This is a genomic window from Halorubrum sp. AS12 (genome assembly GCF_051122765.1).
Classification (GTDB): domain Archaea; phylum Halobacteriota; class Halobacteria; order Halobacteriales; family Haloferacaceae; genus Halorubrum; species Halorubrum trapanicum.
In genome coordinates this window covers 2261207-2316603 of sequence record NZ_CP185385.1, presented here as the reverse complement: position 1 = coordinate 2316603, position 55397 = coordinate 2261207, and the positions used below count along the sequence as shown (strand labels likewise).

Annotated in this window: 50 protein-coding genes and 10 pseudogenes (2 of these 60 running past the window's edge); 22 read left to right on the top strand and 38 right to left on the bottom strand. The window is 70.0% G+C overall.

Annotated elements, in window-relative coordinates; genetic code table 11:
• Positions 1-238, top strand: the 3' portion of a protein-coding gene (locus tag ACODNG_RS11765) for a non-canonical purine NTP pyrophosphatase (protein WP_434521459.1). 419 nt of this gene lie to the left of the window's left edge; 238 of the gene's 657 nt are visible here — the last part of the coding sequence; its start codon lies beyond the left edge, outside the window; its stop codon occupies positions 236-238.
• A gap of 58 nt (positions 239-296) precedes the next feature.
• Here the strand turns inward: ACODNG_RS11765 and ACODNG_RS11760 are convergent.
• A pseudogene (locus ACODNG_RS11760) lies at positions 297-1636 on the bottom strand (aminotransferase class III-fold pyridoxal phosphate-dependent enzyme).
• Positions 1637-1829: 193 nt separating this feature from the next.
• Here ACODNG_RS11760 and deoC point away from each other — a divergent pair.
• The 3 genes from deoC (at position 1830) to ACODNG_RS11745 (ending at position 3010) form a co-directional block, all read left to right on the top strand.
• Positions 1830-2468: a deoxyribose-phosphate aldolase gene (gene deoC, locus ACODNG_RS11755; protein ID WP_434521458.1), complete on the top strand. Its 639-nt coding sequence runs from the start codon at positions 1830-1832 to the stop codon at positions 2466-2468.
• A 74-nt stretch (positions 2469-2542) separates the two neighbouring features.
• On the top strand, positions 2543-2767 hold the full coding sequence (locus tag ACODNG_RS11750) for a hypothetical protein (RefSeq protein WP_434521457.1): 225 nt from the start codon (positions 2543-2545) through the stop codon (positions 2765-2767).
• Between the two features lie 72 nt (positions 2768-2839).
• Positions 2840-3010 (top strand): hypothetical protein, encoded by a 171-nt coding sequence (locus tag ACODNG_RS11745; protein ID WP_434521456.1) that lies wholly within the window; start codon positions 2840-2842, stop codon positions 3008-3010.
• Between the two features lie 52 nt (positions 3011-3062).
• On the opposite strand, the gene ACODNG_RS11740 is transcribed toward ACODNG_RS11745, so the two are convergent.
• Both ACODNG_RS11740 and ACODNG_RS11735 read right to left on the bottom strand, forming a co-directional pair.
• Positions 3063-3284, bottom strand: coding sequence for a hypothetical protein (locus ACODNG_RS11740; RefSeq protein ID WP_434521455.1), 222 nt, complete (start codon positions 3282-3284; stop codon positions 3063-3065).
• 79 nt (positions 3285-3363) lie between these two features.
• Complete coding sequence (locus tag ACODNG_RS11735; RefSeq protein ID WP_434521454.1) at positions 3364-3969, bottom strand: PadR family transcriptional regulator; 606 nt, start codon at positions 3967-3969, stop codon at positions 3364-3366.
• 150 nt (positions 3970-4119) lie between these two features.
• Here ACODNG_RS11735 and ACODNG_RS11730 point away from each other — a divergent pair, with 150 nt between their 5' ends.
• The 4 genes and pseudogenes from ACODNG_RS11730 to ACODNG_RS11715 all read left to right on the top strand — a co-directional run bounded on the left by ACODNG_RS11730 (position 4120) and on the right by ACODNG_RS11715 (position 9172).
• A complete protein-coding gene (locus tag ACODNG_RS11730) occupies positions 4120-5745 on the top strand; it encodes a heme-binding protein (RefSeq protein WP_434521453.1) in 1626 nt (541 codons plus the stop codon).
• Between the two features lie 517 nt (positions 5746-6262).
• Positions 6263-6727 (top strand): universal stress protein, encoded by a 465-nt coding sequence (locus ACODNG_RS11725; protein WP_434521452.1) that lies wholly within the window; start codon positions 6263-6265, stop codon positions 6725-6727.
• Between the two features lie 75 nt (positions 6728-6802).
• Positions 6803-8066: pseudogene (locus ACODNG_RS11720) on the top strand (DHH family phosphoesterase).
• 86 nt (positions 8067-8152) lie between these two features.
• Entirely contained in the window at positions 8153-9172 is a 1020-nt protein-coding gene (locus ACODNG_RS11715; RefSeq protein WP_434521451.1) for a carbohydrate kinase family protein, read from the top strand.
• 35 nt (positions 9173-9207) lie between these two features.
• On the opposite strand, the gene ACODNG_RS11710 is transcribed toward ACODNG_RS11715, so the two are convergent.
• From ACODNG_RS11710 to ACODNG_RS11695, 4 genes are all read right to left on the bottom strand, one after another.
• Positions 9208-10104 carry a DUF106 domain-containing protein gene (locus ACODNG_RS11710; protein ID WP_434521450.1) on the bottom strand — a complete coding sequence of 299 codons (897 nt, stop codon included), beginning with the start codon at positions 10102-10104 and terminating at the stop codon, positions 9208-9210.
• A 120-nt stretch (positions 10105-10224) separates the two neighbouring features.
• Positions 10225-10848, bottom strand: a complete 624-nt coding sequence (locus ACODNG_RS11705; RefSeq protein ID WP_434521449.1) for an adenylate kinase — start codon at positions 10846-10848, stop codon at positions 10225-10227.
• Positions 10849-10898: 50 nt separating this feature from the next.
• A complete protein-coding gene (locus ACODNG_RS11700) occupies positions 10899-11564 on the bottom strand; it encodes a GNAT family N-acetyltransferase (RefSeq protein ID WP_434521448.1) in 666 nt (221 codons plus the stop codon).
• Positions 11561-11929 (bottom strand): universal stress protein, encoded by a 369-nt coding sequence (locus ACODNG_RS11695; protein ID WP_434521447.1) that lies wholly within the window; start codon positions 11927-11929, stop codon positions 11561-11563. Before ACODNG_RS11695 ends, ACODNG_RS11700 begins: the two co-directional genes overlap by 4 nt.
• 90 nt (positions 11930-12019) lie before the next feature.
• On the opposite strand from ACODNG_RS11695, the gene ACODNG_RS11690 reads away from it, so the two are divergent.
• The gene (locus ACODNG_RS11690) at positions 12020-12766 is read left to right on the top strand and encodes a DUF5806 family protein (protein WP_434521446.1); all 747 of its coding nucleotides are present in this window, start codon (positions 12020-12022) and stop codon (positions 12764-12766) included.
• A complete protein-coding gene (locus ACODNG_RS11685) occupies positions 12763-14472 on the top strand; it encodes an ATP-binding protein (protein WP_434521445.1) in 1710 nt (569 codons plus the stop codon). Before ACODNG_RS11690 ends, ACODNG_RS11685 begins: the two co-directional genes overlap by 4 nt.
• Positions 14473-14485: 13 nt before the next feature.
• Here ACODNG_RS11685 and ACODNG_RS11680 read toward each other — a convergent pair whose 3' ends face one another.
• From ACODNG_RS11680 to glyA, 9 genes and pseudogenes are all read right to left on the bottom strand, one after another.
• Positions 14486-15322 carry a hypothetical protein gene (locus ACODNG_RS11680; RefSeq protein WP_434521444.1) on the bottom strand — a complete coding sequence of 279 codons (837 nt, stop codon included), beginning with the start codon at positions 15320-15322 and terminating at the stop codon, positions 14486-14488.
• Positions 15323-15422: 100 nt separating this feature from the next.
• Positions 15423-17150: an aldehyde ferredoxin oxidoreductase family protein gene (locus ACODNG_RS11675; RefSeq protein ID WP_434521443.1), complete on the bottom strand. Its 1728-nt coding sequence runs from the start codon at positions 17148-17150 to the stop codon at positions 15423-15425.
• Between the two features lie 455 nt (positions 17151-17605).
• A pseudogene (locus tag ACODNG_RS11670) lies at positions 17606-18032 on the bottom strand (type II toxin-antitoxin system VapC family toxin).
• Complete coding sequence (locus ACODNG_RS11665; RefSeq protein ID WP_434521442.1) at positions 18032-18277, bottom strand: AbrB/MazE/SpoVT family DNA-binding domain-containing protein; 246 nt, start codon at positions 18275-18277, stop codon at positions 18032-18034. Before ACODNG_RS11665 ends, ACODNG_RS11670 begins: the two are co-directional and overlap by 1 nt.
• Positions 18278-18368: 91 nt before the next feature.
• Complete coding sequence (locus tag ACODNG_RS11660; RefSeq protein ID WP_434521441.1) at positions 18369-18878, bottom strand: metallophosphoesterase; 510 nt, start codon at positions 18876-18878, stop codon at positions 18369-18371.
• Positions 18879-18950: 72 nt separating this feature from the next.
• Complete coding sequence (locus tag ACODNG_RS11655; RefSeq protein WP_434521440.1) at positions 18951-19952, bottom strand: ornithine cyclodeaminase family protein; 1002 nt, start codon at positions 19950-19952, stop codon at positions 18951-18953.
• 88 nt (positions 19953-20040) lie between these two features.
• On the bottom strand, positions 20041-20310 hold the full coding sequence (locus ACODNG_RS11650) for a hypothetical protein (RefSeq protein ID WP_434521439.1): 270 nt from the start codon (positions 20308-20310) through the stop codon (positions 20041-20043).
• A gap of 181 nt (positions 20311-20491) precedes the next feature.
• Positions 20492-20902, bottom strand: a complete 411-nt coding sequence (locus ACODNG_RS11645; RefSeq protein ID WP_434521438.1) for a DUF3054 domain-containing protein — start codon at positions 20900-20902, stop codon at positions 20492-20494.
• 78 nt (positions 20903-20980) lie between these two features.
• A pseudogene (gene glyA / locus ACODNG_RS11640) lies at positions 20981-22229 on the bottom strand (serine hydroxymethyltransferase).
• Between the two features lie 318 nt (positions 22230-22547).
• Between glyA and tbsP the strand changes: the two are divergent.
• The 5 genes and pseudogenes from tbsP to ACODNG_RS11615 all read left to right on the top strand — a co-directional run bounded on the left by tbsP (position 22548) and on the right by ACODNG_RS11615 (position 27923).
• Positions 22548-23369, top strand: a complete 822-nt coding sequence (gene tbsP / locus ACODNG_RS11635; RefSeq protein ID WP_434521437.1) for a transcriptional regulator TbsP — start codon at positions 22548-22550, stop codon at positions 23367-23369.
• Between the two features lie 171 nt (positions 23370-23540).
• Entirely contained in the window at positions 23541-25232 is a 1692-nt protein-coding gene (locus ACODNG_RS11630; protein ID WP_434521436.1) for a YcaO-like family protein, read from the top strand.
• A gap of 99 nt (positions 25233-25331) precedes the next feature.
• On the top strand, positions 25332-25670 hold the full coding sequence (locus ACODNG_RS11625) for a cupin domain-containing protein (RefSeq protein WP_434521435.1): 339 nt from the start codon (positions 25332-25334) through the stop codon (positions 25668-25670).
• A gap of 138 nt (positions 25671-25808) precedes the next feature.
• Positions 25809-27088: pseudogene (locus ACODNG_RS11620) on the top strand (aminotransferase class V-fold PLP-dependent enzyme).
• A gap of 241 nt (positions 27089-27329) precedes the next feature.
• Positions 27330-27923, top strand: coding sequence for a response regulator (locus tag ACODNG_RS11615; RefSeq protein WP_434521434.1), 594 nt, complete (start codon positions 27330-27332; stop codon positions 27921-27923).
• A 94-nt stretch (positions 27924-28017) separates the two neighbouring features.
• Here ACODNG_RS11615 and ACODNG_RS11610 read toward each other — a convergent pair whose 3' ends face one another.
• Positions 28018-28185 (bottom strand): DUF7331 family protein, encoded by a 168-nt coding sequence (locus tag ACODNG_RS11610; RefSeq protein ID WP_434521433.1) that lies wholly within the window; start codon positions 28183-28185, stop codon positions 28018-28020.
• Between the two features lie 113 nt (positions 28186-28298).
• On the opposite strand from ACODNG_RS11610, the pseudogene ACODNG_RS11605 reads away from it, so the two are divergent.
• From ACODNG_RS11605 to ACODNG_RS11595, 3 genes and pseudogenes are all read left to right on the top strand, one after another.
• Positions 28299-29398: pseudogene (locus ACODNG_RS11605) on the top strand (NADH:flavin oxidoreductase/NADH oxidase).
• Positions 29399-29484: 86 nt separating this feature from the next.
• Positions 29485-30744: a GNAT family N-acetyltransferase gene (locus ACODNG_RS11600; RefSeq protein WP_434521432.1), complete on the top strand. Its 1260-nt coding sequence runs from the start codon at positions 29485-29487 to the stop codon at positions 30742-30744.
• 49 nt (positions 30745-30793) lie between these two features.
• Complete coding sequence (locus tag ACODNG_RS11595) at positions 30794-31729, top strand: DUF7547 family protein (protein ID WP_434521431.1); 936 nt, start codon at positions 30794-30796, stop codon at positions 31727-31729.
• Positions 31730-31738: 9 nt separating this feature from the next.
• Here the strand turns inward: ACODNG_RS11595 and ACODNG_RS11590 are convergent, their stop codons facing one another.
• From ACODNG_RS11590 to ACODNG_RS11575, 4 genes and pseudogenes are all read right to left on the bottom strand, one after another.
• The gene (locus ACODNG_RS11590) at positions 31739-32305 is read right to left on the bottom strand and encodes a sugar phosphate isomerase/epimerase family protein (protein WP_434521430.1); all 567 of its coding nucleotides are present in this window, start codon (positions 32303-32305) and stop codon (positions 31739-31741) included.
• 177 nt (positions 32306-32482) lie between these two features.
• Entirely contained in the window at positions 32483-33877 is a 1395-nt protein-coding gene (locus ACODNG_RS11585; RefSeq protein WP_434521429.1) for a permease, read from the bottom strand.
• Between the two features lie 225 nt (positions 33878-34102).
• Positions 34103-35177, bottom strand: a pseudogene (locus ACODNG_RS11580) (methionine synthase).
• Positions 35177-36194: pseudogene (locus ACODNG_RS11575) on the bottom strand (5-methyltetrahydropteroyltriglutamate--homocysteine methyltransferase). The pseudogenes ACODNG_RS11580 and ACODNG_RS11575 overlap by 1 nt, the downstream one beginning before the upstream one ends.
• 111 nt (positions 36195-36305) lie before the next feature.
• On the opposite strand from ACODNG_RS11575, the gene ACODNG_RS11570 reads away from it, so the two are divergent.
• Complete coding sequence (locus ACODNG_RS11570) at positions 36306-37220, top strand: ABC transporter substrate-binding protein (protein WP_434521428.1); 915 nt, start codon at positions 36306-36308, stop codon at positions 37218-37220.
• A gap of 7 nt (positions 37221-37227) precedes the next feature.
• Here the strand turns inward: ACODNG_RS11570 and ACODNG_RS11565 are convergent, their stop codons facing one another.
• From ACODNG_RS11565 to ACODNG_RS11540, 6 genes are all read right to left on the bottom strand, one after another.
• Positions 37228-37863 carry a HemK2/MTQ2 family protein methyltransferase gene (locus tag ACODNG_RS11565; RefSeq protein WP_434521427.1) on the bottom strand — a complete coding sequence of 212 codons (636 nt, stop codon included), beginning with the start codon at positions 37861-37863 and terminating at the stop codon, positions 37228-37230.
• Entirely contained in the window at positions 37860-39050 is a 1191-nt protein-coding gene (locus ACODNG_RS11560) for a mechanosensitive ion channel family protein (protein ID WP_434521426.1), read from the bottom strand. Before ACODNG_RS11560 ends, ACODNG_RS11565 begins: the two co-directional genes overlap by 4 nt.
• Positions 39051-39052: 2 nt before the next feature.
• Positions 39053-39940 (bottom strand): 16S ribosomal RNA methyltransferase A, encoded by an 888-nt coding sequence (locus ACODNG_RS11555; protein WP_434521425.1) that lies wholly within the window; start codon positions 39938-39940, stop codon positions 39053-39055.
• A gap of 49 nt (positions 39941-39989) precedes the next feature.
• The gene (locus tag ACODNG_RS11550; RefSeq protein WP_434521424.1) at positions 39990-40568 is read right to left on the bottom strand and encodes a DUF655 domain-containing protein; all 579 of its coding nucleotides are present in this window, start codon (positions 40566-40568) and stop codon (positions 39990-39992) included.
• A gap of 134 nt (positions 40569-40702) precedes the next feature.
• Positions 40703-41059, bottom strand: coding sequence for an RNA polymerase Rpb4 family protein (locus ACODNG_RS11545; protein WP_434521423.1), 357 nt, complete (start codon positions 41057-41059; stop codon positions 40703-40705).
• 1 nt (position 41060) lies between these two features.
• On the bottom strand, positions 41061-41354 hold the full coding sequence (locus ACODNG_RS11540) for a 50S ribosomal protein L21e (RefSeq protein WP_006112901.1): 294 nt from the start codon (positions 41352-41354) through the stop codon (positions 41061-41063).
• A gap of 198 nt (positions 41355-41552) precedes the next feature.
• On the opposite strand from ACODNG_RS11540, the gene mptA reads away from it, so the two are divergent.
• Positions 41553-42479 (top strand): GTP cyclohydrolase MptA, encoded by a 927-nt coding sequence (gene mptA, locus ACODNG_RS11535; RefSeq protein ID WP_434521422.1) that lies wholly within the window; start codon positions 41553-41555, stop codon positions 42477-42479.
• A 531-nt stretch (positions 42480-43010) separates the two neighbouring features.
• Here mptA and ACODNG_RS11530 read toward each other — a convergent pair.
• The 3 genes from ACODNG_RS11530 to ACODNG_RS11520 form a co-directional block, all read right to left on the bottom strand.
• Entirely contained in the window at positions 43011-43817 is an 807-nt protein-coding gene (locus tag ACODNG_RS11530) for a TrmB family transcriptional regulator (protein ID WP_434521421.1), read from the bottom strand.
• A gap of 135 nt (positions 43818-43952) precedes the next feature.
• Positions 43953-45611 (bottom strand): DUF255 domain-containing protein, encoded by a 1659-nt coding sequence (locus tag ACODNG_RS11525; RefSeq protein WP_434521420.1) that lies wholly within the window; start codon positions 45609-45611, stop codon positions 43953-43955.
• Between the two features lie 148 nt (positions 45612-45759).
• Positions 45760-45981, bottom strand: a complete 222-nt coding sequence (locus ACODNG_RS11520) for a hypothetical protein (RefSeq protein ID WP_434521419.1) — start codon at positions 45979-45981, stop codon at positions 45760-45762.
• A gap of 293 nt (positions 45982-46274) precedes the next feature.
• Here ACODNG_RS11520 and ACODNG_RS11515 point away from each other — a divergent pair, with 293 nt between their 5' ends.
• Both ACODNG_RS11515 and ACODNG_RS11510 read left to right on the top strand, forming a co-directional pair.
• Positions 46275-47372, top strand: a complete 1098-nt coding sequence (locus ACODNG_RS11515) for an asparaginase (RefSeq protein WP_434521418.1) — start codon at positions 46275-46277, stop codon at positions 47370-47372.
• Between the two features lie 104 nt (positions 47373-47476).
• Positions 47477-48181 (top strand): annotated as a pseudogene (locus tag ACODNG_RS11510) (hypothetical protein); the annotation flags it as partial.
• Between the two features lie 66 nt (positions 48182-48247).
• Here ACODNG_RS11510 and ACODNG_RS11505 read toward each other — a convergent pair.
• From ACODNG_RS11505 to ACODNG_RS11470, 8 genes and pseudogenes are all read right to left on the bottom strand, one after another.
• Positions 48248-49459 carry a carbohydrate kinase family protein gene (locus tag ACODNG_RS11505; protein WP_434521417.1) on the bottom strand — a complete coding sequence of 404 codons (1212 nt, stop codon included), beginning with the start codon at positions 49457-49459 and terminating at the stop codon, positions 48248-48250.
• Complete coding sequence (locus ACODNG_RS11500) at positions 49456-50427, bottom strand: ribose 1,5-bisphosphate isomerase (RefSeq protein ID WP_434521416.1); 972 nt, start codon at positions 50425-50427, stop codon at positions 49456-49458. Before ACODNG_RS11500 ends, ACODNG_RS11505 begins: the two co-directional genes overlap by 4 nt.
• An 84-nt stretch (positions 50428-50511) precedes the next feature.
• Positions 50512-51208 (bottom strand): annotated as a pseudogene (locus ACODNG_RS11495) (class II aldolase/adducin family protein).
• Positions 51205-51918, bottom strand: a complete 714-nt coding sequence (locus ACODNG_RS11490) for an HAD family hydrolase (RefSeq protein WP_434521415.1) — start codon at positions 51916-51918, stop codon at positions 51205-51207. Before ACODNG_RS11490 ends, ACODNG_RS11495 begins: the two are co-directional and overlap by 4 nt.
• Before the next feature lie 82 nt (positions 51919-52000).
• A complete protein-coding gene (locus ACODNG_RS11485) occupies positions 52001-52873 on the bottom strand; it encodes a CheF family chemotaxis protein (protein ID WP_434521414.1) in 873 nt (290 codons plus the stop codon).
• Entirely contained in the window at positions 52874-54088 is a 1215-nt protein-coding gene (locus tag ACODNG_RS11480) for a HEAT repeat domain-containing protein (protein WP_434521413.1), read from the bottom strand.
• Positions 54088-54906: a CheR family methyltransferase gene (locus ACODNG_RS11475; RefSeq protein ID WP_434521412.1), complete on the bottom strand. Its 819-nt coding sequence runs from the start codon at positions 54904-54906 to the stop codon at positions 54088-54090. The genes ACODNG_RS11480 and ACODNG_RS11475 overlap by 1 nt, the downstream gene beginning before the upstream one ends.
• A protein-coding gene (locus ACODNG_RS11470) for an ATP-binding protein (RefSeq protein WP_434521411.1) crosses the window boundary here: on the bottom strand, positions 54903-55397 show its 3' portion. The gene runs 1896 nt beyond the window's last position; only the last 495 of its 2391 coding nucleotides appear in the window; the start codon falls outside the window, past its right edge; its stop codon occupies positions 54903-54905. The genes ACODNG_RS11475 and ACODNG_RS11470 overlap by 4 nt, the downstream gene beginning before the upstream one ends.

The window sequence follows — 55397 nt, the reverse complement described above, 5'->3', positions numbered from 1 at the left end:
GGGAGGCGGGAGCGACGGCGACGGGAGCACCGACGCGGACCCGCTCCCGGTCAAGCTGTTCGAGGGGTACGTTCCGGGTCGGATCGTCGCGCCGCGGGGCGACGGCGGGTTCGGCTACGATCCGATCTTCGAACACGACGGCGAGACGTTCGCGGAGATGGACACCGAGCGGAAGAACGCGGTGTCACACCGCGGGCGGGCCTTAGAGAAGTTCGCGGAGTGGTTCGCGGACCGCTGAGGATCGCCGAGTCGAGTCGCGGGCGGGACAGCCGAGTCGAGACTGCGTCGAGAGCGATTCAGGCCGCGTCCGCGATCGCGTCGGTGAGGAGGTCGCAGCCGAGGTCGATCTCGCGTTCGGTGACGTCGAGCGGCGGGAGGATCCGGAGGACCTCGTGGCCGCACGCGAGCGTGAGGAGGCCGCGCTCGAACGCGTTCTCCACGACCGCGTCCCGGCGTTCCTTGGTGTCGAACTCGACCGCGAGCAGCAGCCCCTTCCCGCGGACGTCGTCGACGGGGTCGAGGTCGGCGTCGCGCATCGTCTCTTTGAACTGCCGGCCGCGCTCGACGGCGTTGTCCATGAGGTCCGCCTCCTCGATGGCGTCGAGCGTGAGCGCGCCCTGCGCGGAGGCGATCAGGTCGCCGGCGCCCCACGTCGAGGAGAGGCGGCCGGTCTCCTCGGGGAACACGTCGCCGCGCGAGACGGTCGCGCCCACGCGAAGCCCCTTCGCGCTCGCGATCACGTCGGGTTCGTACGCGTAGTGGTCCGAGCCCCACATCTCGCCGGTGCGGCCGACGCCCGACTGGATCTCGTCGGCGATCAGCGTGATGTCGTGTTCCTCGGTGAGCGCCGCGATCTCGTCGGTGAACGCCTCCGAGGGGAAGCGGTAGCCCCCTCCCCCTGGATCGGTTCGAGGATGAGGTACGCCACGTCGTCGGGGTGGACGTTCCCGCGTTTCGGATCGAGCTTCTTCCGGAGCCGCGAGACGCCGTCCGCGAAGAAGCCGCACGAGCAGGTCTCCGCCGAGCAGGTCCGGTCGTCGCAGAACGGCACCTCGGTCACGCCGCTGATCTCCGGGAACTCGCGGCGGTAGACGGACTTCGAGCGGTTGAGCGAGAGCGCACCGAGCGTCCGCCCGTGAAACGCCCCGTCGAAGGTGATCGCGTACTTCGCGCCGTCCGAGGCGTCGTAGGCGATCTTGATGGCGTTCTCGACCGCCTCCGCGCCGGAGTTCGAGAGGAAGACGGTGTCCATGTCGTAGTGGCTCGTCAGGTCGGTCAGGCGGTCCATCAGCCCCGAGGCGCCGGGGATCCCGTCGCCGGGCGAGGGACCACCCGCGGCGTAGAAGTCCTGTCCGGCGATCTTCAGCGGATCGACGAGGTCGAACTCCGCGAGTCGATCCATGATGAGCGGGTTGTTGTACCCGAGCGGCGCGGCGGCGACGTGGCTGGTGAAGTCCAAGAGGACGTTGCCGTCGACGTCAGTACAGAACGGTCCCTCGGCCGGGGCGGTGCGGTCCCAGACGAACTCGTAGACGTAGGTGCTCGGCGCGGCCGACTCGTGGTGGTACTCCACCCACTCGCGAGCGCGATCACCCGGGAGGTCGTCGACGGTAGGCGTGGCGGTGTCGCGATCCATGTGTCGCGGTGGCACGGAGGTGAAATAAATCCGGGGCGATCGCGGAACAGTTGGAGAAATATTCAACTTCGGCCGACGGAACCGCGTTGCGCCAGGGAGTAGACGGGAGAGTCCGGCGAGCGCGTCAGTCTCCGTCTCTGCCGAGCGTGCCGCGACCCAGCACGCCTTTTAGCTCCCCCCGCGACGAGACCGTATGAACCGCGAGGAGTTCGCCGCCAGCATCGACCACACCGTCCTCGGTCCCGAGACGACCTGGGCCGACGTGCGGACCGTTCTCGACGAGGCCGCCGGCCACGGGATGAACGCCTGTATTCCCCCGTGTTACGTTGCCGAGGCGGCCGAGTACGAGAGCGACCCCGAGGCGATCGCCACCGTGGTCGGGTTCCCGCACGGCCAGCACGCCCCGGCGGTCAAGCGCGACGAGGCGGTCACCGCGTGGGAGGACGGCGCCGACGAGGTCGATATCGTGATCAACGTCGGGCGGCTCAAGGCGGGCGACGACGGCGCGGTCGCCAACGAGCTCTCCGACGTCGTCGCCGCCGTGCCGGTCCCCGTGAAGGTGATCATCGAGACCGCCCTCCTCGACGACGCCGAGAAGCGCCGCGCCTGCGAGGCCGCCGTCGCCGCCGACGCCGACATGGTGAAGACCTCGACCGGCTTCGCCGACGGCGGCGCGACGGTCGCCGACGTCGAGCTGATGAGCGAGTACCTCCCGGTGAAGGCCTCCGGCGGCGTCGGCTCCTACGAGGAAGCGACCGCCATGTTCGACGCGGGCGCGGTCCGGATCGGGGCCTCCTCGGGCGTCGCCATCGTCGAGGGATATCCCGAGTGACGGACCGTCCCGCCGTTCTCCGAGGCTGAGAATCCCGCTGGAGGGATTTATGTGCGAGGCGCGTACGACGGGGTATGAGCCACCAACCGGGATCGAAACGCTTCGACCTCGACGCGGCGTTCAAGGCGTTCGGCGCGGTCGGCATCGCCATCTCCGTCGCGCTCATCGTGGGCGTGTTCGCGCTGACCGACCCGTTCGGCGAGTACGTCACCGCGTCACCCGCCGTCCTCGGTACCCTGCTTTCGGCCGCTCTCGTCGTCGCGGTCGGCTACACGGCGTACGCCCTCCGGCGGCGCTGACGGGAGCCGCGCGCTCCGTGTCCCGACCCCGACGCCGGGAGACATAAACCGCTCGCGGGCCGACGGTTTCGTATGACCGACGAGGCGACCGACGCGGCGGTGGAACGCTTTCTCGATCGAGCGGCGGCCGCGCTCGACGACTACGACGAGGGGTACGCCGACGCGGACGCGACGCTGGCGACGCTGCGCACCCACGTCGACGAGCTGTCCGCGAGCGTCGAGGAAGCCGACGGGGAGGAGTAGCGCGGCGAGGAAGCGCTGTCGTCGTCAGACGGCGGCGAGCTGACTGAAACGGTCACCCCTCCTCTGCCGCCTCCTCGTCGAACAAGCCCAGATCCTCGGCGACGAGGTCGGCGAGGCGGTCCTTGATCGCCGGGTCGACCTCCGCGACGGCCTCGCCGTCGTGTTTCTGGGCGTTGTGTTTGTCGAGCGCGTCCGCGAGGTCGTCGAGGGGGACGCGGGTCTCCGTCTCGCACTCGTCGCACACGATCGGGACGGACGGCTCGTCGGTGGACATTACACCGACGATCGCCCGTGGCGGATATATGCCTTCGGGCGTCGGACCGGCTGCTCCACCGGTGAGGGACCCACGCGGCTCAGTCGTCCGCCGCGCCGGACGAGGTCCCCTCCGACTCCTCGGCGCCGTCGGCCATCTCGGTCTCGGACGAATCGGGGTCGGTCTCGTCCCGGTCGGTTCCGTCCGCCTCGTCGTAGAACTCCTCGGGCGAGGCATCGATCCGCTCGAACTCGCCGAAGTCGCGCTCGTGGTGTCGGATGATCTGTTCGACGGTCCACGCGCTGTAGCGCTCGGAGTACCCCCAGTCGCCCTCGGCGTCGTCGACCTCGAACCGGTCGTCGGTGGCGAGCGCGGCGTACAGGTGGTAGAAGCCGAGGACCACGTCGCCGAAGTCCTCCGCCTCGCCGCCGATCTCGCGGCGCTTCTCAGCCAGCTCCTCGCGGCCCGCGTCGGTGAGCGCGAAGTACTTGCGGTCCGGCTCGTCCTCGCGCTCGACGCGCTCCGCGACGCCCTCCTCCTCGAACTTGTAGAGGATGGGGTAGACGGAGCCGTAGGAGGGCTCCCAGTGCCCGCCGCTTATCTCCGTGATCTCGCCGAGCAGCTCGTACCCGTACCGGGGGCGCTCGTCGAGCAGCTCCAACACGAGATACGAGATCAGTCCTTTCGGCGGGCCGCTTTTCCGCATCGTTCCAACCTTTCAGGGTCGCGCTGAAAGGGTTTCGGTCACGGCGACGAAGGGATCAATTTCCGTCGCGCGGAACCCGCGGCCGTGGTTCCTTTTCCGGCGCTCGGGAGAACCCGCAAACCCCTAAGTCGCGGGGACCCAACCCGGCGTATGGTCGAGGCTCCACAGACCGCCGAAGGGTGGTTCTCGCTACACGACTTCCGCTCGATCGACTGGGACGCCTGGCGCGAGGCGCCCGAGTCCGAGCGACGACGAGCGATCGAGGAGGGCGAAGCCTTCCTGAAACACCGCGAACTGGTCGCCGACGCCGACACGGGCGAGTCCGCGTTGTTCTCCGTGCTCGGCCACAAGGCCGACCTCATGTTCCTCCACTTTCGGCCGTCGCTCGACGATCTGTCCGCCATCGAGCGCCGCTTCGAGGACACCGCGCTCGCGAAGTTCACCGAACGAGAAACCTCGTACGTCTCCGTCACCGAGGTGTCCGGGTACGTCTCCGACGACTACTTCGAGGAGGGCGCGGACGCCGTCGACGAGGGGCTGCGCCGGTATATCGAAGGGAAGCTGAAGCCGGAGATTCCCGACGACGAGTACGTCAGCTTCTACCCGATGAGCAAGCGCCGCGGAGAGGAACACAACTGGTACGACCTCGAGTTCGAGGAGCGCGCCGACCTGATGGCCGACCACGGCGAGGTCGGCAAAGAGTACGCCGGGAAGATCAAGCAGGTGATCGCCTCCTCCGTCGGCTTCGACGACCACGAGTGGGGCGTCACGCTGTTCGGGTCCGACCCGACCGACATCAAGGACATCGTCTACGAGATGCGGTTCGACCCCGCCTCCTCGCGGTACGGCGAGTTCGGGGACTTCTACGTCGGCCGCCGGTTCCCGCCGCGCGACCTCGACGCGTTCCTCGCGGGCGAGACGGTCCCGACCGGGCGCGAGCCCGAGGAGGACAGCGCAGGCCACCCCCACGGCGGGAGCGGTCACGGTGAGAGCGGCGGTCACGGTGAGGGCGGCAGCCACCACGGCGACGACGGGCACGGACACGGCGAAGGACACGACCACTCGGGCGCGGGCGGCGGCTCCGCCCACGGCGACCACCCGCACGGCGAGGAGGAGGCCGGCGGCGAGGGCGACCATCCCCACGGTGAGGGCGACGGCCACGGCAGCGACGAGGGCGGCGACGACCCCTCCGACGCCGACATCCGCGGCGAGCTCGCGGACCTCGACATCTACGCCGGGCAGCCCCACGGCGAGGACGTGTACGCCACGGTGCTGTACAGCGAGGCCGACGTGGACGAGCTGTTCGACGAGGTCGAGGGGCTACGCGGCAACTTCGACCACTACGGCACCCACGTCAAGACCGCGGTGTACGAGGGGCGCCACACCGACCGCGCCGCCGTCGTCTCGATCTGGGACACGGCGTCGGCGGCGGAGACCGCAGGCGGCTTCCTCTCGGAGCTTCCGGACATCGTCGCCCGCGCCGGCGAGGAGTCCGGCTTCGGCACGATGGGGATGTTCTACACGGTCAAGCCCGACTACCAGACCGAGTTCGTCGAGACCTTCGACGACGTCGGCGACCTCCTCGGCGAGATGGACGGCCACGTCGAGACCGACCTGATGGTGAACGTCGAAGACGAGAACGACATGTTCATCGCCAGCCAGTGGAACGCGAAGGAGGACGCGATGGCCTTCTTCCGCTCCGACGAGTTCTCGGAGACCGTCCAGTGGGGCCGCGACGTGCTCGCCGACCGCCCGCGACACGTCTTCTTAGCGTAACGCGTCCTGACGCGCGTAGCCTTTTATAAGCACAGCGGGCCGACAGAGAACTCCTCCAAAGCCCCAGCCGCTCGCTTATAAATAACAGACGATAGATCGACGACGAACACCACCAAAGCCCCTGCCGCCCTCTTATAAATAACAGACGATAGATCGGCGACGAACACCACCAAAGCCCCAGCCGGGAGGACTCGCGCGACTCGCTGCGCGCCTCGCTCGCTACGCTCGCTGCGGTGCTTGCGTCGTCGGGCTTCGTCCTCCCGGCCGCCCCTTTGAGTCCCGCCCCGCACAGCACCGCACCTCACACCTCCCCAGCCTCGTCGGTGGTCCTCCGCTTCGCTCCGGACCACCGACTCCCTCGCGCGTGCTCCTCGCGCCCGGTGGGCGCTCGGAGGCACGCGCCACCGCCCCGTCCAGTCATTTATAAATAGAGTCGTCGTCGCATTCGCGCCGCTTCGTGTCGTACCCTCTCCGCCGACCGCCGGGTTTTAGGTATCGCTGCGGCGAACGAGGGTCTATGTTCGACACCATCGTGGTCGCGACCGACGGCTCCGACAGCGTCCAACGGGCCGTCTCGGTCGCGGTCGACGTGGCGGCGCGGTTCGACGCCGAGGTCCACGCGGTGTACGTCGTCGACGCCGGCGAGGTGGAGTCGTCTCCCGACAGGGTCCGCGACGACCTCCGCGACGCGCTCGACGACCAGGGGCGCGACGCGCTCGACCGCGTCGCGGACGCGGCCCACGACCGCGACGCCGACCTCGACGTGACGATCGAGGTCCGCGAGGGACGCCCGGCCTCCGAGATCGACGCGTACGCCCGCGACGTAGACGCCGACATCGTCGCGATGGGGACCCGGGGGCGGCACGGCGAGAACCGCTTCCTCATCGGTTCCGTCGCCGAGCGCGTCGTCCGTACCTGCCCGATCCCGGTGTTGACGGTGCGACAGCTGACCGAGGAGGACCCGCGGCGCACGACGATCTGAGCGCCGCGAGGGCGACGTACCCACAGTCCGCCGCGAGAGCGGCGGAGTTTTCCGGCTGCCGCCCGCCTCGACGGTATGGACGACGACCTCATCGAGACGGGGGACGCCCCCCGATCGCGGTACACGAAACTTCCGGGGAAGGGCTTCTTCTACCCCGACTCGCTGGACGACGAGCGCGCGGAGCGACGAGCGAGGGAGGCGATCGAGGGCAGCGAGGCGGTCGTGATCGCCGACGGCGACGCGGACGGTCTCGCCTGTGCCGCGATGATCCGCGAGACGTACGACGCCGCGCTCGACGTCGCGCCCTTCGAGGACGCCATCGCGGCGCGGCTTACAGACGACGAGGAGTCCGACGCTGACGACTCGAACGACGAGGAGACCGCAGACGACGCGGAGGACGACGACCCCCTCGCGGACGCCCACGCCGAGTCGCCGGTCGGGCTGCTCTCCGCGGGCCCGTACTCGATCGACACCGCGCTCGAACGCGTCGACGCCTACGCCGACGACGACATCGATCTGTTCGTCTGTGACCTCTGCCCCGACGACTACGAGTGGATCGCCGAGCCGCTGGCGGCGCTCGCGGAGTCGACCGACGCGATCCGCTGGTTCGACCACCACCAGTGGGACGACGAGACCGCCGCCGCGGTCCGCGAGGCGGGCGTCGACCTCGTCGTCGGCGACTCCGACGAGGAGTCGCACCGCCGACGTGACGCTCCGGTCGCTCGATCACGCGTTCGACGACCGCTGGACAGAACTCGCCGAAGTCACCCGGGACCACGACCTCTGGATCAAGGAGGACCCGCGCTCCGACGACTTCGCGGACTACTCCTACTGGGCCGGCGCCGAGGAGTACGCCGCGGTCATAGGCGCGTACGGCGTCGACCTCCCCGAGACGGTGCGGTCGTTCGTCGATGAGCGCCGGGTCGAGAAGGAAGCCAGAATCGACCTGGCCGTCGACCGCGCGGTCACCCACGAGGTCGGTGACTGGCGCGTCGCGGTCACCTACGGCCGCTGCTCGCAGAACGAGGTCGCGGAGCGGCTCCGCGAGGCGGGCGCCGACGCCGCCGTGATCGTCAAGCCTGCGGGGTCCGCCTCCATCCGCGGCTCCGACGACTTCCGACACGCCCACGAGGTCGCCGGCCGGGTGAACGGCGGCGGCCACCCGCAGGCGGCGGGCTGCAAGCCCGACATCTACGACGACATGCTCGATTACGCCCACCACTGGAGCACCGAGGGCCAGGCGTGTAAGCGCGTCATCCTCGCGGCGTTCGAGGCGGTCGCCGAGGAGGTCGAGGCCGGGGAGGTCGGGGACGCCGCCGAGACCGCGACGGACGAGTAGGCGACGCGACCGGACGGACGAGTCGGGACCGCCGACGCGCAGTCCGATCCGCACCTTCATACGACTCGGCCACGCTCGTCCGGGCGATGGCGGACATCTTCGTGGCCGGAGAGACGCTCGTCGACTTCGTGCCGGACTCAGGCGCGACGCTGCGCGAGGTCGACAGCTACACGCACCGCCCCGGCGGCGCGCCCGCGAACGTCGCGGTCGGGCTGTCGCGGCTCGGCTCGGCGCCCGCCTTCTGGACGCGCCTCGGCGACGACGCGTTCGGCGAGTTCCTCGCGGAGACGCTCGCGGCCGAGGGAATTCCGGAGACGCACGTCGAGCGCGTCGACGGGAAGACGACGCTCGCGGTGGTGTCGCCGCCCGGCGCGGCGGGGCCGCGGTTCGGCTTCTACGGCTCCCGAGACGTGACGTTCGGGTTCGACCCGGACGCGGCGCCGACCGAGGCGCTGACGGCGGAGGGTACCGCGGAATCGACCGAGAGACCGACGGATCCGCCGTGGGTCCACCTCGGTGGCGTGGCGCTGACGCACCCGGGCGGCCGAGCGGCGACCCGCGAACTGCTCTCGGCGGCGACCGCCGCCGGCTGCCCGGTCTCGTTCGACGTGAACTACCGCTCGGACCTGGTCCCGGACGGCGCGGAAGGGGCGGTGTCGACCGCGGTCCGCGAGGCGGTCGCCGAGAGCGACGTGGTGCTGTGTAGCGACGAGGATGTCGCGGCGGCCGGACTGTCGACGAACGAGGGGGTCGAACTGGCACGCGACCTACTCGAGTTCGGGCCGCACACCGCGGTCGTCACGATGGGCGACGAGGGCGCGCTGGCGGTCAGTTCGAACGCGGCTCCGTGGGGAGCCGCGACGGTCCGACACGGCGGCTTCGCGGTCGAGGCGGTCGACGCGACCGGCGCGGGCGACGCGTTCACCGCGGGACTGCTCTCGCGGCTCGCCGGAGCGCAGGCGTCCAAAGACGGCGACGAGGAACCGCTCCGCGAGGCGCTCGCGTACGGCAACGCGACCGCGGCGCTGTCGGTCGGGTCGGTCGGCGGGATGGGGTCGATTCCGGCGAGAGACGAGGTGAAAGCGTTCCTCGCCGAACGTGAGTGAGCGCGCGAATCGAGGGAAAAGCCGGTGCGCGTCGTTTACGAGGAGGACGGCGACATCTCGATGTTGAGGCTCTTCTGGACCAGCTGGGTGAACGCCATCGAGCAGAGGAAGTACCAGAGGATCCACATCTGGATCGGACCGACGATCCCGGCGGTCCACTCGACTTGGCCCGCGAACGGCACGACGATCTGGCCGAGCTCGTACTGGGCCTCGGCCCCGCGGTAGCCGACCACCCAGAACATCCAGAGGAACGCCGGGATGGTGAGGAACATGATCCACACCATCGGGCGGAACTGCTCTTTGAACATGCCGAGCTGGTCGCCCATCGCCTCCATCTGCTCTTCTTGGATCTCGTCGAGCGCCTCGTCGTCGTCGCGCTCTTCGGCCTCCTTGCGACGCTCCTGAATGTCCTTCATCCGATCTTGGTACGCGCTCATCTTCTCCATGTCCATCAGCCCGGCGCGCAGCAGCGTCGAGTACAGCCCCGTCCCGAGCGCGACGACCATGATCACGACGTAGAAGGGGACGATGTTCAGGAGGGGACCGAGGACCACGTCGATGGCGCCGGCGATCGCATCGCGGACCGGGCCGACCGCGTAGCCGACGAACGCGCCGAGCGTCGCCAGCCCGGCCAGCTTGTCCCACTTCGACCAGCTGGTCGTCTCGGGGGTCTCAACGTCGCTGCCGCCGGAGTCGTCGTCCTCCAGACCGGCCTCGATTTCCTCGCGGTCGGCGAGCGCGAACCCCTCGTCGCCGTCGACGAGGATTTCCTTTTCGATGAGCCGGCCCCACTGCCCGCTCGTGATCTCGTCGCGAACGTCGACCCAGCGCACCTCGCCGCCGCTGGCGCTGTCGAGGACGACTTGGATGGCGTCCCGCATCTCGCCGTCCTCGCGGACCAGCGAGCGGACCCGCCGTTCGACTTTGCTCATTAGCGGCCGATTAGCGGTCGACGGTTAAGAACCTTGTAGGATCGCGGCTCGGATCGGCTCCCGACGGCGTCGGCATGGGGCCGGGTCGGGGGACCGGGGCGATCGGCGGCCGCTCGCCGATCAGTTCTCGACGACGTCGCGGATCCGGTCGAAAACCTCGTCCGGGGCCGCCTCGCCGTCGACCTGGACGAGGACGCCCTCGTCGCGGAAGTGCTCGATGACGGGCTCGGTGTTGTCGTAGAACACTTCGAGGCGCTCGCGGGCGGTCTCCTCGGTGTCGTCGTCGCGCTGGATCAGTTCGCCGCCGCACTCGTCGCAGACGCCCGGCTCCTCGGGCGGTTGGAAGTCGACGTGGTAGTTCGCGCCGCACTCGTCGCAGACCCGGCGGCCGGTGAGCCGGTCGACGAGGACCTCCTCGTCGACGTCGAGGAGGATCACGGCGTCGAGGTCGGTGATCTCCGAGAGGTACTCCGCCTGATCGAGGTTGCGCGGGTAGCCGTCGAGGACGAACCCGTCGGCGTCGTCGAGCGCGGCCTGAACGATCTCGTTGACGACCGGGTCGGGCACCAGCTCGCCCGCCTCCATGAACGAGCGCGGCGTGCCGTACTCGGTCTCCATGTCCTTGTTCGCGCGGAGCGCGTCCCCGGTGGTGACGTGTTCGACGCCGTACTCGTCGGCCAGCTTCGCGCTCTGTGTCCCCTTTCCGGCGCCGGGCGCCCCCAACAGCAGAATTCGATGGCTCATACCGGAGCGGTCGCGCGCCGCCCCTAAAGGCTTGAAGATTCCGGCCAACACTACTCGCCGCCCGCGTCCGACTCGGGGTCGGCGTCGGCGGACTCGGTGGCGGCGGACTCGGCGCCGTCGGACTCGGTGGCGGCGGACTCGGCGCCGTCGGACTCGTCGGTCTCGCCTGCCGACCCCTCGTCGTCCGCGCGGAGCCGCAGTCCCATCTCCAGTTCGAAGCTCTCGGCGTCGGAGGTCTCGAAGCCGATCTTCTTGTACAGCGAGACGGCGGCGCGGTTCCACCGCTCGACGGTGAGCCACACCTTCTCGACGCCGTTCGCCTGCCCGTGACCGAGCAGCCCGCGGATGAGGTGCGTGCCGATCCCGGCGCGCTGGTACTCCTGATGGACGAAGATCGCCAGCTCGTAGGCGTCGCCGTCGGGGACGAGCGTCGCGTGGCCGGCCGCCTCGTCGCCGCACCAGGCGATCACGTTGTAGCAGTCGCCGGGGAGGATCGCGTCGAGCCACTCGCGAATGCGCTCCTCGCCGCCCGGCGGGATCCCCTGCGCGCGGTCGGCCGGGTCGAAGTCGTCGTACATCTCGACGAGCGCCTCCCGCGCCGCCTCGTCCCCCTCGTACGGCCGGATCTCGATCTCGCGGTCCTCGCGGTCGGTGAACGCGGTCGGCGGCGGCGGGAACTCGTCCGCCACCGCGTCCGGGTACCCTCGGTCGCTCATCTGACCAGCGTGACCGAGGTCTTCGCGTTCAACAGGACGAACTCCGCGATCGACCCGATCGTGATCTTCCCCATCGGGCTGGTGTGGCCGCCGCCCAAGACGATCTCCTCGAACCCCTCCGTCTCGGCGATCTCGACCAATCGACTTCCCGGATCGCCCTCGACACGTCGCACCTCGGCAGCGATTCCCGCCTCGTCGACGGCCGCTTCGGCGCGCTCGACGACCTCGTCGGGCGACACCGAGGAGTCCTCGTTGTCGACCACGGCGATCGTCAGGTCGTCGTTTGCGACCGCCGCCCGGTCGACCGTCCGGTCGAGCGCGCGGAACGAGTCGTCGCTGCCGCCGATCCCGCAGAGCACCTTCATGTGCCACCACTCCACGCGACGGTACAAAAGTGGATCTCCGAGCGGCCGACCACCGACAAGGCTTTTGCCCGCCCGCGGGGTTTCGGACGTATGAGCGACCACACCGGTCCATCGGCCGACTCCGCCGACGGAACCGGCGATTCGGCCGCGGACCGATCCCCTCCAGAGGACGGTAACACGGACGGCGGCGAGGCACCCGATCCGCCGTCGGACGACGAGACGACCGAGGCGGCATCGACCGACGAGCGCGACGCGGCCGCGTCCACGGAGGACGCGAGCACATCCGACGACGAGACCGACGGCGACGTGCCGAGGGACGTCCGCAAGTACGAGCGGTTCAAGAAGATGGACGGGGCGCGCTACGAGCGCGTCAACGAGTTCCTCCGCGACCGGACGTACATCACGGCTCGCGAGTGGGCGATCGCGCGGCTCTGCGCCGACTTCCGCACCGAGACGGGCGTCGAGATGACGAAGATCGGTGAGAACCTCCCCGAGCTCGTTCCCTTCATGACCGACACGTACACGCCGCAGGCGGTCAACCAGGCGCGCTACTCCTTCGAGGAGAAGGTGACGAAGGCGGGCGCGACGTTCCTCTACGGCGCGATGTCGGGCTTCTTCACCGCCGAGGACCTCGACGAGATGATGTACGAGGTGACGGAGATCGCGAAGTTCCTCCTCGAAGTCGAGGGCGTCGACCTCGCAGTCGCCGACGAACTGGAGGCGGAAGACAAGATCAGCGAGGTGATGCGCGACGTGCGCGCCTCCTCGGCGGACCTCCGGGGAGAGGAGGTTCGCTGCCCGGAGTGTGGCCACGTACACAAGCCGACAGAGGAGTGACGATGGACAAGTTTCCGGAGGCGCTCGACGCGACGCCGGACCCGACGCTCGTCGTCGACGGCGACGGCGTCATCCACGCCGGAACGCCGAGCGTCGAGACGGTGTTCGGACTCGATCCGGACGGTCTCTCGGGCCGCTCGATCAGCGAGGTGTTCGAGGACCCGACGGAGTTCGGGTGGGACGGCTCCGTGTCGATCACGGCCTTCGAAGCGCACTCCGGCGACTCCGGCGACCCCGACGGCGCGAGAACCGGTGACACACCTGACGACGAGACGAACGAAACGAACGAAACGAACGAAACGAACGAGGCGGTCGACGACGCTTCCCGACACGACGTGGCGGCGCTGGTCGACGCGGTTCGCGCGGGCGAAGCGCGGTCGCTCGCCGACGGGTTCGAACTCGTCGTGCGCCGCGGCGACGGGGTTCGGGTCCCGGCCCGCGTCAGCGTCGGTCCCTTCGAACTGGACGGCGAGCAGTACGCGGTCGTCACCGCGATAGACGTCTCGAACGAGCGGACGCGGCAGCTGGCGCTCCAGCGCCGCACGGAGACGCTCGAATCGCTCCACGAGGCGACTCGAGAGCTGCTGAAGACGACCAACAGGGAGGCGGCGGCCGAGGCCGCCGTGTCGTACGTCGACGACGTTCTGGGCCACCCGATCGCCGGGATTTGGCTGTTCGACGAGCAGCGAGAGGCGCTCGAACCGATCGTCTGGACCGACACCGCCGACACGGTCGTCGGCGAGCACCCGACGTTCGCGGCCGACGAGCGGAGCATCACCTGGGAGGTCTTCGAGAGCGGTGAGCCGACGTACGTGGCGGACGTCGGCGACGACCCCGACCGCTACAGCGACGACTCGACGATACGCAGCGAACTCGTCGTTCCGCTCGGCCGGTACGGCGTGTTGAACGTCGGCGACACCGCGCCGAACGCCTTCGACGACTCCGATCTCGCGGTGGCGCGCATCTGGGCGGCGACAGTGACGATGGTCCTCGTCCGCATCGAGCGGGAGCGACAGCTCCGGCGGCGCGAGGCGGAGGTCGCCCGCGAGCGCGACCGGCTGGAGGAGTTCGCCAGCCTCGTCTCGCACGACCTGCGAAGCCCCCTCAACGTCGCGGCCGGCAACCTCGAAATCGTCACCGAGCGCCTCGCGGACGAGTCGATCGACGTCGCGGAGCTGGGCGCCGTGAAGCGCTCGCTGGACCGGATGGACGCGCTCATCGAGGACCTGCTCGCGCTGGCCCGCCAGGGCACCGGTATCGACGAGACGGAGCCGGTCGCGCTGGCCGACCTCGCCGCGGAGTGCTGGGAGACCGTCGACACCGAGTCGGCGACGCTCGCGGTCGAGACGGACGCCGTCGTCGCCGCGGACCGGAGCCGACTGCGGCAGGCGCTGGAGAACCTCTTCGTCAACGCGGTCACGCACGCTGGACCGGAGGTCGCCGTCACGGTCGGCGCGCTCGCCGACGGCGACGGCTTCTACGTCGCGGACGACGGTCCCGGGATCGACTTCGACGACCGAGATTCGGTGTTCGAGGCGGGCGTGACCTCCGATCCGGACGGCACGGGCTTCGGGCTGAAGATCGTCGCCGAGGTCGTCGAGGCGCACGGCTGGACGGTCGAGGTCACCGAGAGCGAGACCGGCGGCGCCCGGTTCGAGTTCCGCGGCGTCGATATCGAACCGGGCGACGGCGCGGGCGGCGAGTAGGCGATCCGAGAGCTCACAGCGGTTCGAGGGCGGGAAGATGCCACGCCGAGACCCCGTCTCCGTCGATCACGACATCGGCGTTGACCGCGCGGTCCGCGCTCGGCAGCCCGACCTCGATCCGGCCCTCGGCGGTCGTCCCGTCGTCCGCGGTTCGGGCGACAATCCGGTAGCCGCCGCGGGCGTCGGCGATCGACCGGAGTTCGACCGCCGACTCCGGCGGGACGGACTGGATCGACCGCGCGACCGGTTCCTCGCCCGGGGTCTCCCCGCCGTCGCCGTCGGTCGAGTTGTCCCCCTCGTCGGTCGTGCCGTCATCGGCTCGGCGGGTGACGGTCACCGAGACCTCTCGGTCGTTCTCGCTCACGTTGATCAGGCGAACGCCGAGCGGCGGGGAGACGGTGTTGCCGGCCGCGTCGCCGGTCGACTGGTCTCCGACATCGGCGTCGACGGTCCGGCGTTCGAGGCCGAACCGAAGCGTCCGGTCCGGCGCGACGAGGTACGGGGTCGGGAGACCGGCGAGTTCGCCGACCGACCGGGCGCCTCCGTCGCTTTCGTACACTGTCCCCGCGTGGCGGACGGTCGCGTAGTGGTCGTCGCCCGCGGCGTGGTCGAACGTCGCGGCCGCCCGGACGGTTACCTCGTCGGCGCCGCGCTCGGCGTGGACGTTGTGGACGCGGACCTCCTCGTACGCCGCGATGTAGGCGGCGACCGACTCGGGCGTGAGGTCAGCCGGCCGATCCGGTAGGTCGCGTGGGGACACGCCGGAGTCGCCGAAGACGAGGGAGTCGGTACAGCCGGCGAGAAGCCCCGACGCGCCGCCCGCCCCGGCGAGGTACGAGCGTCTGTTCATGTCCATCGATTGATTCGAAACGGGTAAAATCCGACGGTGGGACAAACGCGCGTTTTCGTGCCCGTTGAGCGGGATACGCGGCCGCGGTACAGCTGCTCCGTCAGTCGTCGGCGGTCACGCGGCTCCCGGGGTCGAGTCCGTCGCCGTGGTCGGGAACCGTGCCGTCGTCGTTCCAGCCGCGGAGCGCGTAGTACTCGGAGAGCGCCGCGTCGAACCCCTCTATCGCGTCCGCGTACGGGAGGGTGTCGTCGCCGCGGTCGAAGCCGCGGGCGTTGTTGAACGCGCGCTCCAGCTCGACGACCCGCGCGCCGAGCGTCTGGAGGGCGTCGTAGTCGGCGTCGAGCAGCGCCGCGAGCCGGTCGTCGGTGACGGTGCCCCGAGAGAACTTACAGATCACCGCCGAGTCGAGGACCGCGTTGCGGTTCTCCTTCGCGACGAGCTTCTCGGGTTTCCCCTCCAGCCCCTCTGGATCGAGCGCGTCCTCGGGGTCGACGAGCGGGTACTCGTAGGGGTAGAATTCCCCGTACATGTGGTCGGCGCCGCGGTTCGCGGTCGCGAACGCCAGTCCCTGACCGTTGAGCGCGCGGCCGTCGTGGCCGGCGAACTCCATCCCCTTCACCGTCCAGTCCTCGGCGCCGAACTCCTCGCTGGCGCGGTGGACGCCCGCCGCGAGCTTGTCGCCGACGCCCTCGCGGTAGGCGATCTGCTCGACGAGCGAGCGGACCAGCCCCGCGTTGCCGAACTCGTCTTCGCTCTGTAGGAACATCGAGACGACATCGCCACAGGAGATGGTGTCCATCCCCAGCTCGTCGCACAGCTCGTTCGCGGCCATCACGTCGACCACGTCGTCGACGCCGGCGTTCGAGCCGAACGCCATCACCGTCTCGAACTCCGGTCCCTCCGTCTCGATCCCCCGCTCCTCGTCGCGGGTGGGGAGCTTACAGGCGAACGCGCAGCTAGAGCAGGTCCCCTTCTTGTACTTCTTCTCCTCGACGCGGTCGCCGGAGATCCCCTCGACGCCCTCGAAGGAGGTCTCGGCGAAGTAGTACGAGGGGAGCGCGTCCATCTCGTTCGCCAGCTCCGTCACGCTCGTCGTCCCCTGCCGTTTCATGATCGAGTCGGAGGTGGCCGCCTCGCGGTGGACCTCGCCCGCCTCCTCGGGCCAGTCGGGATCGATCTCGATTCCGGCGTCCGCATCGCCGTCGAACGTGAGCGCCTTCACGCCCTTCGAGCCGAGGACCGCCCCCAGCCCGCCGCGGCCAAACGCCCGCGTGTCCGAGGTCATTATCGACGCGAACCGCACCGCGTTCTCGCCCGCGGGACCGATACAGGCGACGTGTTCCGGCTCCAGGTCTCGCGTCTCCGCGAATCGGTCGGAGACGGCCGACACCTCCGCCTGCTCTAAGTCCGGGACCTCCTCGAAGGTTACGTCCGGCTCGCCGTCCGCGCCGACCTCGCGGACGTGGACCGCGAGCAGGTCGTCGCTCGCGCCGACGAGCTCGACCGCGGCGTACCCCGCGCCGGTGAAGTTCCGCGAGAGGAACCCGCCCGCGTTCGACGAGCACAGGCCGTTCGTCAGCGGCGAGAGGCTCGTGGCGGCCATCCGCCCCGTGTAGGAGGTCGTCGAGTACTGCATCGGTCCCGTGGAGAAGTACAGCCGGTTCTCCGGGCCGAGCGGATCGGCGTCGAACGGGATCCGGTCGTACGCGAGCGACGTGTTAAGCCCGCGGCCGCCGACGAACGACGCGAGCCGGTCGTCGATCGGCGTCGTCGACGCGGTCCGCTCGGTCAGGTTGATCGTGAGGAGCGGTCCCTGTGCGTGTCTCATGGGCGTACTGACCGACCGAGCGGCGATAAAACTCGGGGTGGACGTGGTTTAAATATCAGTTAGCGGCGGCGCGATCACTTATAAAGAACGGTGCGGTCGGCGCGTGCCGGTGAGCGCCCGCAGGTCGCGAACCGCACGCGCGAGGGAGTCGGCGGTCCGGAGCGAAGCGAAGGACCGCCGACGAGGCTGGGGAGGTGTGAGGGGCGGGACTGTGCGGGGCGGGACTCAAAGGGGCAGCCGCGAGGGCGAAGCACACCGACGCAAGCACTGAAAGGAGCGAACGGAGTGAGCGACTGAAGCGCGCAGCGAGGTGCGCGAGCCCTCGCGGCTGGGGCTTTGGAGGCGTTCGCTGCCGATCTGCTGGCAGCCATTTATAAGCGGACGGCTGGGGATATGGCGGTGTCCTACCCCAGAGGCATTGGTGAGTTCTGACAAAACCACTCACACCAAATCCGCTAACTGAAGGGGTTGTCAGCGGTTTCCAACCGCGTAAAGCCGTCAACTACGTCGAAGTCATCATCAAAAGAGTAGAGGTACTCAACGCCTTCTCGATTCAAGTACGCGGCGATGGTTGCGTCCACGAACGAGAGTTCGCTGTGTTGGCGGAAAAGCGGCTGTGCGGCGTTGAAATCCACATTTGGGAGGGAACAATCTCGAATGGGTGCCCTCGATAAGCCGATCCAGAAGTCGGTTCGCGGCATCTGCGCCGAGTTTTTCGCGAGAGAGATTCAGTAGCTCCGCGACGACGTAGTCCGTCAGGACGGCGTTCGGAAGTTCCCCGTGGTCGATTCCGCGGACGATCTCCAGAGCGCGGTCGTGGTATTCGTCGCGGGCGCTGGCGCTGGCGAAGAGGACGTTCGTGTCCAAGAAGGCGACCGCCATCACTCTCCTCCAAACTCGGCCTCCGCTTCGACGGCGTTCGTCTCGCCGGCGTCCACGGGTTCGAAATCGTCGAACACGCCCTCGCGTTGATGGACGATCTCGACCGAGAGCGACCCGTCTTTATCAGTGGTCCACCGGAGTTTGTCACCCGGCTCGATGTCGAGTCGCTGGCGGAGGTCTGCCGGAATCGTGACCATCCCCCGATCGCTGACCGTCGTTTCTTCGGACCTCTCCTCAGTCGCCATACCGGGTTATTTCGGTTCAACTCTCATACATGTTTCTCCACATGTGGAGGAAGTAGGCAGTCGAAGATGCGGCTTCACCGTGCTTCCGAAGCTAATCGTCGAGGACGTGGTGCGTCACCGCGTCCGCCCCCGACTCCGCCGTGTCAAGCGTCGCGACCCGGAACGTGTCGTCCGCACCCTCGACCGGAATCGGAAGCCCGCCCGGGTTCACGCGGACGGTCCCACCGCGCGCTTCGACGCCGTGCGCGTGGGTGTGTCCGTGGAACACGTAGTCGTAGTCGCCGCAGTCGACGAGCGCATCGACGACGAGGTCGCTCGTGCCGTGGGTGACCGCCACCTCAACACCATCGAACGAGAGCGCGGCGGCCTCGCCGTGGTACTCGCCGAACTCCGCGACCGTCGACTCGACCGCCCACTCGCCGTCGTTGTTCCCGCGGACCGCGTGAAAGTCGAACTCCGCGTCGAACGGCGCCGCGGAGAAGGGCGCGACGAAGTCGCCGCAGTGGACGACCGCGTCGACGCCCTCGCGCTCGAACAGCGAGACGGCAGCCTCGACCGCGGCCAGGTCGTCGTGCGTGTCGGAGACGATGCCAATCAACATATGCGCCGGAAGGCGGGCGCGGCACTTGAACCTCCGGCTATCGCCGGCAACACCTCCCCGATCGACACCCGACTACTCCCCGGTCAGCGCCTCGCTCGCGGGCGCGAAGTCGATGGTCTTCCCGCGCCCCTTCTCGCTCGCCCGTTTATAAAGCATATGCGCGGCCGCGACCGTCTCGACGCCGGTCCCGCCCGAATCGAAGACAGTCACCTCCTCGTCACTCGTCCGACCGGGGTGGTCGCCCGCAACGACCTCGCCGAGGTCGGCCGCGATCCCCTCGCCCTCCTCGATCAGGCCGGCCTCGACCGCGGCGAGGTACGAGCCGGCGTCCTGCGTCGCGCGCGCTCGGAGGTCGGGAACGTACGTCGCCCGCGCGACGAGTTCCGGCGGGAGCTCGTTCTTCTCGGGGTCGTACTGTCCCATCGCCGTGACGTGGGTCCCCGGCTCCACATCGGCGTCGGCGATCACGGGGTCGCTCGCGGTCGTCGCGGTGATCACGACATCGGCGCTCGCCAACGCGTCGCTCGCGCTTTCGACCGCCGACACCTCGGCGTCGAGGCGCTCGTCGAAGTCGGCGGCGAACGACTCGCGGCTCTCCGGGGTCGGCGAGAAGACGCGGACCGACTCGAACTCGCGGACCGTCGCGGTCGCCGCGACCTGCCCGCGCGCCTGCGCGCCGCTGCCGATCACGGCGAGTTCGGTCGCGTCGTCGCGGGCGAGCGCGTCGACCGCGACCGCCCCGGCAGCGCCCGTTTTAAACGGATTCATCGACGCGCCGTCGATCAGCGCGAGCGGCGCGCCGGAGACGGCGTCGAACAGCGGCGTCATGAACCACGCGTCCTCCGCGCCGAAACCCGCCGAGTAGGCGTAGCCGCCCATCGCGCCCGTCTCCGGGAGGACGGCGGCGTAGGTCGTGAACATCCCCGCCGGCTCGCGGTTGAGCAACTTCGTCCGCGGCTCCGCGGGCGCGCCCTCGCCCACCTGTCGGTACGCGTCGCGCACGGCGGCGACGTAGTCGGCCGGCTCGGCGAGATCGTCGACCTCGGAACTCGTGAGGAACAGGGCGTCCGTCATACCCGCCCACTCGGGGCGCGGGGACTGAAACGGTACAGGACGCGGCGATCGGTCGCGGCGGCGACCGGGACCTCGAGGCGCAGGACCGTCAGTCCGCGGTGCCCGCGGAGGAACCGCCCGCCGCCGAGCCGCCGACCGCGGCGCGCTCGCCGGCGTCGCCGTCGAACGACCGCTCCGCGGGCGCTTCGCTCGCGACTGGATTTCGGACGAACATCGCGTGAGCCATCACCGTGCCCGCGGCGACGGCGCCGAACGGGAGCGCCGAGGTTACGGACAGCCCGACCAGCGTGAGCGAGGCGGTCACACCGATCAGCGCTACCGGGATGAGCCCAAGGACGTAGTCGTAGTATCCAGTCATGCTCCCGTCGAATACTACTGTGAGAATCCATATTAAATTTTTCCCGCGGTTCGGAGACGGTTCGTTCGTGAACACGCAGATGTGACTCATAACTTATAGGCCGGCGCGAGACTGCGTCGACGCGGGTCGAGATCGCAAAAAGGGGAAGAAACGGCGGTCGAGAGCAGAGCGGACGAGAGCGCTACCGGAGTCGGAAGTAGAGCGCCCGCCAGCCGCCGAGCGCGAGCGACCCCGTCACGAGCATGACGGCCGCGAAGGTGAGTTCGGCGCTGCCGCGGAAGACGAACTCGCGGAGGACGAGCCCGACGACGGCCGCGGGGATCCACGACCGGATCGCGAGCGGGACCGACGACTTCGCGGTCTCGGCCGCGCCCGCGGAGTAGGCGCCGACGAGCGGCGCCAGCACGGCCCAAGCGATCAGGAAGGGCGCGTACACCTCGGGCAGGTACAGCGGCTTCGCGGTCACGAACTCGACGGAGGTGTGGTTGATCGTCCCGACGGTCAGGAGCAGGATCAACACGATCACGTCCCCGACGGCGAGCGGCGCGGCGCCGCGGTCGAGGCGGGCGGCGAGAAACGGCGGAGCGTCCATACCGACCCGTGCGAGCCGCCCCCACTTTTACCGCACGGATTCGGCGGCGCGGGGCGCCCCCCGGCCGGCACTACCTCGTCACTCGTACAGCGGGTGCGCCTCGCAGAGCTCGACGACGCGCTCGCCGGCCTCGTAGATGACGTCCTCGCTGTCGACGTTGTCGACGACGCGGTAGATCAGGTCGCCGACCTCCTCGATGGCCTCCGCGTCGAAGCCGCGGGTCGTCAGCCCGGCAGTCCCCGCCCGGATCCCCGAGGGATCGAACGGCGACCGGGTCTCGCCGGGGACCGTGTTCCCGTTGAGGACGATGTTCGCGGCCGCGAGCGCGTCCTCCGCGTCGCCGCCCGAGAGGTCGGGATGCGAGTCGCGCAGGTCGGCCAACACGAGGTGGTTGTCGGTGCCGCCGGAGACCAGAGAGAGACCGTGTTCCTGCAGCGTCTCCGCGAGTACCTCGGCGTTGTCGACGACCTGCTGTGCGTACGCCTCGAACTCCGGCTCCAAGGCCTCCTTGAAGCCGACCGCCTTGCCGGCGACGTTGTCCGATCAGCGGGCCGCCCTGCCCGCCGGGGAAGACGGCCGAGTCGACGTCGTCCGCGAACTCCTCGTCGCACATCACGATCCCGCCGCGGCCGGCGCGGATCGTCTTGTGGGTCGAGCCGGTGACGAAGTCGGCGACGCCCACCGGCGAGGGGTGGACGCCAGCGGCGACGAGACCGGTGATGTGCGCGATGTCCGCGAGGTGGTAGGCGTCGACTGCGTCGGCGGCCGCCTGAATCCGCTCCCACTCGACGGTGCGGGGGTACGCCGAGTAGCCCGAGACGATGATGTCCGGGTCGAACGACTCGGCGGCGGCGCGGAGGCCCTCGTAGTCGATGTACCCCGTCTCGGGGTCGACCTCGTACTGCTCGACGTCGTACAGTTTCCCCGTGAAGTTCGCGGGGTGACCGTGCGAGAGATGGCCGCCGTGGTTGAGGTCCAGAGAAAGGATCTTGTCGCCCGGTTCGAGCACCGAGTAGTACACCGCCTGGTTCGCCTGCGTGCCGGAGTGGGGCTGGACGTTGACGTGGTCGGCGCCCCACAGCTCCTTCGCGCGCTCGATCGCCAGCTCCTCGACCTCGTCGGCGTACTCGCAGCCGGCGTAGTATCGCGACCCCGGATACCCCTCGGCGTACTTGTTGGTGAGGACGCTCCCCTGCGCCTCCAGTACCGCCTCGCTCACGTGGTTCTCGCTCGCGATCATCGCGAGCGTCTGCTCCTGTCTGTCGCGTTCGCCCGCCAGCGCGTCGGCGACCGCCGGGTCGACCTCCCGGACGTGCTCGTGGTCCATGTGCGAACGCGGGCGCGACCGCGCATTAATCCTTCCGTCGCCGTCGGAAATTGGTCGCGGCGCGTCCGAGGACACGCCGCCGCGTCCGTCGCCGCGCCCGAGGACACGCCGCCGCGTCCGTCGCCGCGCCCGAGGACACGCCACCGCGTCTATCGTCGCATCCGTCGCCGCCCGGAGGGAGACTCCCGCTCGTCCCGTGTCGCTCTTCGATAAACAGAATACCCGCTTTTCGGCCGTTTCAGCCCCGCTACGTGAGTTGTTCGCTCTCCGAATCCCGTTAATATTAAATACGCAACTGGCTTTTATACGGAGAGATAAATGGTGTCGAATTTACTGGAAGCGGACGTCGAGGCGGCGCTCGAAGCGGCCTTCGCCGGGGACGACGACGAGCTGCTCGTCGTGGACCCCTCGGCGGAAACGATCGTATCGCTGGTTGAGACCGCCGTCGGGCGGGACGACCTCCCGAAACTGTCGATGCTCGCGGACGAGCGGACGCTCAAGGACGTGCTGGACGACTTCGTCGTCGCGTCCCGGGCCGCGGACCTCGTCGCCGACGGGACCCTCGACCTTCGGGTGCTGGACGGCGCGGTCGACAACGCCCTGTTCGTCTCCCCGTCTCGGGTCGTCGCGCTGGTCACCGTCGGGGAGGGCGTCGCCGCGCTCTCGACCGACGACGGCGAGTTCGTCGACGAGGTGTACGAGACCCACCGGAGCGCGTTCGACGACGCGGAGGCGTACACGCTCCGCACGCCGGCCATCAGCCGAGTCCGCGAGACGCTGGAGTCCGAGATCGGCGCCGAGGCCCGGGCCGACTTCGACGCCGTGCTCGACGCGGCCGAGAGCGACGAGACCGTCGACCTCGACGAGGTGACCGTCTCGCTGCTCGTCGCGGCGAAGAACGACGTGCTCCTCTACGACATCTCCAAGTGGGGCGAAGACGTCGGCATCGCCTCGAAGGCGACGTTCTCCCGGACGAAGACGCGGCTCGAAGACCTGGGGATCATCGACACCGAGAAGGTCCCGATCGACGTCGGCCGACCGCGGCTCCGCCTGAAGCTCGGCGACGAGCGCCTCCAGGGCGTCGACGCCGAGGCGCTGGCCGCCGAGGCCGCCGAGATGATGGCCGCGACGCCAGCCTGACCGCGCGACCGAACGCTCCTCTTCGTCGTCCCCGCTCTTCTCCTCGCACCCGCTCGTTTCCCGCCGCGGTCCCGCGCGGCGCGTGCGCCGCCGCGCCGCGGACCCGCGCGGCGCGTGCGCCGCCGCGCCGCGGACCCGCGGCTTTTTTTCGCCGCCTCGCGTCGACCGGGTATGGATATCGGACTTGTCGGCGACGGTCCCGCGGTCGAGGCCGCCGCGGCCGCGCTCGGCGACGTCGACGTGAACGTGATGCCCGTCGAGGCCGACCTGCTCGACGGGTTCGACACCGCGGTCGTCGTCGACACCGCCGGATCGGCCGCGTTCGCGACCGCGAACGAACTGCTCGACCGGTGGATCGCGGTCGAGGTGGGCGGACTCGGCGGCGTCCCCCTCGCCGAACTCGACGCCGCGGTGACCGTCCTCGACGACGCCTGTCACGACTGCCTGCGGGCCCGCGTCGAGAGCGGCGGGGCGGAGCCGGCCGACGCGCCGACCGGACGCCGGTCCGCGGTGCGCTACGCCGGCGCGGTGGCCGGACGGCGGGCGATCCGACTACTCGCCGGCGACCCGGTGGCGGACACCGTCGTCGAGGTGCCCGGCGGCGAGCGGACGCTCCTCCCGGTTCCCGGCTGCGACTGCGGGGACGACCCCGGCGACGCGCTCCCCAGAGATCACGCCGAGCGAGACCTCGACGACACGATCGACCGCGCGGAGCGGGCCGTCGACCCCCGGATCGGCGCCCTGGTCGAGGTCGGCGAGCAGGAGTCGTTCCCGGTGCCGTACTACGTCGCCCGAGTCGCCGACACGACGCCCTTCTCGGACGCCGACGCCGCCGACTTCGGCGGCGGGGCAGCCGCCGACTGGGACGCCGCGTTCATGAAGGCGCTCGGCGAGGGGTTAGAGCGGTACGCGGCCGGCGTCTACCGCGAGGCCGAGTTCACGCGCGCGCCGGCCGCAAATGTCCCGAACCCGGTCACGCCGGACGCGTTCGTCCGCCCCGACGACGCCGAGGCGTACGACCGCGACGACCGGCTCCCGTGGGTCCGCGGCGAGCGCCTCGGGACGGGCGAGCCGGCGAGCCTCCCCGCGGAGTTCGTCGGCTTCCCGCCGCCGGAGCGGCGGTACCGCCCGCCGATCACGACCGGACTCGGACTCGGGAGCTCCGGTCCCGACGCCGCCCTCTCCGGGCTGTACGAGACGGTCGAGCGCGACGCGACGATGGTCAGCTGGTACTCCACGACGGAGCCGCTCGGACTCGACGTCGACGACCCGGGGTTCGCCGAACTGGAGAAGCGGGCGCGCGCGGAGTCGCTGTCGGTGACCACCCTCCTCGTCACGACCGACGTGGACGTGCCCGTCGTCGCGGTCGGTGTCAGCCGCGAGGGCGACTGGCCGCGGTTCGCCGCGGGGTCGGGCGCCGACCTCGACCCGGCCGCGGCGGCGCGGAGCGCGCTCGCCGAGGCGCTCCAGAACTGGACCGAGCTCCGCTCGATGGGCCGGGAGGCGGCCGACGAGCAGGGCGCTGCGATCGGCCATCACGCCGACCTGCCCGCGGAGACGGCCGCGTTCTTCGACCCGGACGCGACCGTCTCGACCGAGGGGCTGGGCGCGCCGGAGCTGGCGGGGACCGAGGAGCTGGCGGCCGCGATCGACCGCGTCGAGGCCGTCGGACTCGACGCCTACGTCGCGCGGGTGACGACCCGCGACCTCGCGGCGCTGGGCTTCGAGGCGGTCCGCGTGCTGGTCCCGGGCGCGCAGCCGCTGTTCACCGGCGACCCGTTCTTCGGCGACCGGGCGAGCGAGGTACCGCGGTCGATGGGGTTCGAGCCGGTACTTGACCGTCCGTACCACCCGTTCCCGTGACGGCGGGGTGAGAGCGGCACCTCTCGCGACGCGTCGGCCGCCCCGGCGTCGACCGCCCGCTCCCGCGGATTTAGGTGCCTCCGGGTCGCCGGAGGGCGTATGGACGTCGTACCCGACGCGGACGTAGAGGCGGTCGAGGCGGTCGACGGTGTGTTCCTCACGCAGGGGGCCGTCGGCGAGGAGACGAGCATCCAGCGGTTCGAGATCGAACCGGGGCAGACGGTGCCCGAACACGACCACCCGCACGAGCAGATCGGGCTGATCACGGATGGGAGGCTGACGTTCGTCGTCAACGGGGAGGAGCGCGTCGTCGGGGCGGGCGACACGTACGTGATCCCGGGCGACGAACCCCACGCCGCCGAGAATCGGAGCGACGAACCCGCCGTCGGCTACGACATCTTCTCCCCGCCGCGGGCGAACCCGGACTGGGAGGAGTGAGCGGACGGCGGAACGGTCGGTCGCGACCCGTCGGCACCGAGGCGTGAACCGCCGCGAAACGGGTTCTCGCGCGTCCGCGATACCCGCAAGACGTACCGGACCGAAGGTGTGTTAGTGTTCGGGACCCCATACCGGGTAATGGGAGTCCAAGAACAGTACCCGTTCGACGTGGAGGCGCTCCGCGCCGACTTCCCGATCCTCGATCGAAAGGTCGGCGGGGACCCGGAGACCGCGGGCGAGGGCGAGGGCGACGACACGCCGCTCGTCTACCTCGACAACGCGGCGACCTCGCACACCCCCGACCCGGTCGTCGACGCCATCTCCGACTACTACCGGAGCTACAACGCCAACGTCCACCGCGGGATCCACCAGCTGAGCCAGGAGGCCTCCGTCGCCTACGAGGAGGCCCACGACGCGGTCGCCGAGTTCATCGGCGCGGCGGGCCGCGAGGAGATCGTCTTCACCAAGAACACGACGGAGGCGATGAACCTCGTCGCGTACGCGTGGGGTCTCGAAGAGCTGGGACCGGGCGACAATGTCGTCCTCACCGAGATGGAACACCACGCCTCGCTCGTCACCTGGCAGCAGATCGGCAAGCGGACGGGCGCCGACGTGCGCTTCATCGACGTCACCGACGAGGGGCGGCTCGACACCGACCACGCGGCGGCCCTCATCGACGACGACACCGAGATGGTGTCCGCCGTCCACGTGTCGAACACGCTCGGCACCGTGAACCCCATCCGCGAACTGGCTGACCTGGCGCACGATCACGACGCGTACGTCTTCGCGGACGCCGCCCAGTCAGTGCCGACGCGCCCTGTCGACGTCGGCGACCTCGACGTCGACTTCCTCGCCTTCTCCGGCCACAAGATGTGCGGGCCGACCGGGATCGGCGCGCTGTACGGCCGCGAGGAGATCCTGAGAGGGAATCGCAGCCGTACCTCTACGGCGGCGACATGATCCGCCGGGTCTCCTTCGAGGACTCCACGTGGGAGGACCTCCCGTGGAAGTTCGAGGCCGGGACGCCCTCGATCGCGCAGGGGATCGGTCTCGCAGCCGCGATCGAGTACCTCGAAGAAGTCGGCATGGACCGGATCGAGACCCACGAGGACCTGCTGGCCGAGTACGCCTACGACGAGCTACAGGCGCTCGGCGGGGTCGAGATCTACGGCCCGCCGGGCGACGACCGCGGCGGTCTCGTCGCGTTCAACGTCGACGGCGTCCACGCCCACGACCTCTCCAGCATCCTCAACGACTACGGCGTCGCGATCCGCGCCGGCGACCACTGCACCCAGCCGCTCCACGACGAGATGGGCGTCGCCGCCTCCGCGCGCGCCTCCTTCTACTTCTACAACACTATCGAGGAGGTCGACGCGCTCGTCGACGCCGTCCGCGAGGCCCGGGACCTGTTCGCGTAGCGAATCCGCGGGGTACGGCACCCGTGCGCACAGTGAATCGGTGATCGCGCGCCGCTCGTCGTCGACCCCGGACGCGTCCGGTGATTTTCTCGTAATACTACCGAATAATCGGGTCTAAGGGGCGTGGCAACGGTGATCGCACAATTGTTATCCCGTCGACGGCCCGACGATAGTACGAAGAAGAGTCACAACTCTTGTAGTAAGTTGTTCCCCGCCGAGTCGTCGCTCGCCACCACACCACATGACCGACCATACACCGACGCCGTCCGACGCCCGCGCAGACCCGAACGGAGCCGCCGATCGATCCGAATCGCTCGCCGACCACTCCCCGAGGACCGACGGGGGACCGATCACCGTCCTCCAGGTCGAGCCGGACCCGCGTTCCGCCGAGCTGCTGGAGGCGTTCGCGGCGCGGCTCACCGATCGCGTTCGGGTCCACACCGTGGACCGCTTCGCGGACGCACTCGACGCCGTCGAGACGGGCGTCGAGTTCGACGGCGAGCGGGTCCCGGTCGACTGCGTCGTGACGGAACAGCGCCTTCCGGACGGGTCCGGGGTCGACCTGACCGAGCGACTGCGCGAGGCTGACCGCGGGGTCCCGGTCGTGTTCTACACCACGTGTCCGGGCGAGGAGCGCGAGGCGGCCGCGTTCGGCGCCGGCGCGGACGCCTACTTCGAGAAGGGGTCCGACCGCGGCCGGTACGACGCGATCCTCGACCGGATCCGCGCGCTCGTCGACGAGCGCCGCGACCGCGAGGGAGACGCGAGGGCGGGAGTCGCGTCGACGCCGCGCGCACCCGGGGCACCGGGAGAGACGCTGCGCTCCGAGGAGTGAGTGGCGTCGCCGAGCGGCAACTGTGGAGAGTAGAAGGGACAGCGACTGTGGAGGGTAGAGGGGACGGCGTCAGCGGGGTCGACAGACGTTCGCGTTACCGTTCGAGGTCGAGATCGACCGTGAGGTCGGTCGCTATCCACGCGTCGGTGTTGCCCTGTTCGGTGAAGACAGTCCGCTCCTGAGAACAGCGGGTCGCGGCGACGGTCGGCCGTTCGTCGGCCGCCGATTCGGCGTCCCGCTCGATCCGGTCTCCCGTTGTCATTACTACCCGGTCAGAGACCGGCGGGGATATAGATTTCGGTCGACCTAAACCATCCGCGGCGATCCGGGTGGGGGATCGGAGGGCCTTACCTCGCGGCGGTCGTTCACTCGGCCGTGACCGACACGCTGTTCACACCGCTCACGCTGCGCGAGACCGAGTTCCGGAACCGCGTAATGCTCTCGCCGATGTGCCAGTACTCCGCCGAGGACGGGCTGGCAAACGACTGGCACCGCGTCCACCTCGGGGCCCGCGCCGCCGGCGGCGCGGGAGTCGTGATGACGGAGGCGACCGGCGTCGAACCGCGCGGCCGCATCACCCCGAACTGCCTCGGGATCTGGTCCGACGAGCACGCCGAGGCGATCGAACCGATCGTCGAGTTCGTGAAGTCTCAGGGCGCGACCCCGGGGATCCAGCTGGCTCACGCCGGACGGAAGGCCTCTCACCGCCCGCCGGCCGAGGGGGGCGGACCCATCCCCGCCGACGAGGCGGACGGGTGGGAGACCGTCTCCGCGACCGACGATCCGTACCCGCACGCGAACGTCGACGAGGGCGACCTGGCCGACACCCGCCGGCTGGACGGTGAGGGCATCGACGAGGTCATCGACGCGTTCGCGGCCGCCGCGGAGCGCGCGCACGACATCGGCTTCGAGGTGGCGGAGGTCCACGCGGCCCACGGCTACTTGCTCCACCAGTTCCTCTCGCCGGTCACCAACGACCGGGAGGACGAGTACGGCGGGAGCTTCGAGAACCGCACTCGGCTCCTCCGCGAGGTCGTCGAGGCAGTCCGCGAGGTCTGGCCCGACGGCAAGCCGGTCTTCGTCCGGATCTCCGCGACCGACTGGCTCCCCGACCGCGACTCGTGGGACGTGGACGACTCGGTGCGGCTGGCCCCCGTACTCGCCGAGGCCGGCGCCGACCTGATCGACGTCTCGGGCGGCGGGATCCACCCGGACCAGAGATCCCGAGCGCCGGCCCGGGCTATCAGGTACCCTACGCCGAGGCGATCCGCGAGGGAACCGACGTGCCCGTCGCCGCGGTTGGCGGGATCACGGAGCCGACCCACGCCGACGCCCTGGTCCGCAACGAGCGGGCCGACCTCGTCGCGCTCGGCCGCGAGATGCTCCGCCACCCGCACTGGCCGCTTGAGGCCGCCCACGAACTCGGCGAAGAGGCCGAGTGGCCGGTCCAGTACCGCCGCGGCCGCTACGACTGAGCGACGACGACGGCAAGTCACCGACGGGGCGGGAACCGCCCGCACGCTCCGAGAAGACTTATTTCCCTCCCGCGAGCCGACCGCGTATGGAGTACCGACCGTTCCCCGACGAGCGCGCCGACGAGTTCGACGCGTTCATGCGGTACGCGTTCGCCCCGACCGAGGGACCGTACGACCCCGCGGAGGCCGACGACCACGACACCATCGCCGACAGGCGGGGGCTGTTCGACGGCGACGACCCGGTGGCGGTCTGCGCGCACCACTACTTCTCGCTGCGGATCCGCGGCGAGGACCGCGAGGTCGCCGGACTCTCCGCGGTCGCGTCCCCGCCGGAACACCGCCGGCAGGGGAACGTCGGCCGGATGCTCAGGGAGTCGCTCGCGGAGTACCGCGACCGCGACGTCTTCGTCTCGACGCTGTGGCCCTTCGAGTACCCCTTCTACGCGAACTACGGCTGGGCGACCGCGAGCCGCTACCGCCACCTGACCGCGCCGCCGGAACAGCTCGGGTTCGTCGACGACCTGATCGCGACCGCGGGCGACGACGCCGGGACCTTCCGCCGACTCGGGGAAGACGACTACCCGGCCGTGAAACCCGTTCTCGCGGCGACCGCGGAGCGCTACGACCTGACGATGGACTGGACCGAGGAGTGGTGGCGCGAGCGGACCCTTCAGGGGTGGAAGACCGACCCGTTCGTCTACGGGTGGGAGCGCGACGGGGAGGTTCGGGCCGTCTGCGCGTACAGCTTCCACGACGAGCCGGACGCGGACGACCCGGCGTTGCGCGTCACCGACGTCGCCGTCGCGGACGACGAGGCGTGGTTCCAGCTGCTCCGCTTCTTCCGCGACCACGACTCGCAGGTCGACGAGGTCCGGATCCGCGCCCCGCCGGACGCGCCCCTGCTCGACCTCGTCGACGACCCGCGCGCCATCGACTGCGAGGTTCGCACCGGACCGATGGTCCGGCTCGTCGACGTCGCCGCCGCGCTCGAAGCGCTCGCGCCGGACCCCGAACTCGAGACCGCGTTCTCGCTTTCGGTCGCCGACCCGCTCGTCGATTGGAACGACCGGACGTTCCGGGTCGCCGTCGCGGACGGCGCGGTCACCGTCGAGCCGGCGGGCGGCGAGACCGACGGTGAGACCGCCGACGCAGAAAGCGAGACCGCGGACGCCGCGGTCGACGTCGGCGCGCTCTCGCAGCTGTACGTCGGGTACCGGTCGGTCGACGAGGTGATTCGGGACGACGGGCTCGCGGTCGGCAGCGCGGTCGCGGACGACAGCGCGGTCGCGGGCGACCTCCGCGCGCTGTTCCCGCCACGAACGACTCATCTGCGCGAGGGGTTCTGAGCCGCCCTCGCTGCCGGGCTTTTTATCCGCGGACCGCCTACGGCGCGGTATGAGTTCCCGCGACCCGCGCGACGACGACCTCGAGGAGCGGCTCGACGAGCTCGAGGACGTGCTGAGCGAGCTCCGCTCCGACCTCCGAGAGACCGAGCGCGACCGCCGCGGTCCCCCGCGGCCGCCCCGACTTTCGGAGCTGGTGCGGTTCACCGAACAGTACACCATTCCGACGCTCATCGCGCTGCTGGAGACGACGATCAAGTCGCTCGAACTGCTCCAGGGCACCCTCCGGCTCGCCGACCCCGAGCGGAGCGTCGCGGAGGGCGCGGAGGGCGCGGGCGACCGCCTCGCGGACGTCCGCGACGGCGCGAGCGCCGGTCTCTCGCGGTCGCTCTCGGAGCTCCGGACCGCGCTCTCCGAGGCCGACCTCCCAGAGGAGGCCGCCTCGCGGTCGATCATCGCCGACGCGCGCGACCTCACCGCGGAGATCGAGTCCCGGATCGACGAGGGACGCCGGGAGGCGGACGCGGCGCGGGACCGGCGCCTCGGGAGGGACGGCGACCGGGACCGCGACCGAGACGAGGGCGACCGGGACCGAGACGGAGGTGATCGAACCCGGGACGAGAGCGACCGAACCCGGGACGAGATCGACCGAGAGCGCGACGAGAGGGAGTCCGACCGCGACGACGACACCAGTCCGGTTCGGATCGACGTGACCGAACCCGGCGAAAGCGGGGACGAGGGCGACGAACGCGAGGACGAAGCGTCCGACGACGCCGACGACGCCCCGGAGATAGACGTCGAGTCCGAGCTGGAGTCGATAAAGCGTCAGGTCGACGGCGACGAGGTCGGTGCGGAGGCGGGCGACGACGTGGAAGCAGACGATGATACCGACACGGACGACGACGTGGAGAACGGCGCGGGCAGCGAAGGGAACGCGGGCTCGAGCGACGACGCGGACGAAGAGGACCCGGACGACGGAGCGAACTGAGCCGCGGTCTTAAAACGACGCGCCGAGCCGGTCGGCGACGCGCTCGGCGGAGTCGAGGAGGAGCGTCTCGTCGTCGGTGAACACTTCGAGGGCGACGGTGCCGTCGAACCCGGCGAGTTCCGACTCGACGAGGTCGTAGTCGACCTCGCCGGCTCCCACGGGGAGGTGGGTGTCGCCGCGGCGGCGGACGTCGTGGCAGTGGAGATGCGAGATCCGGTCGCCGTGGCTCCGGAGGAACCGCTTTATCGCCTTGTTTCCCCCCTCCATGTACGCGTGGCCGAGGTCGAAACAGATCGGGGTGTCGGTCTCGCGGGCGAGGTCGCCGGCCGCTTCGAGGAGGCGCCGCTGGTAGTCGACGATGGCGTCGTTCACCTCGGGGACGTACGTCGCCAGCCGCTGGCTGTACGGCAGGTGGACGAGTAACTCGCGGCCGGCGAGCGCATCGCTCAGGCGCTCGGGGTCGACGTCGCCCGGCACGAGCGTCGGCTCCCCGATTCCGAGCTCGCAGAAGTCGAATCGGGGCGACGACGCCGCGAGCCGATCGAGGTCGTCGCCGACGGTGAGACCGATCGTCATGTCGGCGGTGGGTACGGCGGCGTGTTATGTATCCCCCTTCTTTTCAATGGAGTGCTGATCTGAATAACCGGCAGCGGGACACGGGACGCCGACGGTTCGGGGTTGTCGCGTCGCTGTACGAACGACCGATGGGGGAGGACCACCGTCGCCGCCCCGCTCGCTCGGCCCACGCTGTCCTCAGTGGTCGTGGTCGTGACCCTGATCCCGTATCTCCGGGTGTTGATCGGCGAACTCCGTCGGATCCTCCTCGAACGTCCGCTTACACGCCGTCGAGCAGAAACGGTACGTCGTCCCCTCGTGGGACGCGCTGGGACCCTCGTCGTCGGTCCGCATGCCGCAGACCGGATCGCGGTACTCCCCGGGCGCACCGAGACCGCGTCGATAGACGTACAGGAGGAACCCGGAGAGCGCGAAGGCGACGAGGTTGAGGTAGAACGTGTAGTTGAGCTCGAAGTAGGTCTGCTCGGTCGCCGTCTCGCCGCCCGCGAGGTCGGGGACGATACCGAGCGCGTCGAACAGCAGTTCCATGAGGAAGCCGGTGAACGCCATGGTCACGAAGAAGACGCCGAGGATGTACAGCATGACCTTCCAGCCGTAGTACTTCCGGTAGACGTTGAGAACCGGTATCGTGATGAGGTCGGCGTAGACGAACGCGATGATCCCGGCGAAGCCGACGCCGCCGCCCCACAGCGCGACGGCGAACGGGACGTTCCCCATGCTCCCGACGAAGCTGACGACCGCGATGGCGACGCCCATGAGTGCGTTCTCGGCGGTCACGAGCAGGCCGTCTCCTTGGACGAACAGCGCGTTCCACACCCGCTGCGGGACGAAGACGATGACGAACCCGGAGATGAGAAAGCCCGCGACGATGTCTTTCCAGATCATCGACCACTCCTTGCGGTACTGGTTGGCGACCTTGTACCAGCCGCCCCACGAGCGCAGTTCGTCGCGCCACCCGCCGCGGCCGGACGTCTCCTGACGGTACGTCTCCAGACACCCCTCCGAACAGAACCGTAGGGTCTCGCCGCCGTCGGTCGTGAGCGTGTGCTCCTTCGTACCCTCCATGCCGCAGGTGGGATCCTCGCTGACTCCCGACTCGCGGTCGCGCTCCGCGAGCGTCTCCCTGACCTCGTCGAAGAGGGCCTCGGGGAGCGTGAGGTGGACGATGCCGGCCATCACGACGATGAGGATCAGGCCGCCGAGCAGCTCCGCGAGCAGGAACTCCCAGCCCAGCAGGATCAGGATCATCAGCCCCAGTTCGACGATGAGGTTCGTCGACGCGAACATGAACGCGAGGAAGTTCACCGCGTGGGCGCCCTTCTTGAACAGCCCCTTCCCGATGGCGACGGCCCCAAAGCTACACCCGCTGCTCGCCGCGCCGAACGCCGTCGCCTTCGCGAGGCCGCGCAGGTCGCCGTCGCCCAAGACCCCCGCCATTCGCTCCTTCGAGACGTACACCTGAACGAGACTCGTCACCGTGAGTCCCATGATGATCGCCCAGGCCGCCGTCCAGAGAAACCCGAAACCGATACGGAGGGATTCGAGAACGCCGTCGAGTATCGTTGCCTGCATGGTTGGATGATCGCAAGGGAAGTCTATTGCAGTTTCCCTTAGAATACCCTTCCCGAGACGGGGTAGATACTACGGTATCGAAAGCTACTGGGCAGCAGTATTTGGATTGTGAAGCAAACCGCCATCGCCGCGAATTGAGTTGCCGACGCGAGCGTCGAGGCGCGTCCGACCGGGCGCCACAGCGCGTCGGACCGGGACCGCGGCGTCCGCGTCCCGTCTCCCGATTCAGTCGTCCGCGAGCGGGTTGTCGAGGTCGATCTCGCCGGCGTCTATCTCGGCTTCGATCTCGCGGGCCGCAGTCACCATGTTCTCGGTCTTGCCGTAGGCGACCTCGCGCGGGAGCAGCTTCAGCCCGCAGTCGGGCGAGATTCGTGAGCTTCTCCGGCGGGACGACGCGGAGGCCCTGCCGGATGTTCCGTTTGATCTCCGCGACCGACTCCACCTCGGCGGTGTGGGCGTCGACGACGCCGAGCGCGAGGTCGGGTTCGAGTTCGGGCTCCTCGAAGACGGGGATCTGCTCGTAGTCGCCGTTCGACAGTTCGAGGTCGAACTCGTCGATCGGGTAGTCGTTGATCTCGGGGTACACCCGCGAGTAGTCGCCGTAACAGACGTGGAGACCGATCCGGACCTCCTCGGGGATGCCCGCGGCGATTCGTTCGAGCGCCTCGCCGACGATGGCGTGGTCCTCAGGCGTCGTCGCCAGCGCCGGCTCGTCGATCTGGATGTAGCGCGCGCCCGCCTCGACGAGCTTCTCGACCTCCTCGTTGACGAGGTCCGCGAGGTCGTACACCAGCTCCTCGGTGGAGGGGTACGCCTCGTTGAACGCCCAGAAGCCGAGGGTGTACGGTCCCGTGATCGGGACCTTGACGGGGCGCTCGGCGACGCCGGCAGTGAACTCGAACTCGTCGACGAGCCACGGCTCGTCGTACTCGACCTCCTCGACCACGCTCGGCTTGTCGAAGTAGTTGTGGCCCCACACCTTCACGGGACCGTTGAACTCGTAGCCGTCGATGCGGTCGGCGAAGAACTCCACCATCTCGTTGCGGCGCATCTCGCCGTCGACGACCGTGTCCAGCCCGGCGCGCTCGTGCTCGTGCGTGATGAGCCGGCAGGCGTCGTCGTGGGCCTCTTCGAGGTCCGACTCGTCGAACTTCGAGTCGGGGTCGTCGACCAGTTCGTCGGCCCGGTTGAGCCACTTCGGCTTCGGGTAGGAGCCGACGACGGTCGTCAGCAGGAACGCGTCGGTCGGGTGGTCGTCCGGGCGGAACTGGTCTCTGTTGGCGTCGGGGTTTCGGACCATCAGTCGAGCACCTCCGCGGCGGCGGCGAGGGCGTTCAGCTTCTCGCGGTACTTGTTCGTCGGCAGGTAGAACAGCTCGGCGTTCGGCGTGAGGTAGGTCCGGTCGAACCCCTCGACGGGGATTCTGCGACTCGAACCACTCGACGCGCTCCGCGACCGTCTCCGGCTCCTCGACGAGCGTGTTCTGCCCGTCGACGAGACCGAGCGACAGCGAGTCGGTCGAGCCGAACTCCTGAACGTTGTAGACGGTGTCGTCGCGGTCGCCGGCGACGAGGTCGAGCCCGAGCGCGTCGGCGCTCGCCTCGTCGACAAGGTGCGCGTACAGCTTCTCGTCGAGCGCGCCGTAGAACGTCTGGACCACCACGTCGGCGTCGGTCGCGTCGGCGACCGTCGCGATCGCGTCGGTCGCACGCTCCTCCTCGCCCTCGGCGGGCGGGTTCGTGACGAGCGACGGTTCGAGGAGGAACAGCGTCTCGTGGGCCGGGAACGCCTCGACCTCGCCCGCGAGGAACTCCGCGACCGCGGCCTGGAACTCGGCCTCGTCGCCGTAGTGCTCGTCGGTCGCGAGGTCGGCCAGCGAGTACGGCCCGGGGAGCGTCGCCGCCAGCGACGCGTCGGCGGCGCCGTCGGCGTCGGCAAGCAGGTCGTCGGCCTTCTCGAGCTCGCGGGCAACGTCGCCGGAGAAGCCGAGGTCGTCGACCACGCGCGGGTCGCGGTAGAAGTTGTTGTTGTCGTAGTACCGGACGATCCCGCCGGTCTCGACGCCGTCGTGGACCGTCAGCGGGTGCGCGATCATGTCGTCCCACCGAGCCTGCCCCTCCGATATCAGGTCGAGACCGGCGTCCAGTTGGTGGTCGACGTACGTCGCGCGCACCTCGTCGTACTCCGCCACGATCGCCTCGCTCTCGTCGCCGCTCAGGAGGTCCCCCTTCTGGTGGCCCTTCAGGTCCGAGAGCGTCTCTTTCGCCCGGTCCGGGAGCGGATACAGCCCCGGCGTCGCCGCGACACGTTCGGTCATCACCGACCGTTGGATATGCCGTCGTATAATATTTGCTAATGTAATTTATGTTCGAAGGTTATTACCCCCGACGGACCGAACGGTTAAGCCGTCCGTCGGGAATCGAGCCCCATGACCGTCGTCTCCCTGTTTCCCTCCGCGACCGAACTGGCGGCCGCGCTCGGCGCGACGCCCGCCGCGGTCTCCCACCAGTGCGACCATCCGCCGGCGGTCGAGGACCGACCCAGGCTCACCGGACTCGTCCGCGACCTCGACGCCGACCCCGCGGAACTCGATCGGATCGCGGCCCACGACGACACCTACTACCTCGACGGCGACCGGCTCGCCGCGGCCGACCCGGACGCGGTCCTCACGCAGGGCGTCTGCGCGGTCTGCGCGCTCGACGCCGGGCTCGCCCGCCGGGCGGTCGAGCGGCTCGATCTCGACGCGGCGGTGCTCGACGTCCACGCCGACGACCTCGACGACGTCCTCGCGAACGTCGAGGTCGTCGGCGAGGCGGTAGGGCGCCCGGCGGCCGCGGCCGCGCTCCGCGACGACCTCGACGCCCGGATCGAGACCGTCGCTGACGCGGCCCCGTCGGGCGACGCCCGCCCCCGCGTCGCCGTCCTCGACTGGGCCGACCCGCTCCGCCACGCAGGCCTCTGGGTCCCCGACCTCGTTCAGCTCGCCGGCGGGGAGACCGGTCTCGTCGGCTCCGGCGAACGGTCGCGGAAGATCGATCCGGACGAACTGCGCGCCTTCGACCCCGAGGTCGTCGTGGTCGGGCCCTGTAGCGCCGACGTCGACGAGGCCGAGCGCGCGGCCCTCGACCTGCTCGACCGCGACCCCCTCGACGACGTGGCGGCGGTGCGCGACGGTCGGGTGTACGCGATGGACGGCACCGCCTACCTGAACCGCCACAGCCACCGCGTCGTCGACACGCTGGAGGCGCTAGCGACTGTGATCCGTCCGGACAGGTCCGAGGAAACCGGCGAGAAGGTGCGGCGCATCGATACGGAACCGGTCGGGGCCTCGAACCCCCGGTAACACCGCCTCACTCCCGCCGCAACGCCAATACGGTGAGCGTCTCGAACGGGAACGACTCCTCGACGACCGGCTCGGCCGCGAACCCGACATCTTCGACCAACTCGAGCACCTCATCGTATCCCGTCAGCGACGAGACCAAAAGCAGGACGACGCCGTCGGGCGCGAGGACGCGACCCACGTCCGCGAGGAACGGCTCGATGAGTTCGCGCCCCGACTCGCCGCCCGAGAGCGCGTGTTCCATCCAGTCGTCCCACTCGTTGTCGGGGTCCGTCGGCAGGTACGGCGGGTTGAAACACACCGCGTCGAACGCGTCCGCGCGGAACGGCGAGAGCAGGTCGGCGACGACCGCCTCGACCCCGCGCTCGCGGGCTTGTCGCGCGGCGTGGGGGTTGAGGTCGCTGCCGACCACGTCGAGGTCGCGTTCCTCGGCGATCTGCTGAGCGACCCACCCGGACCCCGTGCCGACCTCCAGCACGCGCCCGTGCGCCTCCGCGACCGCCGCCTCCGCGAGCAGCCCGGAGTCCTCCGCGGGCTGGTAGACGGCGACGTCGTCGAGACCGCGTCGCGCCGCGAGGCCGCCGTCGTGCTCGTCGCTATCGTCGCGCTTGTCGCTATCGTCGCGCTCGTCTCCGCCGTCAGTCATCGGTCGCCGCCCTCCGCCTCGGTGTCACCCTCCGCCTCGGTGTCACCCCCGTCGGCGTCGCCGGAGCTCTCGGACCCGTCGCGCGTCGCCGCGCGTCCCTCGACCGACGCGTCTAACTGCGGTCCCGAGGCGCCCTCAGCGCGGGCGGAGAGCGTCTGCTGCGGGAACGGGATGACGATCCCCTCGGCTTCGAGGGCGTCTTTCATCGCGTTCATCGCGGCCGTCTGAGTCCGCCAGCGCTTCCGCATGCTGGGGTTGCGGATCCAGTAGCGGAGGCCGAGGACGACAGCCGAGTCGGCGAAGCGCTTCGTCACGGCGTTCGGCTCGGGCATCTCGGCGACGTCCTCGACTCCCGCGACCGCCTCCTCGACGACCGCGGCCGCGCGCTCGACGTCGGCGTCGTAGTCGACGCCGACCTCGACTTCGATCCGTAGCCGGTTCCGCCGCGAGCGGTCGACGATCGAACCCGACCGGACGGTGTCGTTCGGCATCGTGATTACCTCGCCGTCGAACGACCGGAGCCGCGTGCTCATGATCGATATCTCCGTCACCGTCCCCTCGTGGTCACCGATCTCCACCCAGTCGCCGACCTCGAACGGCCGGGAGAACATCAGCACGAAGCCGGCGAGGATCGCGCCGAGCGTCTGGCGCGCGGCCATCCCGACCACGATCCCGAGGAACCCCGCGCCGACGAGGAGGCTGCCGACGTTCTCGGTGAACAGCCCGACGACCGCGAGTATCGCCGACGTGTAGATGGTCAACTGCGTGATCCGGAGGATCACCTCCTGTTGGTGTTTGGAGATCGACGCGCTCTCGGCGCCGATCTCGCGGATGACGCCGCCGAGGAAGTCCGTGAGCGCGTACGAGATCGCCAAGAGGATCACGGCGAGGATGACGTTCGACAGCTGGTCGGCGCTCAGCGCCGACCGCGCGGTCTCGAAGAGGGCGCCGCTCCGGTCCCACACCGCGATGAGCGTGAGCGCGCCCACCGCGGTGGCGACGCCGACCGCCGCCGACAACAGGAGCCGTTTCGTGGAGGTGAGGTCCCTGTCGCCGCGCTTGAGCCGGCCCGTGAGGTACCGGACCGCCAGTACGGAGACGACGATACCCACCGAGGCGGCGAACCGATCGAAGTTGCCCGCGAGCGCGCGCTGAAGCTCCGTCACGACGCCGATCCAGTCCGTCATCGTCACGCCTCCGTTGGGGCGCCGCGCTCGCGCGCCAGCTCCGCCAGCGCGGCGAACGCCGCCGGCTCCAGCGTGCCGGGCCGGCTACCGAGCAGCTCCTCGTCCGCCGCGTCGACGACCGCCTCGGGGTCGTCGAGCCCGGAGATGTGCGCCGTGTTCCGGACCGCGTTCCGCACCGTCTTGCGCCGCTGGGTGAAAAGCGCCTTCACGAACCGGAGGAAGAACGCCTCGTCGCCGACAGTGTACTCGGGGTCGCGGGGGGTACACCGCACGACGGCGCTCTCGACGGCCGGCTGCGGGTCGAACGCCTCCTTCGGGACGCGCTCCGCGATCTCGACGTCGGCGTAGTGTTGCGCCGACACCGAGAGCCGACCGTACTCGGACTCGCCCGCGGACGCCACCATGCGGTCAGCGAACTCGGCCTGGAACATCAACACGAGCGGCTTCTTCTCCGGCAGCAGCCGGAAGGCGATCTCCGAGGAGACGCCGTACGGGAGGTTGGCGACGCAGGCCGTAAACGGCGGGAACTCGACGTCGAGCGCGTCGCCCTCGACCACGTCGAGCAGCCCGTCGGCGACCGCGGCAGCGAACTCCTCGCGGAGGAACTCGGCGAAGGCGCCGTCGCGCTCGATCACCGTCAGGCGCCCGGAGGCGTCGCTCGCCGTCGCCAGCAGTCGGTCGGTAAGCGCGCCCGCGCCGCCGCCGATCTCGAGGAGGTGACTGGTGTCGGCGCCGTCGGGGAGGTAGCCGGGAATTCGGTCGAGGACCCGGTCGTCGACGAGGAAGTGCTGGTCGCGGTCGGGGTCCGCGCGCGCGCCGGCCCGCCTCGCAAGCGCGTCGGGGTCGCGGCTCCCGTAGGCGGGGCCCTCACCCGTCGATGAGTCGGTCATGGCCGGGGTACACGCGGTGTTCGGGTAAAAGCCTCGTTTCGGGAGCGGCTCAGTCCTCGCGGCCGACGAACGTCCGGTACTTCAGGTCGTCCTCGCGGATCTCCTCGACGATCCGTTCGAGGATCACCTCCCGCGGGCGGTGGAGCCCGGAGATGCGCTCCTCGACGTCCGCGAAGCTCTCGAACGGGCCGCGCTTCCGCTCGTCGAGGAGGTCGTTCCGCAGCTTCTTGCCGATTCCCGGCAGCAGGTTCAGCTGGTGGAGCCGGAGGGTGATCGGTCCCGCCTCGTTGTAGAAGTCGACGAACCGCTCTTCGTCGGTCTCGACGATCGCCTCGGCCGCGTACTCGATCTCCGCGGCCGCGTTTCGGGTGAGGTCGTCGAACGACACCTCGCGGTAGCGGCCGATGTCCGGCCCGTCCAGCGCGATCCGGTCGCCCACCGAGACGTCCGCGTCGTCGCCAAGCGTCAGTTCGTACAGCCCGAACGAGTCGGCGCCGAGCGCGTACGCCACCGGCGACTTGCGGGACTGCGGGCGGTCGTCGTCGGGACGCCCGTTCGGCAGCACGTCGAGCAGGACGGCGGTCGGACCGTCGTCAGCGACGTCCCCGTCGCCGTCGGCGTTTTCCATGTCTGGTTTATCGCTCCGAGCAGTGAAAAAACCGCTGGGAGGAGCGGCGACTCGGTCGAAGTGGAGAACGGTCGGGAACGCGAAACAGCGAGGAACGCGGCGGCGGGAGGAACGACCGAAGAGAAGCTCCGCGTTCAGGCGTACTTCGCGACGACGCCGAGGATCTCGTCCAGCTCCTCGCCGTCGAGCGAGTAGCGCTCTTGTGCGAACACCGAGCGGAGCTCCGTGCGGTCCTCGGGGAGCAGGTCGGTGATCTTCACGGCGGTCGGCAGGTCGATCTGGTCCAGCTCGGCCAGCTCCTCGACGAGCTCGCGGGACTCGTCGGCGTCGAGGTCCGCGAACCGATTGACGTGCTCGATCGCGCGGGCCAGCTCGTAGCGGAGGTCGCGGTCTTCGTCTTCCGCGCGCTCGTCTTCGATCTCCACGAGGATCTCCTTCGCCTCGGAGGTGGTGACGTACTCCTCGTCGAGCTTCTCTTTGAAGATCGTCATCTCAGTTCTGCTGTGCGCGCATGTGGGCGGCGGTGACGATGAGCGTCTTCGTCTTGCCGCCGTCCGGAATCTCGACTTTGAACGCCGATCCCTGCTTGCCGACGACGGTGCCGGTCCGGCCGTCGAAGCGCGGGTGGAAGCGACCCTTGGGAACGCTCGGGTCGATCTTGAGGTGGACCTGCGACCCCTCGTCGAACTCCTGGATCGCTCGCTGCGGCGGGGAGGTGCCGCGGTTACGGGGTTTGTTCGAGAGCTTGTCGCGAGTCGCCTTCTGCGGCCCATTGGAACTCGGCATGGTCTTGGGATACCTTCCGCTGCCGCCGTTATAAATCGTGCGTTACGGCCCGCAGGGCGTGGAGACCTCACACACGCGGAGATCGGCGGTGCTGTCCGTCGCTCTCCCGCGCGCATCGCTCGCTCGCACGCGCGCGACTACCAGACGGACCTCCCCCTTTCGAAAGGGATAATCCCGAGAGTCCCTACCATGTTCGTAATGAGTCATCAGCTGCCGGACGTACAGGCCTCGGCTCCCGACGTCACCGTCGGGCTCTCGCAGGTCGGGGTCACCGGCGTGGAGAAGCTCGTGAAGCTGGCGCGCGGCGACAAGCGCCCCATCGTCCTCATGGCGGAGTTCGAGGTGTTCGTCGACCTCCCGAGCGGCCGGAAGGGGATCGACATGTCGCGGAACCTCGCGACCGTCGACGAGATCCTCGAGGACATCACCCGCGAGGAGGCGTACCGCGTCGAGGACGTCTGCGGCGACGCCGCCGAGCGACTCTTAGAGAAGCACGACTACACCACCACCGCCGAGGTGTCGATGACGGCGGATCTCGTCACCCGCGAGAACACGCCCGCCTCCGACATCGAGACGCAGAGCACGGCGACGATCGTCGCCAGCGCGACCGCCACCGAGGACGGCACGCGCGAGGAGATCGGCGCCGAAGTGACGGGGATGACCGTCTGTCCCTGCTCGCAGGGGATGAGCGAGTCGCGGGCCCGCGACAAGCTCGCCGAACTCGGCGTCGACGAGGAGACGACCGAGGAGTTCCTCGACGCCGTCCCGCAGCCGGGCCACTCCCAGCGCGGCCACGCGACCCTGACGATCACGACCGAGGGCCACCCGGACGTCGACCTCCGAGACGTGATCGACGTCGCCCGCGACTCGATGAGCGCGCGCATCTACAACATGGCGAAGCGCCCCGACGAGGACCACATGACCTACGAGGCCCACGCCGACGCGAAGTTCGTCGAGGACTGCGTCCGCGCGCTCGCCGAGGGGACCGTCGACGAGTTCGGCCACCTCCCGGACGACGCCGTAATCCACATGAAACAGTCGAACGACGAGTCGATCCACCAACACAACGCCCACGCCGAGCGCGAGGTCCGGCTGGGCGACCTCCGCGACGAACTCGACCACTAAGCGCGTGTAGACGCGGTCGCTAAGATCTTTTAACTGAGCCGGAGGTTGCTGTCGGTTATTTATAAGTGAATGGTGATGCTGTGGTACAGATTTCCGAATCACCAGCCGCTCGTTTATAAATAATCGACGACCGATCGACTGCGACCACCTCCAAAGCCCCAGCCGTTTACGTATAAATCGTTGATTCCGGATCGACAACGAACACCGCCAAAGCCCCAGTCGCGAGGCCGCAGTACGCTCGTTGTCGCCCGAAAATCAAAGATTTTCGGGATGACGAGAGAGCTCCGCTCTCTCGAACCACGCTCCTCGCTCGCGCTGCTCGCTGCGGTGCTTACGTCGCCTACTTCGGCCTCGCGACTGCCCCTTTGAGTCCCGCCCCGCACAGCACCGCGCCTCACACCTCCCCAGCCTCGTCAGTCGCCGTCGCTTCGCTCCGGCGACTGACTCCCTCGCACGTGCTCCTCGCGCCCGGTGGGCGCTCGGAGGCGCGCGCCGCCGCATCGTCGTTTATAAACTTTCGTCGTCAGCCACTCAGCCGAACGTCAACGGCTCCGACTCCGCCCAGCGCGGCTCGAACTGCTCTTTCACGCTCGTCGCGAACTCGATGTCCTTCACGTCGATCATCGCGAACGGCTCGTCCGCCGACAGCGGGTGCGGCACCTCGATACACACCTCTATCTCGTCGAACACGTTGAACGTCCCGTCCACGTTCGGCGACGTGCGAACCTCGAACCCGTCCATGTCCGCCAGCTCCGCGGTGTATCGGCGACCGACGCTCCGCGGGAGCGCGTCGACCGTCGCCGGCGACAGCAGCACCCGGATCTCCACGCCGCGTTCGAGCGCGGACTCCAGTTCGGCGGCCACCTGCTCGCCGATCGTGCCGAGGTCGAAGCCGGTCGCGGGCGCACCGGCGACCACGACGACCCGGCGTTCAGCGGCGGCAATCCGCTCTAAGAGGAGGTCGGTCGCCTCCTCGGCGCCGACCGCCGCGGTCCAGAACTGGCCGTCGACCGGCTCGCCGGCGTCGAGTTCCGTCGAGAGATCGTCGACCACCGACTCGTACTGTTCGGCCTGCGTCTGCAGCTCCTGTTTCTTCTCGTCGAGCAGGCGGTCGAGCGCGGCGTCCGGCTCGACCGCGACGTACTTCTTCGGGCGGCTGGCCGCCTGACTGCGGACCAGACTGTGCTGCTCTAAGCTGTTGAGCACGTCGTAGATCCGACCCATCGGGACCTCGCTGGCGCGAGAGAGGTCCTTCGCGGTAGTCGGCCCGGTCCGGAGGAGCGCGCGGTACGCCCGGGCCTCGTACTCGGAGAGTCCGAGGTCGCGGAGAGATGCCATACGCTGGGATGCCGCGGCATCCGTATAAACGCGTCGCCCGTTTACGATTCGGATCGCCGAGGTGGGTTCGATCTCGACTGTCGGCGGCTATCCCGCCGATTCCGACGACCCGTCGAGCCGGCGCGTCGCCGAGAGTCAGGCCAGGGTATCGCCGACCCGGTCCATCAACTCGTCGGGCGTTTCCGCCGGCTCGGAGGCGCCGTCGCCCGCGAGGACGACCGCGGTCCCCTCCGGGACCGTCCGCGGCGCGGGCGCGTCATCCTCGTGGGCGTTCGGCGCGATCACCTTCTCGTGGTCGGCCACCCGCCACGCGGCGCGGTGAAGGTCGCTCCCCGGTTCGGTCCCGACCGCGATGACGGTCGTGCCGCGGCGGAGGCGACCGGCGAGGCTCCCGTAGCCGGCGACCTGGACGCTCAGGCGCTCGGTGGCGCCGGCGAACGCCTCGGCCGTCTCGCGCGCGACCTCGCGGTAGCGGTCCTCGCCGGTGAGCGCGGCAAGGTCGAGCAGCGACGTCGCCATCTCGACGTTGGCGTCGAGCGGGCGGAACGACCGATCGAGCAGTCCCGCTCCCGAGCGCGGGCCGTCGACGAACGACCCGTCGACGTGAAGTCGTTCGATGGCCCGGTCCGCGACCGCGCGGGCGACGTCGGCCCCCTCGCCGCGCACCCCGGCGGCGCGGACGTACGCCCCGACGACGCGGGCGGCGTCCTCCAGCAGGTCGGACTCGCCGGCCTCGTCGCTGCCGCGGTAGTGGGTCACTTCGCCGCTCTCAACGTCGATCAGGTCGCGTTCCAGCCCGTCGAGGATCCGGTCCGCGTACTCGCGGGCGCGCTCGTCGTCGGTGTAGGCGGCGGCCGCGAGCAGCGCGTCCGCGGCGAGCGCGTTGCCGCCAGCGAAGACGGTCAGGTCGCGGCGGGGTTCGTCCAGGTCCGCGCGGTCCTCGGCGGGCGCCGCGTAGTACGCCCGGCCGAGTCCGGGACCGAGGCTGCCGCCGACGCCGTAGCCGGTCCAGAGGTCGTCGGTGAGGAAGGAGACGGCGTCGAGCGCGGGGTCGAGGTACGCCTCATCGCCGGTGTAGAGGAAGGCGTTGGCGAACGCGCGGGTCACCGCGGCGTTCGTGTCGAGCGGCTTCTCGTAGGCGATGTCCCCCCAGTCGCGGGTGCCGGCGTACCGGAAGAACCCGCCGTCGACGTCGTCGGCGAGGTGGTCGCGAACCGCGTCGAGCGTCCGGAGCGCGCGGCTCCGGTCGCGCTTCAGCGCGAACTCGACGGTGCGGGGCAGGGGGAACTTCGCGTCGGTGCCCCAGCCGGCGTGCTCGGCGTCGTACTTGGCCTCCAGCTGGCCCGCCAGGTGGCTCTCGATCTCGTCGGTCAGTTCACCGCGGGGCGGCAGGTCGGCGTCGAGCGCGCGCGGGACGCGGCCGCCCTCGCGACCCTTGTCGGCCCACATCTGCCGGACCGATTCGAGGACCTGTCGCATCCCGTCGACGTCGAGGTAGCCCGCGCCCGTCAGCAGCTTCCCCTCGGGCGTGAGGAAGGCGGTCGTCGGGAACCCGCCCATGTTGTACCGCTCGCGGACCCGCGGGTGGCGGTCGACGTCGACGCGGACGGGGACGAACCCCTCGTTGACGTTGGCGGCGATCCGCGGCTCGGCGTAGGTGATCGCGTCCATCTCGTGGCAGCCCTCACACCACGTGGCCGACAGCGAGAGCAGCACCGGGCGGTCGCGCTCGTCGGCCTCGGCGAACGCCTCGGGACCCCAGTCGCGCCACTCGACGCGAGTCTCGTCGCTCATACTCGCAGTCGGACCGGGGCGTGGGTAAGCGCTTCGAGAGCGGAACGCTACGGAATCTCGGGAGCGTGAGGGAAGGGAGGGCGGGAGGGCACCGCGTCGGTGTCCACGCGTCGCGTCGGCGTTCGGACGGGCGATTCGGCGTCGTCGCTCAGCGCTTGTGGTCGTGACCGAGCGCGAGCGCGAGGGCGTTCGCGAACAGCAGGACGACGAACAGCCGCCCGGTGCCGCCGTCCAGCCCCGAGTACAGCAGGACGGGGTACGTGGCCGGGATGGCGATGGCCGCCCAGAAGGCGGCGGCTTTGACGGTGCCGGTCATCAGTCCGGCGAGCCGTTCGCCGGAGGCGATCTGCGTGGGAGCGGGGGTTGACATGGACACTTCTCCGTACGGCGGGGACCCACATATACCCCGCCGAGGGTTCGGTGAATTTCACTACGTTTCTCGCCCGATCGGGTCGTTTTACAAACGACGCAGAGACGTTTTAACTGTTTACAACGCGTTCTAATCCTTTGTTTCCGGATCTCTTCCGGTCCGACCGTTCCGGACCGATCCGGCCGCTCCGAAGCGGCGATCCGGAGAACGGGCGACTACCGCGTACTGACGGGTTGGGACCGGGCACCTGCCGCGGCACCAACCGCTTTGTCCGTCGGGAGTAAGGTGTGGCTATGACCGAAACCGATCGCGGCGACCGACGCGGCGACCAGACGGACCGGGACCGTTCCGTCGCACGCGCCGACGGCGGCCGGCCGCGGGTGGCGGTCGTCGCCTGCGGCGGCACCATCGCCTCGGAGCCGAGCGACGACGGCGCGGCCCCGGAGAAGACCGGCGCCGACCTCGTGGAAGCGGTGCCGGCGGCGGCCGACTACGCCCGGGTGACGACCAAGGAAGTGTGCTCGCAGCCCGGGTTCGACGTCCGGTGGCGGGACGTGCTCGCGACCGCGACCGCCGCGCGCGACGCGGTCGGTGAGGACGCGGACACGTGCGACGCCGGCGCGGAGGAGGCGGCCGACGGCGTCGTCGTCACCCACGGGACCGACACCCTCGCGGACACCGCCTTCGCGCTCGATCTCCTCACCGACCTCGACGCGCCGGTCGTCGTGACCGGCGCGCAGCGTCGGCTGGACGAACCCTCCAGCGACGTGCCGGCGAACCTCGCGCTGGCGGTGCGGGCGGCCGCGGACGACCGGTTCTCTTCGGGCGTCCACGTCGCGTTCGACGACGAACTCCACGCGGCTCGCGACGTCGTGAAGGGCCACAGCAACGCGCTGTCGACGATGACCTCGCCGGGGGCGGGACCGGTCGCGACGTTCACCCGCGCCGCCTCGCGACTCCTTCGGACGCCCGAGCGCGGCGTCCCGGTCGCCCCCCTCGCGGACGCGATCGATGACGCCGCGGACGTGCCCGAGGTCCCGGTGATCCACTCGGGGACCGGCGTCGGCGCGGGCGCGCTCGAACACGCGCTCGACGCGGGCGTCGGCGGAGTCGTCCTCGAGGGGACTGGTCTCGGCAACGTCACCGGAGCGCTCGGCGACGCGATCGCCGAGGCGGTCGAGAGCGTCCCGGTCGTCGTCTCCGGCCGCCCGCCGGCGGGACCGACAGAACCCGTGTACGGGACGCCGGGCGGCGCCGTCACGCTTGCGGACCACGGGGTTACGTTCGCCGGCGACCTCCCGGCCGCGAAGGCGCGCGTCGCGCTCGCGCTCGGTCTCGCCGCCGACCTCGACGACGAGGGGATCGAGGCGCTGTTCGCGCCGCCGGCGTAGACGGAGCGCGACCCCCGAGCGCGGCAAGATCGCCCGCCGAGATGGGTCAGACGCACGTTTGGGTTTACGGGAAGCCCTTATGCGTCGGCCGCGTACCGGGTGGTATGACCGATCTCACGCGACGAACGGCCCTCTACGGCATCGCCGCCGGCAGCGCCGCCGCGCTCGCGGGGTGTACGGGGACCGGCGACCCCGTTTCGGGCGGCGACGGAACCGACGGCGGCGACGGAGACGGGGATGCCGACGGCGACGGCACCGACGGGGGAGACGGCGCCGGCGGCGACGGCGCCGCGGGCGAGGTGACGACGGCCGTCCAACAGGTCGGGTCGGCCCTCTCGGGTCCCGCGTGGGACCGGACCGAGCGGCGCGGCCTCTGCGTGCTGATCACCGAGGGGGACGGCGACGGCGCGTGGCCGAGCGCCGAGGCGCCGGAGGAGGCCCGAGCCTTCGTCGAGGAGACGGACTTCTCCGAGTCGGTCGTCTGCTACGTCGAGTCCGTCGGCCCGACCACCTGTCACGACGAGATATCGTTCGACGGGGTCGGCGTCGAGGACGGGACTCTCGTCGCGGACGCGACGGTTCAGGGGGCGGAAAGCGCGGAGGTCGCCTGCGGGAACGCGATCACCTACTCGGCCGCCCTGCTCCGCGTCACGAGCGATCCCCTCCCCGACGCGGCGCGGCTCTCGGTCACCGACGGCTGGGGTGAAACGGGAACGGTGCGCGACGGTGACGACATCGGTGAGCCGAACGGTCTCGCCGGGGGGATTCGCCTCGACGGCGACCCCGCGAACGTCCCCACCGCGTTCGACTACGAAGGGTAGCTATCGATTACGGGAGGTAGTGTCGGGCTGCCGGAAGGTTGGGTCGGCCGCGCGTCAGGCCCGAACTTCGATGAGGAGGTCCGTCTCGGGCGACTCGCCCATCCGCTCCCGGACGCGCTCCCACGAGAGGTCGGTGCGCGCGGTCACCGACTCGGTCGCGACGGCGCCGCAGGCGTTGCCGACTAAGATTGGTACCTGATAGTCGCGCGGGTCGTGCGAGAACCCGTCGCCGGTGATCTCCGGCTCCCGGAGCGCAGCCGCGAGGAACCCGGCCGCGAAGGCGTCGCCCGCGCCGGTCGTGTCGACCGGGTCGACATCGAATCCGGGGTGCGAGACGCTGCCGTGCGGCGTCCGGACCGTCGCGCCTTCGTCGCCGAGCTTGATCGCCACGACGCGGTCGTCCGGCTCCCACGGGTCGACATCGGTCTCGGCCGCGAGCGCGTCGGCCTCGCGGTCGTTTAAGAAGAGGACGTCGCTCGCGTGGAGCGCGGCGTCGAACTCGCGGTCGGCGACCCGGCGACCGGGGTCGAAGCTCCGGGTCGCGCCAGCCTCCGCGGCCGCGGTCGCGAGCGCCGCGGCGGTCTCGGGCTGTTGCCCGGTGAGGTGGAGGTGGTCGGCGGCCGCGAGCGTGTCGCGGTCGAGTCCGGCCGCCGAGAACGACTCGTTCGCCCCGTCGTTCGCGAGCATGAGCAGCTCGCCGCCGCCGTCGACGATGACGTACTTCACCGAGGTCGGCTCGTCGGCGTCGACCAGCACCTGCCCGGGGTCGACGCCGGCGCTGGCGAGCTCGCGCAGCGCTAGCGCCCCCGACTCGTCGCCGCCGACGCTCCCGTAGACGACCGACTGGCCTCCCAGGTCGACGAGTCCGACGGCGACGTTCGCGGCGCTGCCGCCGCCGGACTGTTCGAGCCGGTCGATCCGCGTCTCGCCGTCCGGCTCCGGCAGGCTGTCGACGTGGATCGTCACGTCCCAGTTGATGTGGCCCGCCGAGACGACCTTCGGCACGCGGTCGGCGTCGCCGGGGCTCAGGTCGGGGTCGGGGTCGACCGCCGGGTCGACGTCGTCGTCGGGAGCGGTGCCGCCGTCGGCAGTCTCGTCGGATGGTTCGTCGTGTGCGTCGTCCCCACCTTCGGGCGCGTCGCCCTCCCACTCGTCGACCTCGCGGTCCCACTCCGCGACCGTCTCGTCCCAGTCGTCGACGCCCTCGTCGTCAGGGGGGTGACCCTTACCGTCGCCGTCGACCGGCGGATCGTCGCGCCCGCTCATTGTTCGGCCCACGGTTCGGCGGCGCCCTCGCCGAACAGCTCCCGCATCAGCGTCACGATGCTCTCCGGGGGGAACTGGCCGTGCTCGGTGACGATCGCGTCCATGTACCGCGGCGGCGTCACGTCGAACGCGGGGTTCTCGACCGCGATATCGCCGATCTCCTCGCGGCTCGCGGAGTCTATCACCTCGCTTTCGTCGCGCATCTCGATCTCGACGGTGTGGCCCGTCAGCGTCTCCGGGTGGAGTTTGATCGTCTGGGCCGCGGTCATGATCGGGACGCCGCGCTCGCGGGCGTTGACGGCGAGTCCCGAGGTGCCGATCTTGTTGATCACGCCGCCGTCCGCGGCGATCGAGTCGGCGCCGACGACGACGTGGTCGACCTCGTCGAGGTAGCGCCGCGCCGCGGAGTCGACGATGAGCGTGACGGGGACGCCCGCGTTGCGGAGCTGTTCCGCGGTGATGTGGCCCTGCTGTCGCGGGCGCGTCTCCTTGACGACCGCCGAGATCGATTTCCCCTGCTCGACGGCCGCCTCGATGCACGCCAAGGCGTCGGTGGAGTGGCAGTGGGTCATCACGGTGTCGCCGTCGGCGAGGCGGTTGGCGCCCACCTGCCCGAGGTCGTCCTGCGCGCGGTCGAGCTGCTCGACGAACGCCTCGCTCGCGTCCGTGACGCTCCGGCGGAGCCGGTCGACCGAGTCGCCCTCCATCCGCTGGAGGACGTACCGGAGGGCGTTCGGCAGCGACACCGCGGTCGGGCGCGTCTCGCGGAGGGTCCGCCCCGCGGCGCGCATCGACGCGCGGAACGCCTCGGGGTCGCTCGCGGTCGCGTCCGCCTCGGCCGCCGCCTCCGCCTGCTCGGCGAGGGCCTCGGCGGCCGAGGAGGCGATGGTCGCCGCGCCGCGGATCTCCATCGTCGCGATCGACTCGGCGGTCTCGCGGACCGCCGGCGCCGGCTCCGTGTCTGTCATACCGATCCCGTAACCAGCCCCGGTATTTATAAAGCCGGCTCGCGGGTCGGCGGCGGTCGGCTCCGCTCCGCGCGTCGGACCGCCCTACTCCCCGTCGTCCGGCTGCTGGCCGTAGCTCTCGAACCGCTCCTCGACGGTCGCCATCTGCTCGTCGGTGAGGACGTGCGGCTCGCCGACGGCGGACGCGCGCAGGTAGAGCCGGCAGATGTCCTCGACGTGGTGGGTGTTCTCGACGGCTGTCTCGACGTCCGGCCCGGTCACCACCAGCCCGTGGTTCGCGAGGATCGCGGCGTCGGAGCCGGTCTCGGCCATCGCGGCGACGACGTTGGCGGCCAGCTCCTCGGTGCCGTACGGCGCGTAGTCGGCCAGCGGGACCTCCCGCCCCACGGCGGCGATCATGTAGTGGATCGGCGGGAGCCGCTGATGGAGCGTCGCCATCGTCGTCGCCCACGGCGAGTGGGTGTGGACGATCGCGCCCGGCCGGTCGTGCTTGTAGATGCCCGTGTCGCATCGGCACCTCGCTCGACGGCGCCATCCGGCCGGCCAGCCGCTCGCCCGCCAGCGACACCACGGGCACGTCCGCCGCGTCGAAGGAGTCGTAGGGGACGCCGGTGGGCGTGACCGCGACCGCGTCGCCGTCGCGGACGCTCAGGTTCCCTGTCCGGCCGGGCGTCAGGTCCGCGAGCGCCGGCGCGTACTCGACGACCGCCTCGCGCGCCTCGCGCAGGAGGTCGGGGTTCGCGTCCGAGTCGGAGTCGGCCGCGGAGTCCTCGCGGGTCACGCCGCCACCTCCGTCAGGTCGGCGAAGGCGTCGAGCCGGTGGTCCGGGCGCTGCCGCTCCAAGAGCTCCGCGTCGGCCGGCGCGTCGCCGTCGGCGACGAACAGCGCGGTGTCCATCCCGAGCGCGTTCGCGCCGGCGACATCGGCGTCGACGTTGTCGCCGACCGCCAGCGCCTCGCTCGGCCGGCGGTCGAGCTCGGCGAGCGCGGTCGTGAACGGGAGCGCGCTGGGCTTCTCGCGGCCGGCCTCCTCGGAGGTGACGAGCAGGTCGATCCGGTCGTCGATCCCGAGGTGCGCGAGCTTACGCAGCTGGACCCGCGTCGTGAGGTTCGTCACGACCGCGACGTCGGTCCCCGCCGCCGAGAGGGCGTCGAGGACCGCCTCGACGCCGTCACAGAGCGACATCGCTCCGACGTAGCCGTCCCAGTAGGCGTCGCCGGCCGCCAGCGCGCCCGCGACGTCCGGCTCGCCCGCGTACCGGTACAGCCCGCGCTTGAAGTAGACGTGCCGGTCGTGGGACGCGGCGGTGGTGCGCGTCTCGCGTTTGGCCTCGCGGCGGCCCGTCACGTACAGGCCGTCGAACGCCTCGCGGTCCAGCTCGTACCCGCGCTCGCGGAGGGCGTCGAGCGCGGCCCGCTTGCCCGCCTCGTTACACGGGGCGTACGGGTACAGCGTGTTGTCGAGGTCGAAGAGAACCGCCTCGTAGCTCATGGACGCACTCCTCGCGGCACCGACTTAAGAGTGATTCGACGCGGCGGCCACGAACGACACGGCGAGAGGGAAGAGACGCCCGCTACTGGTCGTTCATCGCCTCGCTGGCGATGTTGCGGCCGCGGGAATTGAGCGCGACCTCCCGGCGGATCCGGACCTCCTCGACCACTTCCAGCTCGACGAGCCGCTCGAACGTCTCCTCGACGTCGTCGACATCCATCCCGAGGAACGAGGGGATGTCGAACGGCGAGACGCCGGAGTACAGCGCCATCAGCACCTCGCGGTCGCGGCTGGAGAGGTCGACATTCGTCGACGAGCGCTCCTCGCCCTTGCGCAGCCACGACTCCACGAACCGCATCCGGTTCGGGTCGCCCGCGACGTGGGTCTCGATGCTCGTCCCCTCGTCATCGGTGTGCGACACCTCGATCACGGGTTTCTTGTCGCCGTTCACCGTGCGCTTCGCCGCGTCGAGTCCGCTGATGTCGTCGAGGTCGAACTTCACGAACGCGCCGCGCTCCAAGGCGGCGTTGAGTCCGTTCTCGTCTATCTTCACGCGGGCCTGCTCCCACTCGGTGTCCTGAACGACGCCGCCCTCGATGGCGGGGTGTTTCACCATCACGGTCTTCTGGTCGAGCAGCGCGCGGTAGACGTCGCGCTCGAACGGCTCGTGCTCGGAGGCGGCGACGAGCAGCACCTGCTCGCCCAGGTCGAAGCTCACGTAGTTCGAGACGCGCGCGACCGTCTGGTTCGCGTCGTGGCGCCCGCCGAGCCGCTCCAGCTTCGACAGCGGGACGGTGCGTTTCCCGTCGTTGCCGGCTAAGATTAGCCGACGGTTCGAGAGGAGGACGCGCCCGGGCGTCCAGGAGACGTCGCTCACCTTCCGCCCCTCGCGGACCGCGACCGCGAACTTCGCTTGGGTGTCGGTGATCTTGTACTCGCTGTCTTCCTGGGACATTTACGGACCTCCTGCGCGCAGCTTCGAGACGGCCGAGAACACGCGCTTTCTGACGGCCTGGCTGTCGTCGTCGGCGTACTCTTCGAGGCGGTTGAGCGTCTCCTGTCCGCCGATCTGTCCGAGGACGAACACCGCCTTCGCGCGGGCGTCCTCCGGGTTCTCGGGACCGAGCTTGTCGAGCAACCGGTCCTCGACGACCGGGCCGCCGAGGCTCTTTAAGCTCGTGGCCGCGAACTGCGCGGTCTGCGGGTCGTCGTCCGCGAGCGCGTCCGCGAGGGCCTCCACCGCCAGCGACGCGTCCGGGTCCGCCACCCGGCCGAGGATCCACGCCGCGTTCCGGCGCTGGCGGGACTGCTGGCCGTCGGTGAGGATCTCGACGAGCGGCTCGACGACCGTCGCGTCGTCGGCCGCCTTCAGCTCCGAGACGACCTGGTCGCGGACCGCGTGGCTCTGCTGGGTCGGCACGTTCGAGAGCAGTTCGATGACGGAGTACACCGCCGCGTTGCGCACCACCGCGCTCTCGTCACCGAGCGCGTGCGCGAGCGGCTCGACCGGCTCCGGGTTGCTCGCCTTTCCGAGCGCGCCGGCCGCGATCCGCCGGATCGACTCGTCGCCGTCGTCGAGCAGGTCCAGCAGCGGCGACAGCGCCTCGTCGGTCCCGATCGCTCCCAGCGCGTTCGCGGCGGCGCGGCGCACGCGCGGGTCGTCGTCCGCGAGCCGCTCGCGCAGGCCGGGGACCGCCCGCGCGTCGACGAAGGTCCCGCAGGCCTGCGCCGCCCGGAGCCGGACGCGGGCGTCCTCGTCGTCGAGCGCGCCGACCAGCGGCTGAAGCCCGCTCGCGTCGTCGAGCCGCCCGAGCGCGTTCGCCGCCGCCATCCGGAGCTCCGGCCGGTCGGCTTCGAGCGCGCGCGCGAACTTGCGCGCGGTCACCCACTCGGCCTCGGAGTCGCCGCCGCCGCCGGTCAGCTCCTCGAGGAGCTGCTCGAGCGCGGCCTCGCCGATCTCGTCGAGCGCGTCGACCGCGGCCCCGCGGACCTCGGGGTCGTCGTCCGTCGTCGCGGCGCGGAGCAGCCCGTCGATCGTCGGCTGATCGCCCTCCTCGCCGATATCGCCGAGGAACTCCGCGGCGCGGCGGCGAACGGCCGCGCTGTCGCTGCCGAGCGCGTCCCGGAGGCGCTCCGTGTTCCCGTCCCGGGCGTGCTGGTACAGCGACATCAGCGCCTCCCGAACACCCGCCGTCGCTTGTCGATCGGTTCGTAGCGGTCGCTCCGGTTCGGCGGAACGCTCTCGGTCATCCCCAACACGAGGACGCCGTCGTCGGCGAGTGACGCCTCCAGCGTGTCGAATAAGGCCGCCTTGTGGTCGACGTCGATGTAGATCAGCAGGTTCCGGCACAACACCACGTCGAAGGGGTCGCGGGCGCCGTCACGGATCAGGTCGTGCGTCTCGAACTCGACGAGCCGGCGCGGGGCGTCCCGGACGCGGAACGTGTCCCCGTCGCGATCGACGTAGCGATCGGGGTCCGAGAGCGGTTCCAGCTCCTCGGCGATGTCCGTCGTCCGCGTCGTGTGGTAGACGCCATCGCGGGCGTTGTCGAGCGCTTCCTCGCTGATGTCGGAGCCGAGCACCTCGACGCGCGACTCGTCGATCTCGGGGTCGTCGCAGGCCAGCATCGCGACGGAGTACGGCTCGCGGCCGTCCGCCGACGGCGCCGACCACACCCTGACGCGCCGCTGGTCCGCCGTCCGTTCGCGCAACACGTCGCGGAGCACGTCCCACATCTCCGGGTTGCGGAAGAACTCCGTCACGTTGATCGTGAGCGCGTCCATCAGCGCCTGACGCTCGTCGGCGTCATCGCGGAGGATGCGCTCGTACTCGGCGTGTGACTCCGTGTCTCGCCGGCGCATCCGCGCCGTGATCCGGCGGTCGAGGTACGACTCGTTGTAGTACCCCGGCTCGAACGGGACCGTGTCGTCGATCTGTCGGAGGACGCCTTCGAACGCCGTTTCGCCGTCGTCTGCCGACTCGCTCATAGGCTCACCACGTCGAGCACGGCCACGACGTCCCCGTCGCCGAGGACGGCCGTGCCGCTGAGACCGGGCGTTCCCGAGAGCGGACCGTCAAGCGGTTTGACGACCACTTCCTCCTGGTCTAACACCCCGTCACAGTGGAGCGCGACCTGCCGCGTCTCTTCGCGGATCCGGACGAGCATTCCCTGGTCCGTCTCGTTTGCGGCTCCCTCGCCGTCGAGTCCAGGTCCGTCGGGATCGCTCTCCTCGTCGACCGCGACGCCGCCGTCGGCGGCGGGGGTCTCGTCAGCGGACGCCTCGGCCGCGGATGCCTCGGCCGCCGAGGGGTCTATCTCGCCGAGGCGCTCGTTCAGCCGGACGACCGGGTAGAGGTCGTCCTCGTGTCTGACGACCTCGTCGCCGTGGACCTCCTCCACGTCGTCGGCGCGGGCGACCTCCGCGATCGACTTGATCGGGATGCCGTACTCCGTGCCGCCGACGTCGACGAACATCAC

Bases quoted from the DNA above. Each gene is read 5' to 3' on its own strand.
- deoC (WP_434521458.1), top strand. From the start codon at position 1,830: ATGAACCGCGAGGAGTTCGCCGCCAGCATCGACCACACCGTCCTCGGT.
- ACODNG_RS11750 (WP_434521457.1), top strand. From the start codon at position 2,543: ATGAGCCACCAACCGGGATCGAAACGCTTCGACCTCGACGCGGCGTTC.
- ACODNG_RS11745 (WP_434521456.1), top strand. From the start codon at position 2,840: ATGACCGACGAGGCGACCGACGCGGCGGTGGAACGCTTTCTCGATCGA.
- ACODNG_RS11740 (WP_434521455.1), bottom strand. From the start codon at position 3,284: ATGTCCACCGACGAGCCGTCCGTCCCGATCGTGTGCGACGAGTGCGAG.
- ACODNG_RS11735 (WP_434521454.1), bottom strand. From the start codon at position 3,969: ATGCGGAAAAGCGGCCCGCCGAAAGGACTGATCTCGTATCTCGTGTTG.
- ACODNG_RS11730 (WP_434521453.1), top strand. From the start codon at position 4,120: ATGGTCGAGGCTCCACAGACCGCCGAAGGGTGGTTCTCGCTACACGAC.
- ACODNG_RS11725 (WP_434521452.1), top strand. From the start codon at position 6,263: ATGTTCGACACCATCGTGGTCGCGACCGACGGCTCCGACAGCGTCCAA.
- ACODNG_RS11715 (WP_434521451.1), top strand. From the start codon at position 8,153: ATGGCGGACATCTTCGTGGCCGGAGAGACGCTCGTCGACTTCGTGCCG.
- ACODNG_RS11710 (WP_434521450.1), bottom strand. From the start codon at position 10,104: ATGAGCAAAGTCGAACGGCGGGTCCGCTCGCTGGTCCGCGAGGACGGC.
- ACODNG_RS11705 (WP_434521449.1), bottom strand. From the start codon at position 10,848: ATGAGCCATCGAATTCTGCTGTTGGGGGCGCCCGGCGCCGGAAAGGGG.
- ACODNG_RS11700 (WP_434521448.1), bottom strand. From the start codon at position 11,564: ATGAGCGACCGAGGGTACCCGGACGCGGTGGCGGACGAGTTCCCGCCG.
- ACODNG_RS11695 (WP_434521447.1), bottom strand. From the start codon at position 11,929: ATGAAGGTGCTCTGCGGGATCGGCGGCAGCGACGACTCGTTCCGCGCG.
- ACODNG_RS11690 (WP_434521446.1), top strand. From the start codon at position 12,020: ATGAGCGACCACACCGGTCCATCGGCCGACTCCGCCGACGGAACCGGC.
- ACODNG_RS11680 (WP_434521444.1), bottom strand. From the start codon at position 15,322: ATGAACAGACGCTCGTACCTCGCCGGGGCGGGCGGCGCGTCGGGGCTT.
- ACODNG_RS11675 (WP_434521443.1), bottom strand. From the start codon at position 17,150: ATGAGACACGCACAGGGACCGCTCCTCACGATCAACCTGACCGAGCGG.
- ACODNG_RS11665 (WP_434521442.1), bottom strand. From the start codon at position 18,277: ATGGCGACTGAGGAGAGGTCCGAAGAAACGACGGTCAGCGATCGGGGG.
- ACODNG_RS11660 (WP_434521441.1), bottom strand. From the start codon at position 18,878: ATGTTGATTGGCATCGTCTCCGACACGCACGACGACCTGGCCGCGGTC.
- ACODNG_RS11655 (WP_434521440.1), bottom strand. From the start codon at position 19,952: ATGACGGACGCCCTGTTCCTCACGAGTTCCGAGGTCGACGATCTCGCC.
- ACODNG_RS11650 (WP_434521439.1), bottom strand. From the start codon at position 20,310: ATGACTGGATACTACGACTACGTCCTTGGGCTCATCCCGGTAGCGCTG.
- ACODNG_RS11645 (WP_434521438.1), bottom strand. From the start codon at position 20,902: ATGGACGCTCCGCCGTTTCTCGCCGCCCGCCTCGACCGCGGCGCCGCG.
- tbsP (WP_434521437.1), top strand. From the start codon at position 22,548: ATGGTGTCGAATTTACTGGAAGCGGACGTCGAGGCGGCGCTCGAAGCG.
- ACODNG_RS11630 (WP_434521436.1), top strand. From the start codon at position 23,541: ATGGATATCGGACTTGTCGGCGACGGTCCCGCGGTCGAGGCCGCCGCG.
- ACODNG_RS11625 (WP_434521435.1), top strand. From the start codon at position 25,332: ATGGACGTCGTACCCGACGCGGACGTAGAGGCGGTCGAGGCGGTCGAC.
- ACODNG_RS11615 (WP_434521434.1), top strand. From the start codon at position 27,330: ATGACCGACCATACACCGACGCCGTCCGACGCCCGCGCAGACCCGAAC.
- ACODNG_RS11610 (WP_434521433.1), bottom strand. From the start codon at position 28,185: ATGACAACGGGAGACCGGATCGAGCGGGACGCCGAATCGGCGGCCGAC.
- ACODNG_RS11600 (WP_434521432.1), top strand. From the start codon at position 29,485: ATGGAGTACCGACCGTTCCCCGACGAGCGCGCCGACGAGTTCGACGCG.
- ACODNG_RS11595 (WP_434521431.1), top strand. From the start codon at position 30,794: ATGAGTTCCCGCGACCCGCGCGACGACGACCTCGAGGAGCGGCTCGAC.
- ACODNG_RS11590 (WP_434521430.1), bottom strand. From the start codon at position 32,305: ATGACGATCGGTCTCACCGTCGGCGACGACCTCGATCGGCTCGCGGCG.
- ACODNG_RS11585 (WP_434521429.1), bottom strand. From the start codon at position 33,877: ATGCAGGCAACGATACTCGACGGCGTTCTCGAATCCCTCCGTATCGGT.
- ACODNG_RS11570 (WP_434521428.1), top strand. From the start codon at position 36,306: ATGACCGTCGTCTCCCTGTTTCCCTCCGCGACCGAACTGGCGGCCGCG.
- ACODNG_RS11565 (WP_434521427.1), bottom strand. From the start codon at position 37,863: ATGACTGACGGCGGAGACGAGCGCGACGATAGCGACAAGCGCGACGAT.
- ACODNG_RS11560 (WP_434521426.1), bottom strand. From the start codon at position 39,050: ATGACGGACTGGATCGGCGTCGTGACGGAGCTTCAGCGCGCGCTCGCG.
- ACODNG_RS11555 (WP_434521425.1), bottom strand. From the start codon at position 39,940: ATGACCGACTCATCGACGGGTGAGGGCCCCGCCTACGGGAGCCGCGAC.
- ACODNG_RS11550 (WP_434521424.1), bottom strand. From the start codon at position 40,568: ATGGAAAACGCCGACGGCGACGGGGACGTCGCTGACGACGGTCCGACC.
- ACODNG_RS11545 (WP_434521423.1), bottom strand. From the start codon at position 41,059: ATGACGATCTTCAAAGAGAAGCTCGACGAGGAGTACGTCACCACCTCC.
- ACODNG_RS11540 (WP_006112901.1), bottom strand. From the start codon at position 41,354: ATGCCGAGTTCCAATGGGCCGCAGAAGGCGACTCGCGACAAGCTCTCG.
- mptA (WP_434521422.1), top strand. From the start codon at position 41,553: ATGAGTCATCAGCTGCCGGACGTACAGGCCTCGGCTCCCGACGTCACC.
- ACODNG_RS11530 (WP_434521421.1), bottom strand. From the start codon at position 43,817: ATGGCATCTCTCCGCGACCTCGGACTCTCCGAGTACGAGGCCCGGGCG.
- ACODNG_RS11525 (WP_434521420.1), bottom strand. From the start codon at position 45,611: ATGAGCGACGAGACTCGCGTCGAGTGGCGCGACTGGGGTCCCGAGGCG.
- ACODNG_RS11520 (WP_434521419.1), bottom strand. From the start codon at position 45,981: ATGTCAACCCCCGCTCCCACGCAGATCGCCTCCGGCGAACGGCTCGCC.
- ACODNG_RS11515 (WP_434521418.1), top strand. From the start codon at position 46,275: ATGACCGAAACCGATCGCGGCGACCGACGCGGCGACCAGACGGACCGG.
- ACODNG_RS11505 (WP_434521417.1), bottom strand. From the start codon at position 49,459: ATGAGCGGGCGCGACGATCCGCCGGTCGACGGCGACGGTAAGGGTCAC.
- ACODNG_RS11500 (WP_434521416.1), bottom strand. From the start codon at position 50,427: ATGACAGACACGGAGCCGGCGCCGGCGGTCCGCGAGACCGCCGAGTCG.
- ACODNG_RS11490 (WP_434521415.1), bottom strand. From the start codon at position 51,918: ATGAGCTACGAGGCGGTTCTCTTCGACCTCGACAACACGCTGTACCCG.
- ACODNG_RS11485 (WP_434521414.1), bottom strand. From the start codon at position 52,873: ATGTCCCAGGAAGACAGCGAGTACAAGATCACCGACACCCAAGCGAAG.
- ACODNG_RS11480 (WP_434521413.1), bottom strand. From the start codon at position 54,088: ATGTCGCTGTACCAGCACGCCCGGGACGGGAACACGGAGCGCCTCCGG.
- ACODNG_RS11475 (WP_434521412.1), bottom strand. From the start codon at position 54,906: ATGAGCGAGTCGGCAGACGACGGCGAAACGGCGTTCGAAGGCGTCCTC.